Origin of the sequence: Neotabrizicola shimadae (genome assembly GCF_019623905.1) — a bacterium.
Lineage (GTDB): Bacteria > Pseudomonadota > Alphaproteobacteria > Rhodobacterales > Rhodobacteraceae > Neotabrizicola > Neotabrizicola shimadae.
Genome location: NZ_CP069370.1, coordinates 1,181,598 through 1,236,782, shown reverse-complemented (window position 1 = coordinate 1,236,782; position 55,185 = coordinate 1,181,598). Strand labels below are relative to the sequence as shown.

Genomic DNA, 55,185 nt, shown 5'->3' with positions numbered 1-55,185 from the left:
CCTTCAACCGCCAGTCGATCCTGGAAGGCCACATGACGCCGATCTGGTTCGGCTCGGCCATCAACTCTTTCGGGGTGAAGGAGCTGATGGAGGGGATCGGCGAATACGGGCCCGAGCCGCAGCCGCAGAAGGCCGCGGAGCGCGAGGTTTCGCCGGAGGAAACCTCGGTGGCGGGCTTTGTCTTCAAGGTGCAGGCCAACATGGACCCCAAGCACCGTGACCGGGTGGCCTTTGTGCGCCTTGCCTCGGGGCATTTCGAGCGCGGCATGAAGCTGATGCATGTGCGCACGAAGAAGCCCATGTCGGTGACGAACCCGGTCTTGTTCCTGGCGGCCGACCGCGAGCTGGCGGAAGAGGCCTGGGCGGGCGATATCATCGGCATCCCGAACCACGGGCAGTTGCGCATCGGCGATGCGCTGACCGAGGGCGAGACCTTGCGCTTCACCGGCATCCCGTCCTTTGCGCCCGAGCTGTTGCAGGTGGTGCGGGCGGGCGATCCGATGAAGGCCAAGCACCTGGAAAAGGCGCTGATGCAGTTTGCCGAGGAAGGCGCCGCCAAGGTGTTCAAGCCGATGATCGGATCAGGCTTCATCGTGGGGGTGGTGGGGGCGCTGCAGTTCGACGTGCTGGCCAGCCGGATCGAGCAGGAGTATTCGCTGCCGGTGCGGTTTGAATCCTCGCAGTTCACCTCGGCCCGCTGGGTTTCGGGGGCGAAGGACGAGGTCGAGAAGTTCGTGAACCTGAACAAGGGGCACATCGCCACGGATAACGACGGCGACATGGTCTATCTCACGCGGCTGAAATGGGACATCGACCGGGCCGAGCGGGATTACCCGGCGCTGAAATTGACGGCGACCAAGGAGATGATGGTCTGACCTGTCAGGTGCGACGGCACTCCCCCCTTGCTGGGTGGATGTGCTGTGATACCCTGTCCGGAATTGGACTGGGGTTTTTTGCATGCCATTGATTGAAGGTGACCGCGGCGGACCGCGGTCGGATGTGTTGAGCGGCGGCGGCGGCACGGACACGATCCTTGGGTACGATCTGAACGATCTGCTGTCCGGCAACGGGGGCAATGACAGCCTGAACGGTGGCGCCGGGTCCGACACGCTGTATGGCGGGTTGGGCGACGATACGCTGCAAAGCGGTGGCGGCGGGGATGATTCGTTCTATGGCGGCGACGGCGATGACGTGATCCAGGCCGCCAACGGCGACGATGCCTCGCTGATCGAGGGGGGCGCGGGCGACGACAGCCTGACGGGCAGCGACGGCTACGACGACATCTTCGGCGACGAAGGCAATGACGTGCTGGACGGGGGCGCGGGTTTCAACGACCTGGACGGCGGCGACGGGATGGACACGCTGGCGGGGTCCGGCATCCTTTACGGCGGGGACGACAACGACCAGTTGTTCGGTTCCGCCTTCGTCCAGACGGACGACTTCGACACGCGGATCACCAAGCTGTACGGCGGGTTCGGGGGCGACCTTCTGGGTGGCTATGGGCTGATGTTCGGCGGCTTTGGCAACGACACGATTTCCACTGACGACAGTGCCCTTTGCTCGGGGGGAGTGGGCGACGACATCGTGGGTGCGGGCACCGCCGATGCCTTGCTGCACGGCGACCAGGGCAACGATTCTGTGGTGGGAGGCACCGGCCACGACCGCCTGTTCGGCGACGACGGCAATGACGAGATCCAGGGCTTTCTGGGCGAGGACAGCCTGTTTGGCGGCAACGGGGCCGATTACATGATGGGCCAGTTCGATGCCGACCGGCTGGACGGCGGCAGCGGCAACGACACGCTTTTCGGCTTTTATTTCAGCGGCCCTTTCACGGCAGTGGATGATCGCGCCAGCGACACGCTGAACGGTGGGGCGGGGAATGACACCCTGACGGGCGGCGGCGGGGCAGACCGCCTGTATGGCGGCACGGGCAGGGACCGGCTTCTGGCCTTCTACGAGCCGGAAGAGGGCACCGACGACCGTGCGGCCGACCGTCTTTTCGGCGGGGCGCAGAATGACACGCTGATCGGGGCGCTTGGAAACGATTACCTGGACGGCGGCGCGGATACGGACACCGTGACCTTTTTGCTGGCGACGCGGGGCGTGACGGTCGATCTGTCAATCACTGGCGCGCAGGCCACGGGTGGCGCCGGCCGAGATACGCTTGTGAATGTCGAGAACCTGGTGGGCTCGCGCTTTGGCGACCGCTTGACCGGCGACAACGGCGACAACCGGCTGGAAGGCGCCGTCGGGGCCGACACCCTGGCTGGAGGCGGCGGCAGCGACACCCTGATCGGCGGGATTGGGCGCGATGTGTTCCTGTTCCACGAGGTGACCGACAGCCTGGCCCTGGACCCCGATCAGATCACGGGCTTTGTGCGCGGGTCGGACAGGATTGACCTGTCCGCCTTTGATGGCACCCCGCTTGACGCAGCGGACACGGCGCTTGCCTTCGTCGGAACCGGCGCCTTTCTTGGCGGTGGACTGGCCTCGGTACAGGTTGCGGCCGGCGCGGTCCGTGTGGATACGACTGGAGACGGCACGATCGACATGCTGATCTTCCTGACCGGCGGCACGGTGCTGGACCTGAGCGACTTCACGCTGTAGCCCAAGCTGGGGCGGCAGGCTTGGGACAGAAGGCGGATGGGCGACGAGGAGGAGACCTTCGAGGGCGGGGTGATTTCGGTCTTTGACCGGTATCTGAAGCGCCGGGCGCCGTTCCGCTTTGCCAATTGGGAAGAGCTGCCACCGGTTGATGCGGATTTCGACGCGATCGCCGCGACGGTTGTGCGGAAGATCCCCGATCCCCTGCCCAAGGGGCATACGCGCTATGGCCAGCGGATGCAGGAGATCGCGCGGGAGTTTGCCGGGCGGTCCGGGCTGTTGATGCTGAACGCACTGTTGATCATGAACCTGCGCAAGTCGGGCTGGCCCGAGCGGGCGCCGGTGCTGTTCAACCGGCTGTGGACGGAGAAGCGCGATTTCCTGCTGGCCGAGTTGAACGGGCGGTGGCTGATTTCCTCGCTGATCACCTTTGGCGACCACGGCGCGACCGAGGCTGACCGGCGGGTCGGTCGGTCGCTTGGGTTGTTGTTTTCGGTCATGAAGCTTTATGAGGCCGAGCGGCTGTTTTCGGGGCGTGCCGGGACCGAGCCGTTCCGCAAGGCCGACCGCGTGGTGGCGCCGTTGCCGATGGAGATGGAGCCCTTTTCGCTGATGTCGGGCGACCTGGAGGCGCATTTGCTGGCGCCGCTGCTGAGCGAGGCGGGCGACGCGCCGGTGGCAGGGCCGCTGGCAGAGCGGCTGTTGGACATGCTGAACCGGGACCCGCAGAACCTGTTCCGCCGTCTGAAGCTGATGCGCGAACAGACGGCGGCAAAGGACTGAGATCAGGCGATTTTTAGCGCAAGGCTGACTTCGGCTTTCAACAGTTTCGAGATCGGGCAACCGGCCTTGGCCTTTTCGGCGAAATCGCGGATGGCGGCTTCGTCGGTGGGGGCCTTCACCGTGACATCCAGATGCGCGGCCGTCACCGTGGGGCTGCCTTCGGTGGTGGGGTCGAGCGAGATGGTCGAGGTGGCCTCGATCCGGTCGGGCACGACGCCTGCGCCGGACATCAGCGCCGAAAGGAACATGGCGTAGCAGCCGGCATGGGCCGCGCCGATCAGTTCTTCGGGGTTGGTGCCGTTCTGCCCCTCGAACCGGGTGGCGAAGGTGTAGGGCGTGGCGGACAGCACACCGCTTTGGCTGGTGAGCGAGCCGCCGCCGTCTTTCAGGCTGCCGGTCCAGATGGCGGAGGAATGTTTCTGAATCATCGAGAGTCTCCCTGTTGCGCGTTGGCCGATTGCGCGCCAGTTCTGCCCAAAAGGCAACCGGCAGGCGCAGGAACGCGCCTGCCGGCGATTGGGACCGGCCTTACTTCGCCGCCAGGAATTCCGGCACCGAGAGCAGGATTGCCTCGTTGTCGGCCGCGGCATCCAGCTTGCGGCCCGAGGAATACGGCAGGTTGTTGTCGTTGCCGACCAGGATATGCGTGTCGTCCACGCGCACCACGTCCTCGATGGTGAAGAAGGGGAACGTGAGGATGCCGGTCAGGTCGCGGTTGGCCTGGGTTTCCTGCTTGTTCAGGCCCTTGGGGTCGGCCACGTTCATCAGGTCGATGTGGCCGATGCGGCGTACGAAGCCATCGGCATCGAGGCTGGCGGTGTCGATCAGCACGATGCGCTTGACCATGGCGGGCAGCGGGAAGCAGTCGGGCGCGGGGTCGCCCGCGCATTTCAGGCTGGGGTCGCCCTCGCCATTGTCGCGTTCGATGATCATCGCGCGGGTTTCGTCGATGAAATTGAAATCGCCGATGGCGGTGGCGCCTTCGGCCAGCGCGAACTTGAAGCCCTGGCCGGTCCATTCGCCCTTGGCCGGGTCGAAGGCCAGGGCGCGCAGGAAGCTGCCCTCGGGATTGCCATCCTCGCCCAGGAGCGGTTTTTCCAGAAGGCCCCAGAGAAGGCCCGTGCCGGGTTGCAGCGCCATGCCTTCATAGCCGCCCGAGCGCTGGACCACCCAGTCCTTGCCCATGACCGAGGTGGCCGAAATGCCGGGGGTATCCGGGCCTTTCAGCGTGGTCTCGCCCATCATGGTGGGGTGGACGGCCAGCACCTTGCCATCCAGCGTGGCGCGGATGAGGTAGGGACCGAACTCGTCGCCGATCCAGATTTCGCCGTTCACGATCTGGATGCTTTCCAGATCGAAGTCGGCACCGGTCAGGTAGCGGCTGCCCTCGCCTTCAAAGGCGATGCGGAAGGGCACCTTCATGTCGGGATCGGTGAGGAAGATGGTTTCGAGGATCTTCATCTGGCCGGTGGCGAAATCGGGCTGCATCCGGTGCACCATGAGCAGCGCATCGGGGCTGTTGGCCTTTGCGCCGAAGCCGTTGTCGGTGAGCATCCAGAAGCTGCCGTCAGCCCCCCGTTCCATGGCATAGCCCGAGAAGCCCTGCAGCGGCTGACCCTCGAAAGGCACGGAAAGGCCGGTGGGGCGCTTGCCGTGCAGCGCGCCGGTGTCGCCGGGCATCGTGCCCGCCTGCATCGTGCGGGCGGGGCCGGTGTATTTGCCCGAGAGGCGCGCATCGGCGGGGGCATCGGCCGGAGCGGGAACGAAGCTGGCGGCGGGCAGAACGACCATGCCGTCGAGGGTGGCGGGGAATACGGTTTCCTGGGCCTGGGCGGTCACGGCAAGAAGGCTGAGCGCGGTCGCGCCGGCGAGAAGGCGAAGGTGCATGGTGGGCTCCTGTCGGTTGGTCCGCAGAAGACTGGCGCGCCTGTTCGACAGTTGCGCGACAGTCGGACAAAGCCCGCGTGATGGTTGGGTAACGCCTTGACCTTGCCTTGACCCTGCCACGGTTTTCCGCTAACGGCGCTTCTGTGGCCTTGTGCCTCAGACGCCGGGACGCCCGGAAGCCGCGTCCCCTCACTTCGTGCGGGCCGATCCCGCACATAACAGGACGCCTATGACCAAATTCTCCGACCTCGCGCTGGATCCGCGCGTGCTCCAAGCCATCGCTGATGCGGGCTATGAAACGCCGACGCCGATCCAGGCCCAGGCCATCCCCCCTGCCCTTGAAGGACGCGACGTTCTGGGCATTGCCCAGACGGGCACCGGCAAGACCGCCAGCTTCACGCTGCCGATGATTACCCTGCTTGGCCAGGGCCGGGCGCGGGCGCGGATGCCGCGCAGCCTGGTTCTGGCGCCGACGCGCGAACTGGCGGCCCAGGTGGCGGAAAACTTCGACATCTATGCCAAGCAGACCAAGCTGACCAAGGCGCTTCTGATCGGGGGCGTGGCCTTCGGCGAGCAGGACAAGCTGATCGACCGCGGCGTGGACGTGCTGATTGCGACGCCGGGCCGTCTGCTGGACCATTTCGAGCGCGGCAAGCTTCTGCTGACCGGCGTGCAGATCATGGTGGTGGACGAAGCCGACCGGATGTTGGACATGGGCTTCATCCCCGATATCGAGCGCATCTTCAGCCTGACGCCGATGACGCGGCAGACGCTGTTCTACAGCGCCACCATGGCGCCCGAGATCGAGCGCATCACCAACACTTTCCTGTCCAACCCGGTAAAGATCGAGGTTGCCCGGCAGGCGACCGCATCGACCACCATCGAACAGCGGCTGGTGGAGTTCACGCCGACGCGCAAGGACCGCAGCTTTACCGAGAAGCGCGCCGTGCTGCGGGCGCTGATCCGCGGCGAGGGCGAGGCCTGCACCAACGCCATCATCTTCTGCAACCGCAAGATGGATGTGGATGTGGTGGCCAAGTCTTTGAAGGCGCATGGCTTTGACGCCGCGCCGATCCATGGCGACCTGGACCAGAGCCAGCGGACCAGGACGCTGGATGCGTTCCGCGATGGCGAGCTGCGGCTGCTGGTTGCTTCGGACGTGGCGGCGCGGGGCCTGGACATTCCGGCGGTGAGCCATGTGTTCAACTTCGACGTGCCCTCGCATCCCGAGGACTACGTTCACCGCATTGGCCGGACCGGGCGGGCCGGGCGGCAGGGCAAGGCCTTCACCATCGCGGTGCCGTCGGATGGAAAGTATCTGGCGGCGATCCAGAGCCTGGTGAAGATGGAGATTCCGCGCGGCGAGATGCCAGAGGGGCTGGACCTGGCCGCCGCCGGCGACGGCGGGCGCCCGGCGCGCGAAGAGAAGCCGGGCCGTGGCCGCGGCAAGGAGCGCGACGGCGGCCGTGGCCGCGGGCGCGAGCGTGGCGAACGCCGCGAGGAAGCCCCGGTCGAGGCGGTGGAGGTGGTCGAGGCCGCCCCGGTGCGCGAAGAACGGGTGCGCGAGGAACGTGTGCGGGACGAGCGTCCGCGTGAGGAGCGCCCGCGCCGCGACCGGCGCGAGGACCGCCGCGACGACCACCGGGTCGTTGGCATGGGCGATCATGTGCCCGAGTTCATCCTGCGCAGCTTCCGCCTGCCGGCTTCGGCCGTCACGGCCGACGAGGACGAGGCGCCGGAGCTGCCCGAAACCGTGGGCGCCGGAACCGACGAGTGAGTGCCGGGATGGAGGGCTAGCCCTCCATCAATCGGCTGACCACCACCGTCACTTCGGGCTTCTTGCCGATTTCCTCCATCGCCACCTGCCGCACCACGCGGCGGGCGGCTTCGTCGAGCTTGTCGTCATCGGCCAGGACCTTGCGGCCGGCGCCGGTGAGAAACTCGTTCAGCTCCGCCTCGATCTGGTCGGCCAGCGGCTGGCCATGGCGGCCCATGGCCGGAAGGCCCATGACCTCGACCCAGGCATCGCCAAGCGGTTCGTCGGCTTCGTCCAGAAGCACCGTCACCATGATATGGCCGTTCAGCGCCATGCGGATGCGGTCGCGGATCACGCCATCCATCGCGCCGATCAGGACCGAACCGTCCAGGTAGACGCGGCCGGTCTCTATGTATTCGGCGACCTGGGGGCCATCGGGGGCGAGTTCGATCATCATGCCGTTTGTGGCGATTTCCGCGGGCAAGCCGGCGGCCATGGCGACCTTGGAATGTTCGCGCAGGTGGCGGTGTTCGCCGTGCATGGGGATGACCATGCCGGGCTTGAGCAGGCGGTGGACGGTTTCCAGATCGGGGCGGTTGGCATGGCCCGAGACGTGGTAGAGACCGTTCGCATCGTCCTGGACATCCACACCCATTTCCGAAAACGCGTTGACGATGCGCAGGACGCCGCGTTCGTTGCCGGGGATGGTGCGGGAGGAGAAGAGGAAGAGGTCGCCCTCCTTCATCTCGAAGCCCAGGTACTTGCCGCGGCTGAGCGCGGCGGAGGCGGCGCGGCGTTCACCCTGGCTGCCGGTGACGATGAGCATGAGGTTCTGGCGAGGGATTTCCAGCGCCTCTTCCGGCGTGACGGTGCGGGGGAAGCCCTGCAGCACGCCGGTTTCCTCCGCCGCGGCCATCATCTTGCGCATGGCGCGGCCCAGAAGGCAGACCGAGCGGTCGGCCTTGACCGCGGCTTCGGCGAGCGTCTTGAGGCGGGCGATGTTGGAGGCGAAGGTGGTGGCGACCACCATGCCGCGCGACTGGGCAACCAGCTGGGCGATGGGGTCGGTCAGGGTGGATTCGGACCGGCCGGGATGGGGCGAGAACACGTTGGTGGAATCGCACATCAGGGCGATGACGGGCTTCTCCGCCGCCACGGCCTGAAGCGCCGAAGGATCCCAGGCCTCGCCCACCACGGGATCGGGGTCGAGCTTGAAGTCGCCCGAATGGACGACGCGGCCGGCGGGCGTGTCGATCACCAGCATGGAACATTCCGGGATGGAATGGCTGATGGGCAGGAACTGCACCTGGAAGGGGCCGGCCTTGATGGTGGCGGGGCGCGGTTCGACCACCACGATCTCTTCCACCGGAAGCCCCGCTTCCTCGAACTTCAGGCGGCCGATGGCGGCGGTGAAGCGGCGGGCATAGACCTTCTTCTTCAGGCGCGGCCAAAGATGGCCAAGCGCGCCGATGTGGTCTTCGTGCGCATGGGTGATGAAGATCGCCTCGATCCGGTCGGCGCGGTCGGCGAGCCAGGTGATGTCGGCCATCACCAGATCGACCCCCGGTGCGCTTTCCATGTCGCCGAAGGTGACGCCCAGATCGACGACGATCAGGCGCTCCTTGTCTTCTGGCCCGTAGCCGTAGACGTAACAGTTCATCCCCACCTCGCCGGCGCCGCCGAGGGGCAGATAGATCAGGCGGTTGGCGGTCATGCGTCCTCCGGGGCGGTGTTGAATCGGTGGATGAGGACGAGGCCGTGCATGGTGATGTCGTCCTCGATGCTATCGAACAGAACGTCGGTGGTTCCGAACAGGGGCGCAAGCCCCCCCGTGCCGATGACCTTCATCGGGCGGTCGCGTTCGGCCTTGATGCGGGAGCAGATTTCCTTGACGAGGCCCACATAGCCGAACCAGATGCCGGACTGCATGCAGGCCACGGTATTGGTGCCGACCACGCGCTGCGGGCGGCTGACATCGACATGCGGCAGGGCGGCGGCGGCCATGTGCAGCGCCTCGAGCGAGAGGTTCACGCCGGGGGCGATGACGCCGCCGACATAGGCGCCGTCGTCATCGACCACATCGAAGGTGGTGGCAGTGCCGAAATCCACCACGATCAGGTTGCCGCCGTGACGGTCGAACGCGCCCACGGTGTTGACCAGACGGTCGGGGCCGACCGTGGCGCCCTGGTCGACGCGGGGTGCGACAGGCAGAGCACAATCGGGACGGCCCACCACGAGCGGACGGCAGTCGAAGTAGCGATTGCACAGGACGCGCAGGTTGAAGACCACGCGTGGCACGGTGGAAGAAATGATCGCCTCGGTGATGGCGGCCTCGGTGCGTGTGATGGCCATGAGCGAGGAGAGCCAGACGAAGTATTCGTCGGCGGTGCGCTTGTGATCGGTGGCGATGCGCCAGGTGGCGAGGAAGCGCGTGCCGTCCCAGATGGAAAAGACGGTATTGGTGTTGCCGCAGTCGATGGCGAGAAGCATGGCCTTCCCCTAGAAGAACACTTCGGCGGCGGGCACGGCGAGAGTGCCACCGGCCGTGCGCAGGACCAGATTGCCCGAAGCATCGACGGTTTCGAAGATGCCCTCGCGCGTGTCGCGTCCGGTGCGGGCGGAGATGCGCTCGCCCAGGCGGGCGGCATGGGACAGCCATTCGTCGCGGATGGCAGCGAAGCCCCCGGTGGTGAAACGGGCCTCGCGCGCGGCATAGGCGGGGGCGAGGTGATCGAGGAAGGCCTCGGGCGTGAGGCGGAGGCCGGTTTCGGACAGGAGCGAGACGGGGCGCAGCGCGCCGGGTTCGACCTGGGCGGGATCGGGCGCGGCGATGAGGTTCACGCCGATGCCGATGCAGAGGGACGAGACCCCTGCCCCGTGGCTGGCCGATTCCAACAGGATGCCCGCCACCTTGCCGCCGTTCAGCAGCACGTCGTTGGGCCATTTCAGCGCGAAGGCCTGGGGCAGCGCGGTGGCGGCGACAAATGCATCGCGGAGCGCGAGCGCGGCGACGAAGCTGCGCAGGGCCACCACCTCGGCCGGTTCCGCGGGTTTCAGGACCAGCGTGCCGTGGAAATTGCCCGCCGGGCTGGACCAGGCGCGGGCGCGGCGTCCGCGCCCGGCGGTCTGTTCGCGGGCAAGCACCCAGGCCGGCCCGGTCAGGCCGGCCGCGATGCGCGCGCCTTCAGCATTGGTGCTGTCGAGCCGGTCGTGGACGAAGCGCCCCGTTCCGGCCGGCCAACCGGCCTTAGCGGACAAGCGCTTCGGCGGCGATTGCCGCGGGCGGCTCGATGCCGAAGAGGTTGACCACACCCAGCACCATGATGGCAGCGACGCCCACCAGCATGGCCCATTGCACCGGCGACATGCGGCTTTCGACAACCTCGCCTTCGGCGCCGAAGTACATGTAGTAGACGATGCGCAGGTAGTAGAAGGCGCCGATGACGCTGGACACCGCGCCTGCGACGGCGACGCCGGTCATGCCGGCATCGACTGCGGCCTTCAGGACGTAGAACTTCCCGAAGAAGCCCACCATCGGCGGCACGCCGGCGAGGCTGAACATAAGGATCAGGAGCGCCAGCGCCTTCAGCGGTTCGGCCTTGGCGAACTGGCTGAGCATGGTGATGTCGGTCACCGGGCGGCCATTGCGTTCCATCGACAGGATGAAGGCGAAGGTGCCGACGTTCATCGTGGCATAGATCGCCATGTAGATCAGCATGGCCTGCACGCCCTCGGCCGTGCCGGCCGAGAGGCCCATGAGGGCAAAGCCCATGTGGGCGATGGAAGAATAGGCCATCAGGCGCTTGATGTCGCGCTGGCCGATGGCGGCGATAGCGCCCCAGAACATCGACACCACGGCGAGCGCGGCGAGGACCTGGCTCCAGTCCTTCACCACGCCGCCGAAGGCATCGTGGCTGACCCGGGCGATCAGCGCCATGGCGGCAACCTTGGGCGCCGAGGCGAAGAAGGCGGTCACCGGGGTGGGCGAGCCTTCATAGACGTCCGGCGTCCACATGTGGAAGGGAGCGGCCGAGACCTTGAAGGCGAGAGCGGCCAGGATGAACACGAGGCCGAAGGTCAGGCCGAGGGGCGCCCCGTCATGCAGGGTGGACAGGATGCCGGCGAACTGGGTGGTGCCGGCATAGCCATAGGTCAGCGAGGCCCCGTACAGCAGCAGGCCCGAGGACAGGGCGCCGAGCACGAAGTACTTCAGGCCGGCTTCGGTGGACTTTGCGCTGTCACGGCGCAGCGCCGCCACGACATAGAGCGAAAGCGACTGCAGCTCGATGCCCACATAAAGCGACAGGAGGTCGCCGGCCGAAACCATCACCATCATGCCGGTGACTGCCAGGGCGATGAGGATCGGGTATTCAAAGCGCAGGAGGCCGCGGCGCGCCATGTACTCGGCGCTCATCGCGAGGACGGCGGCGGCGGAGAGGAGGATCACCACCTTGGCAAAGCGCGAGAAGGGATCGTCGAGGAAGAGGCCGTTGAAGGCCGCACGCTCGCCGCCCCCGCCGATGCCGATCCAGGCGGCCAGCACGAGGAAGACCCCCACCGTGGCCCAGAGGATGGCGGGCGCGGTGGAGTCCTTGCCGGTGTAGACCCCGAACATGAGGGCGGCCATGGCATAGAGCGCCAGGACGATCTCGGGCAGGATGATCGCAAGATCCGTGCTCATGTCAGGTCCTCAGTTATGCGCGGCTTCGGCCGCCGGTTCGGCGGGCAGAGCGGCATGGTATTCGGTGAGAAGCGCCGTGACCGAGGGCCCGATGCGATCGGTCACGAGGCTGGGATAGACGCCAAGGAGCAGCGTCATGGCGACGAGCGGCGCGAAGATGGCGCGTTCGCGGAGCGACATGTCGGTGATGGTCTTGAGCGCCTCTTTGATGAGGTCGCCGAAGACCACGCGACGATAGAGCCAGAGCGCATAGGCCGCCGACAGGATCACGCCCGAGGTGGCCACGGCGGCAACCCAGGTGTTGGCCTGGAAGGCGCCCATCAGCGTCAGGAATTCGCCCACGAAGCCCGAGGTGCCGGGCAGGCCGACGTTGGCCATGGTGAAGAACATGAACACCAGCGCATAGGCGGGCATCCGGTTCACGAGGCCGCCGTAGGCGTCGATCTCGCGGGTGTGCATCCGGTCGTAGATCACGCCCACGCAGAGGAAGAGTGCGCCCGAGATGAAGCCGTGGCTGATCATCTGGAAGATCGCGCCGTCCACGCCCTGCTGGTTGGCCGCGAAGATGCCCATGGTGACATAGCCCATGTGCGCGACCGAGGAATAGGCGATGAGCTTCTTCATGTCGGACTGCGCCAGCGCCACCAGCGAGGTGTAGACGATGGCGATGCCCGACATCCAGAACACCAGCGGCGTCAGCAGGTCGGAGGCGACCGGGAACATCGGCAACGAGAAGCGCAGGAAGCCGTAGCCGCCCATCTTCAGAAGGATTGCCGCCAGCACGACAGAGCCCGCCGTAGGGGCCTGCACGTGCGCGTCGGGCAACCAGGTGTGCACCGGCCACATCGGCATCTTCACCGCGAAGGAGGCGAAGAAGGCGAGCCACAGGAGCGTCTGCATCCCGCCGACGATCTGGAAGCCCATCACCGAGATCGTGTCAGAGGCGAAGGTGTGGTTCAGGAGCGTGGGGATGTCGGTGGTGCCGGCGTCCATGTACATGGCGATCATGGCGACCAGCATCAGCACCGAGCCGAGGAAGGTGTAGAGGAAGAACTTGAAGGCCGCATAGATGCGGTCCTTGCCGCCCCAGATGCCGATGATGAGGAACATCGGGATCAGGCCGGCTTCGAAGAACAGGTAGAAGAGCACCAGGTCCAGCGCCACGAAGACGCCGATCATCAGCGTTTCCAGCAGCAGGAAGGCGATCATGTACTCCTTCACGCGGGTCTCGACCTCCCAGGTCGAGAGGATCGTGATCGGCATGAGGAAGGTGGTCAGCAGCACGAAGAGGATCGAGATGCCGTCCACTCCCAGCTTGTAATGGAAGCCGAGGATCCATTCGCGATCCTCGACGAACTGGAAGCCGGTGTTCGAGGGGTCGAATCCGGTCAAGAGGCCAAGCGAGACGAGGAAGGTGGCGGTGGTGGCCAGAAGTGCCAGCCACTTGGCATTGCGCTGCGCGGCGGCGTCGTTGCCGCGCAGGAACAAGGCCAGGATCGCCGCAGCGACCGCCGGGATGAAGGTGACGATGGAGAGCAGGTTGGTCATCAATGCGCTCCCCCGGCGAGCGTCATCCACAGGACGAGGAGCGTGATCCCCAGAACCATGGCAAAGGCGTAGTGGAACAGGTAGCCGGACTGCGCACGTCCCGCGAGCCGGGTGAAGAAGGGCACAATGCCCATGGCGACGCCGTTGATCGTGCCGTCGATGACCGCGCCGTCGCCCTTCTTCCACAGGAAGTTGCCAAGCCACTTGGCCGGTCGGACGAAGACCCAGTCATAGAGTTCGTCGAAGTACCACTTGTTCAGGAGGAACAGGTACAGCGGACGCTGCTGTTCGGCGAGCTTGGCCGGCAGGTCCGGGCGGCGGATGTAGAAGAGCCAGGCAATGGCGAAGCCGATCAGCATGGCGATGAAGGGCGAGACCTTCACCAGCACCGGCGCCTCGTGCGCGGCGTGGATGATGTGGTTGTCGGGGCCCATGAAGATGGCGCCCTCGGGTGCGGCGCCGACGACACCGTGGTCTTCCGCCGTGGCGGCGGCATGGGTGTCGGTCGGGGCGGCCTCGCCTTCGGTGGCCGTCGTCGCATGGGCATCGGCGGGGGTAGCCTCGCCCTCGGTTGCCGTGGCGGCTGCGTGATCGGTGCCTTCGGTAGCATGTTCGCCACCTTCGGCCGCATGTTCCACCGCCGGGGGCATGCCGAACCAAGTGCGCATCTTGGCCTCGTCGCCGAAGAAGACGCCGTACCACAGCATCCCGGCGAAGATCGCGCCAAGCGAAAGGACGCCAAGCGGGATCAGCATGACAAGCGGGCTTTCGTGCGGCGTGTGATCGCCGTGGCCGTGATCGTCGTGCCCGTGGGCGTCGTGCCCGTGGGCATCATCTCCGTGAGCGTCGTGCCCGTGACCGTTCGCGCGGCTGGTGCCGTAGAAGGTCATGAACATCAGGCGCCAAGAGTAGAACGAGGTGAAGCAGGCGGCGACGACCAGGAGGATATAAGCCGGGTAGGCGCCGGCCCAGGCGCTTTCGATGATGGCGTCCTTCGACAGGAAGCCGGCGAAGCCGATGTTCGTCAGCGGGATGCCGACGCCGGTGATGGCCAGCGTGCCGATCATCATCGCCCAGAAGGTCAGCGGGATGTGCTTCCTGAGGCCGCCATAGTTGCGCATGTCCTGTTCGTGGTGCGTGGCATGAATGACCGAGCCTGCACCGAGGAACAGCATCGCCTTGAAGAAGGCGTGGGTGAAGAGGTGGAACATCGCCACCGAATAGACGCCCACCCCGGCGGCCACGAACATGTAACCAAGTTGCGAACAGGTCGAATAGGCGATGACGCGCTTGATGTCGTTCTGCACCAGACCCACGGTCGCGGCGAAGAAGGCGGTCATGCCACCGATCACGACGATCATCGTCTTGGCATCGGGCGCGAATTCGTAAAGCGGCGACATGCGGCAGACGAGGAACACGCCCGCCGTAACCATGGTTGCGGCGTGGATGAGCGCGGAAACCGGCGTCGGGCCTTCCATCGCGTCGGGCAGCCAGGTGTGCAGGAAAAGCTGCGCGGACTTGCCCATGGCGCCGATGAAGAGGAGCACGCCGATCAGGTTGGCCGCGTTCCAGGATGTCCAGAGGAAGGTGATCTCGGTCTGGGCCAGCGTCGGGGCGGCAGCGAAGATATCGTCGAACCGGATCGAGTCGACCAGGAAGAACAGGGCGAAGATGCCGAGCGCGAAGCCGAAGTCGCCGACCCGGTTCACCACGAAGGCCTTGATGGCAGCGGCATTGGCTGAGGGCTTGCGGTAGTAGAAGCCGATCAGCAGGTAAGAGGCCACGCCCACGCCTTCCCAGCCGAAGAACATCTGCACCAGGTTGTCGGAGGTCACCAGCATGAGCATGGCGAAGGTGAAGAATGACAGATAGGCGAAGAAGCGGGCCTTGTAGTGCTCGCCCTCGTGCCAGTTGTCGTCATGCGCCATGTAGCCGAAGCTGTAGAGATGGACGAGCGCCGAGACGGTGTTGACCACCACCAGCATGATGAGCGTCAGACGGTCCAGCCGGATGCCCCAGGAGGTGGACAGCGAACCGGATTCGATCCAGCGCAGGATCTCGTGGTGTTCGGTCGGTCCGGTGGGCGAGAGGAACAGGATCCAGCTGAGCAGCGCGCCAAGGAAGACGAGCGAAGTGGCGAAGATCTGGCCCGTGCGTTCGCCGATCAGCTTCCAGCCGAAACCGCAGATGAGGGCGCCGACCAGGGGCGCGAAGAGGATGATCGTGGGCATCTGGTCAGCCTTTCATCACGTTGGCGTCTTCGACCTCGATCGTGCCGCGGTTGCGGAAGAACACGACGAGGATGGCGAGGCCGATGGCGGCCTCGGCTGCGGCGACGGTGAGGACGAAGAGCGCGAAGACCTGCCCCACCAAATCGCCCAGGAAGGACGAGAACGCGACGAAGTTGATGTTGACCGCCAGAAGCATGAGCTCGATCGACATCAGGATCACGATGACATTCTTCCGGTTCAGGAAGATGCCGAAGATCCCGATCACGAACAAAGCCGCCGCGACCGTCAGGTAATGTTCAAGTCCCACCATCTCGTTCCCTCCGGGTCTGGTGCCCGTGTGTCTTGGTCAGCCCGTGCCCTTGCGGCCCGGTGCCGGTGCCCGGTCAGTTCGAATAGAACAGGTCGGGGTAGAATGTCTTGCAGCCGCAGTCCGAGCGGCCGGTGCTTTCCGAGCCGCGGGGCGGCAGCGTGGCCGTGCCCGGCTTGTAGCCGGCCTGTTTGGCCAGTTTGGCAAAGGCTTGCTCGTTGGCGAGCATCCCCTTCTTGCGCAGGCCGGCAACAAAGCTCATCAGGTCCTTGCCCGACTTCGCGGTATTGGCGGCGTCCTGCAGCTTGTATTCGGCCTTGACCTGGACCATGTCGCGCGTGGCGCAGTTCACCAGCGAATAGCGCTGCTTGGTGCCTGAGGCATCCTCGTCCACGGTGAAGAAGCCGACATAGCCCGCGCCTTCCTTTGTGGCCGGATACTCGATGTGCGAGCCGAATTCGTTCTTCGCCTCGACACCGCAGTTCTTCAGCTTCTTGACCACCTGGCTGTCCGCCGAGGCCATTGTGGCCGTCAGCGCGAGTACCAGCATCGTCGTCACGAAAAGCTTCATCCTCGTCACTCCCACCCCGCGCCTCAGAGCCCCTGCCCCGGCTTCACATCCTTCAGTTCCATTGCCTTGGCCGGATCGCGCCACATCTGCGCCAGGACGTTCTGGCGCTTGACGTTGGTGCGGTGGCGCAGGGTCAGGAGAATGGCTCCGATCATGGCGACAAGCAGGATCAGACCGGCCATCTGGAAGATGAAGAAGTAACGGTCATAGATCAGCAGGCCGAGCGCGCGGGCATTGTCCACCTCCGTCAGGGCCGGGGTCACGGCCTGGCGCAGGCCAAGCGCGCCATCGGCCTCGACCCAGGCGCCGACGCCCATGACCAGCATCATGATGAGGATCAGACCGATCAGCAGGCCGAGCGGCATGTATTTCACCATCTCGCCCTTCAGCTGTGCGAAATCCACGTCCAGCATCATGACGACGAAGAGGAACAGAACCGCGACGGCGCCGACATAGACGATCATCAGGAGCATCGCCACGAATTCGGCGCCAAGAAGCACGAAGAGGCCGGCCGCGGACAGGAAGGTCAGGATCAGCCAGAGCACCGAATGCACTGGGTTGCGGCTGATGGTGACCAGAAGCCCCGAGCCGACCGTCACCACCGCGAAGCAGTAGAAGGCGTAATCCGCGACGCTCATGCGTTGTTCTCCTCGTTCTCGGCGAAGACCGCCTGCGCCGTCTCCAGCGCCTTCTGCATGGCGGGCAGGCCGCCGAACATGGACATCTGCCAGATCACTTCCGCGATCTCGCGTTGTGTGGCGCCCGCTTCCAGCGCGTGCCGGATGGTCAGCTTCAGCTGGGCCTCGGCCTGCGCGCCCAATACCGTCAGCGCCGCGATGGTGACAAGAAGGCGCGTCTTCGCATCCAGTCCCTCGCGGTTGAAGGTGCGGCCGAACCACATCTCCATCATGTCTTTCGTCATGGTGGGGAACATCTTGTCGAAGCCCTTCACCTGCATGGTCTCGAGCGCAGGGTTGAAGGCGCGGAGCATCTCCTGCCCGCTGTCCATCATCGCCTTGACCATCTTGGTGAAGTCCTCGGTCATGCCGTCCTCAGCGGTAGGGCGCGTCCAGCGCGAGGTTGCGGGCAATCTCGGCTTCCCACCGGGCGCCGTTGTCCAGAAGCTTGGCCTTGTCGTAGAATAGTTCTTCGCGCGTCTCGGTCGCGAATTCGAAATTCGGGCCCTCGACGATGGCATCGACCGGGCAGGCTTCCTGGCAGAAACCGCAATAGATGCACTTGGTCATGTCGATGTCGTAGCGCGTGGTGCGGCGCGAGCCGTCGGCGCGGGGTTCCGCGTCGATGGTGATGGCCTGGGCCGGGCAGATCGCCTCGCAGAGCTTGCAGGCGATGCAGCGTTCCTCGCCGTTCGGATAGCGGCGCAGCGCGTGTTCACCGCGGAAGCGCGGCGAGAGCGGCCCCTTTTCATGCGGGTAGTTCAGCGTGGCCTTGGGCGCGAAGAAATACTTCATCCCAAGGGCAAAGCCCTTGATGAAATCCTGAAGCAGGAAGTAGCGCGTGGCGCGGGTCCAATCGATGTTTGCCATGTCTCAGCCCCCAATCGCCCAACGAGCCCAAAAGCCGCCGAGCACTTCGAATTTTGCAAGGAACGCCACGATCACCACCCAGGCCAGCGACATCGGCAGGAAGACCTTCCAGCCGATCCGCATAAGCTGGTCATAGCGGTAGCGCGGCACGATGGCCTTCACCATCGCGAAGAGGAAGAAGAACACCGCCATCTTGGCGATCATCCAGAAGGCGCCATCGGGCAGGCCGGGGATGGGCGAGAGCCAGCCGCCGAAGAACAGCACCGACATCAGCGCGCACATCAGGAAGATGGCGATGTATTCGCCGGCCATGAAAAGAAGGAACGGCGTCGAGGAGTATTCCACGAAGAAGCCGGCGACGAGTTCGGATTCCGCTTCCGGCAGGTCGAAGGGCGGGCGGTTGGTTTCGGCCAGAGCAGAGACGAAGAACAGCACCACCATCGGCAGGTGCGGTAGCCAGTACCAGTTGAACAGGCCGAAGGAGCCATCCTGCGCCTCGACGATTGCGGAGAAGTTCATAGAGCCGGTGGAGATGATGATGCCGACGATGATGAGGCCGAGCGAGACCTCGTACGAGATCATCTGCGCGGCCGAGCGCAGCGAGCCGAGGAAGGCGTATTTCGAGTTCGACGCCCAGCCCCCCATGATCACGCCATAGACTTCCAGCGAGGACATGGCGAAGACGAAGAGGATGGCGACGTTGATGTCGGCCAGCACCCAGCCGGGGGCGAAGGGGATCACGGCCCAGGCCATCATGGCCAGGACGAAGGAGAGCATCGGCGCCAGGAAGAAGACCGGGCGGTCCACCCCGGCGGGGATGACGATTTCCTTCAGCACGTATTTCAGCGCATCGGCCACTGTCTGCAGCAGGCCCCAGGGCCCCACCACGTTCGGGCCGCGACGCATCTGCACGGCGGCCCAGATCTTGCGGTCGCCGTAGACGAGGAACAGCATCGAGATCATCACGAAGCCGACGACCAGGAGGCTTTGCAGCGCGATGATCAGCGCCGTTCCCCACCCCGTTGCCAGAAACTCAGCCATTCTTTTCGTCCCTCATCTCAGACCGTCGGGATTCCCTGTGCGCCGCAATCGCGCACCGTCACCTCGGCGTCAATCGTCCGCACGCCGCGCGGCAGCGAAGCCGAGATCGTGTAGACCGCGTCGCCACGCCAGGTGCCGTTCTTCTGGGCGACGGTCGTGCGCACATGGCGCGCGAAACCGTAGCCGCGGATCAGCGCATACTGGGCCGCCGCGCAGCGCGCATAGACCTCGACATCGCTTTTTTCCCGCGCGCCCGTCATGGCCACGCGGAAGTTCACAAGATCGCCGTCCAGAAGGATCGTCTCGATCCCCTGGTAGTCCGGCGCGAAATCGCTTTGCGACACATGGGCGCTGCCGTCCGCGCAAGCCGCCAGCACCGCCGAGGCGGTGAGGACAGCGGCAAGGGCGCGGGCGGCGGCCATGGTCACTCGGCCGCCATCGGGGCGCGGGCGCGGGCGGCCGCCATGGCCGAAAGCTCGGCCATCACGGCAGAGGCGCGCGCGATCGGGTTGGTCAGGTAGAAATCGCGGATCACGTTGCGGAACGTGGCCTTGCCGGGCTCGCGCAGGGCGAGCGGGGTCCAGGCATTCTCTGCCACCTTGTCGATCTGGCCGAGGTGGGGGTGCGCTGCGATCAGGGCATGGCGCAGTTGCGCAAGGCTATCCCAGGGAAGGGCCTTGCCCAGCTCGCCCGACAGGGCGCGCAGGATGGCCCAGTTCTCCTTGGCCTCGCCGGGCGGGAAGCCCGAGCGCAACGCCAGTTGCGGCCGGCCTTCGGTGTTGACGAAAAGGCCGTTCTCCTCGGTCCAGGCGGCTGCCGGCAGGATCACGTCGGCTCGCATCGCGCCGCGGTCGCCGTGGCTGCCCTGATAGATGACGAAGGGACCTGCCGAGATTTCCACCTCGTCCGCGCCGAGGTTGAAGATCACCTCCGCGCCGTCGGTAGCGGCGGCAAGTCCACCCTCGGTCACGGCGCCGACGTCCATGGCGCCGACCCGACCTGCCGCAGTGTGCAGGACCAGGAGCTTGCAGTTGCCAAGTTCGGCGATGCGCATGGCATGGGCCAGCACGGCCTCGCCATCGGCCTCGTTCACCGCGCCCTGCCCCACGATCACCAGACCTGGCGACTCGGTGCCGGTCGAAAGTTCAGGATCGTTCATCAGCGCGACCAGCGCGGCACGGTCGGTGCCGAGGTGGTGATAGTCGTAGGTGAGGTCCACCGCTTCGCCCAGCAGAGCAACCTGGGCGCCAAGCGACCAGGCCTTGCGCAGGCGGGCGTTCAGGACCGGCGCTTCGACACGCGGGTTGGTGCCGATGAGGAGGATGCGTTTCGCGCTGTCGATATCCTCGATCTTGGCGGTCCCGACATAGGCAGACCGGTTGCCGATGGGCAGACGCGCTCCATCGGTACGGGATTCGACATGGCCGCCCAGCCCTTCGACCAGCGCCTTCAGGCTGTAGGCCGCTTCGACCGAGGCGAGGTCACCCACCAGGCCCGCGACCTTCTTGCCCTTCATCGCCGTGGCGGCAGCGGCCAGCGCCTCGCCCCAGGTGGCGGGCTTGAGCTTGCCGTTCACGCGGACATAGGGCTTGTCGAGCCGCTGGCGGCGCAGACCGTCCCAGATGAAGCGGGTCTTGTCGCTGATCCACTCTTCGTTCACGCCGTCATTGTTGCGCGGCAGGATGCGCATCACTTCGCGGCCCTTGGTGTCGATGCGGATGTTGCTGCCCAGGGCATCCATCACGTCGATGGATTCGGTCTTGGTCAGTTCCCACGGACGCGCGGTGAAGGCATAGGGCTTGGAGGTCAGCGCGCCTACCGGGCAGAGGTCGATGATGTTGCCCTGCAGGTTCGAGTCCAGCGTTGCGTTCAGGTAGCTGGTGATCTCTGCATCCTCGCCGCGACCCGTTTGCCCCATCTGGTGGATGCCCGCCACTTCCGTGGTGAAGCGCACGCAGCGTGTGCAGGAGATGCAGCGCGTCATCTCGGTCTTGACCAATGGGCCGAGGTTCAGGTTTTCCGAAGCACGTTTCGGTTCTCGGTAGCGGCTGAAATCCACGCCGAAGGCCATGGCCTGGTCTTGCAGGTCGCATTCGCCGCCCTGGTCGCAGATCGGGCAATCGAGCGGGTGGTTGATGAGCAGGAACTCCATCACCCCCTCGCGGGCCTTCTTCACCATCGGCGAGTTCGTCTTGACGACCGGCGGCTCGCCGTTCGGGCCGGGGCGCAGGTCGCGCACCTGCATGGCGCAGGATGCGGCAGGCTTGGGCGGTCCGCCCATCACCTCGACCAGGCACATCCGGCAGTTGCCGGCGATGGACAGGCGTTCGTGATAGCAGAAGCGCGGCACCTCGATCCCCGCGACCTCGGCCGCCTGGATGATCGTCATCGCGCCATCGACCTCGACCACATGGCCATCGATGCTGATCTTCTTGAGGTTGCTGCTCATCAGCCTACTCCGCTGCCATCCTTGCGCACTGGCGGTCCCGCCAGAGCGTCGCGTCCTTCAGATACGACCAGCCGAAGGCATGATCGCTGTCGCCGTTTGCCTCACACCAGGCCAGGCGCTCCAGCGCCTCGTCCAGCGTGGGCCTATGCCCGGCGGGTATCCACCACATGACGAAATGCTGCCGTCCGAGAATTTCGAACCATTCCGCGCGCCGCTCATAGAACGCCCGGTGCACCGTGTTCCAGACGAATTGTTCAAGCGCGGCAACATCTTCCCAGACCGTGAGGTTCGCCACGAACTGCGGATCGCCGCCGATCTTGGTTTCGGTGTTGCCGGTGCCCGGTTCGCCCGAGCCTTCCATCATCCAGACAAAGCCCTTCGACCGCTTGCCGATGCCATTTACCCTGTCCAGTGCCGCCATGAATTCGGCCACGCGCGGGTCATTCGTCGGCGCCAGCAGGCGGCCCACGTTCAGCTCGGCAAGGTGCATCTGTCCGGTCATCAGCACATGTCCGCAATCCACCACGTCCCGGTCGCCGGGTCGCGGTAATGGTAGTCCTCTGCCCAGGCCGAGAGATCGCGTCCTTTTCCGCAGAAGAGGCCCGCGGCGCGCAGGGCCGTGGCACCGTCGGGAGCCCCCTCGACCATAACCGTGGGTGCGATGCGGTCCATCTGAACGGGCACGGTCGCGCCGGACTCCGGGTCGGTCGCCAGGGTCCAGACCTGGGCAGGCATGGCGCGGACCAGATAGCTGCGGCCACCGATCGTGACCTGCGCCACTCGTTCCACCACCTCCGGCTGGGTCCACCCGACACAACCGGACATGGCCGAGGCGAAGGCGCAACCGATGGCCAGACTTGCGGCGCTGTGCCCGAGGCTCGTCATGCGCAAGCTCCCGCGAATTGCCAAAGCCCGCCCCCTGCGTAGACACCGAAGGCGCGGCCGTCGAAGCGGCCGCGAGCCGCAGAACAGCCAGCGGCAGCCGCGTCCTTCGCAAGCTTTCCTTCGTCCTGTCCAAGCGGCGTGGCTTCGCGCCGGACGGTGACCGTCATGCCCGCCACGGGAACACCGCCCTGCGCCGTAGGCCGCAGCCCCGGCACGCCGGGCGTGACGGTTGCGGCGAAAGCGGCATCCCCCACGGAGACGGGAAAGGTGCCCGCGGCCGCGTTGCCCGAAGGCCCAGCGCCCGGCGTTGCCGCGCAGGCGGCCAGCAGCGCCACCCCGCCGAGGGGGGCGCAGTGGCGCAGCCGAAGGGTCGCGGCAAGGCTCACCGGCACCTCCACTGGTCGAACCACCAATCCCCGGTCGCCGGGTCCTTGTAGACAAACTGCGTGTCGAACCCGTCCGGGTCGATCTCTTCGTTGCAGAACTGCGCCAGCGCCTTGATCGCCCGCACCCGGCTGTCGGGCGAGCCTGAGACGATCACCGTATCCGCGGTGCCCGACTGCACGAATTCGGTCTTGCCGGTTTCGACCGAAACAGGGGCGATCATCGAGGGCCAGTTGTATTCCTGCCGGAGCTGCATCGTCACGCCGTCGATCACGATGGTCTCGCCGCGCGCGGCTTGTCCCGCAGCCTGCGGACCGGCCTGCACGCAGGCCGCCAGCAGAAACAATGGGAGAAGCGCCGCGCGCATGGATCACTCCGCTGCCACGGCCGAAATGCGGCCGGTCTTCTTGGCCTTGATGCGGTCCTCGATTTCGTTGCGGTAGGCGCGGATCAGGCCCTGGATCGGCCAGGCGGCGGCATCGCCAAGCGCGCAGATGGTGTGGCCCTCGACCTGCTTGGTGACCGACAGCAGCATGTCGATTTCCTCGACCTCGGCCTCGCCGCGCACCAGGCGGTCCATGACCCGCATCATCCAACCCGTGCCCTCGCGGCAGGGCGTGCACTGGCCGCAGCTTTCGTGCTTGTAGAACTTCGACAGCCGCCAGATCGCCTTGATGATGTCGGTGGACTGGTCCATCACGATGACCGCCGCGGTGCCGAGGCCCGAGCGCTGTTCACGCAGCCAGTCGAAATCCATGATCGCGTCGTCGCACTGCGCCGCCGTCAGCAGCGGCACCGAGGAGCCGCCGGGGATCACGGCCTTCAGATTCTTCCAGCCGCCGCGCACGCCGCCGCAATGCCGGTCGAGCAGTTCGCGCAGCGGGATCGACATCGCCTCTTCCACCACGCAGGGGTTGGCGACATGGCCCGAGATGCCGAAGAGCTTGGTCCCGGTGTTGTTCGGCCGGCCGAAGCCCGCGAACCATTCGGCGCCGCGGCGCAGGATCGTGGGGACGACGGCGATGGATTCCACGTTGTTCACGGTGGTCGGGCAGCCGTAAAGGCCGGACCCCGCCGGGAACGGCGGCTTCATCCGGGGCATGCCCTTCTTGCCTTCAAGGCTTTCCAGAAGCGCGGTTTCCTCGCCGCAGATATAAGCGCCGGCGCCGTGGTGCAGGTACAGGTCAAAGTCATAGCCGGACTTGCAGGCATTCGGCCCCAGAAGGCCCGCGTCATAGCATTCGTCGATGGCGTTCTGCAGCACCTCGCGTTCGCGGATGTATTCGCCGCGGATGTAGATGTAGCAGGCATTCGCCCCCATCGCGAAGGACGCGATCAGCGCGCCCTCGATCAGCGTGTGGGGGTCGTGCCGCATGATCTCGCGGTCCTTGCAGGTGCCCGGCTCGGATTCGTCGGCGTTGATGACCAGGTAGGACGGACGTCCGTCCGATTGCTTGGGCATGAACGACCATTTCAGGCCGGTGGGGAAGCCCGCGCCACCGCGGCCGCGCAGACCCGAGGCCTTGACGATCTCGATGATCTTGTCGCGGCCAAGCGCAATCAGGTTCGCGGTGCCGTCCCAGTGGCCGCGCGCCATCGCCCCCTTCAGGGAGCGGTCATGCATCCCGTAGAGGTTGGTGAAGATGCGGTCCTGATCCTTGAGCATGCCTTGCCCCTTCTAATCCCGGCGCTTCCGCCAGATCCGGTATGTCACGACCAGCGCCCAGATGAACGCTGCCCCCGCCGCCAGGTCGAACAGGAAGGCATATCGCGCATCCCATCCGTATTGCCGGCCAATCTCTTGCGCCAGAAGCCAGGCGGCCATGGTCGCCACCAGCACGATGCCAACCGTGCGCGCCTGGCGCGCTGTCTGCATCTGGTCCGGGGCGGGGCCGCGCGGCATCTCAATAGTCGTTGGTCTTGGCGCGGACGAGGAATTCCTCGACGCCCACTTCCAGGATCAGCTTGGCCTGTGCCACCCACCGGTCGCGGCTGGCGCGGCCCTTGAAGGACGGCAGGTTCTCGTCGATCCAGGCCACTTCCTCGGGTGTCCAGCTGGCGATCTGGTCATAGTGGAAGTAACCCATCCCGTTCAGGGCCTCTTCCATCTTGGGACCGATGCCTTCGATCACCTTCAGGTCGTCCGGCTGGAACCGGCGGGCGCGGCCAAGCGCCTTGGGCTTTGTGCCGACCATGTTGGCGGGCGCGGCGGGCTTGGCCGGAGCCTTGGCGGGCGCTTCCGTCGCAGGAACCTCGGCCAGTTTGGCAGGGGCCGCGGCGGCCGGCGTCGGTTCAGCAGCCGGAGCCGGGGCAGCGGAGGCCTTGGGCGCGGCGGATTTCTTCAGCCAGGGCGTTAGGATCGGCACTTCGGTGCCGTCGATCCGCTTCGCGGTGTCGCCCACCTTAACAGCAAGCGCGACGGTCGCGCTGTGCGCAGACTTGCCTGCCTCGTGATCCTTCAGCGAGGTCAGGCCCGACGCCGGTTCTGCCGCATAGCGACCGATCTGCGAGCCCGGCACCGGCACCTCGCCATTGCCGAACCGCGCGATCAGCTCGCGCAGCTTTTCTGCCGACAGGTCCTCGTAATAGTCCTTGCCGATCTGGGCCATCGGCGCATTGGCGCAAGCGCCCATGCATTCGACCTCTTCCCAGCTGAACCTGCCGTCGGCCGATAGGGTGTGCGGCGTCTTGGCGATCAGCTCGCGGCAGACGGCGATCAGCTCCTCGGCACCGCAGATCATGCACGACGTCGTGCCGCATATCTGGATATGCGCCACCGAGCCAACCGGCTGCAGCTGGAACATGAAGTAGAAGGTCGCGACTTCGAGCGCCCGAATATAGGCCATGCCCAGCATGTCGGCGACAAATTCGATCGCCGGGCGGCTGAGCCAGCCTTCCTGCTCCTGCGCCCGCCACAGAAGCGGGATCACGGCGCTGGCCTGCCGGCCTTCGGGATACTTGGAAATCTGGCCTTTCGCCCATTCCAGGTTCGCCGGGGTGAAGGCGAAGCTCTCGGGCTGCGTGTGATGAAGACGGCGAAGCATCAGGAGCCTTTCTCGACAGCAAGGGCAGCCAGCGACACGCCGAGCGCGATCACCGACAGGACGCCCGAGAGCGTGTGTTTCATGTGCGGATGCCCGGCACGGGCGTAGATCACGCCGTCAGCGAAGCCCATGAAGGCGCAGACAGCGAAGAAGGCAGCGTAGAGGCGCAGGTCGCCGAAGAGAAGAACCACGACCGTCAGCGCCGCAAAGGCGGTGTAGCGGTCGGCCATCACCAGCGGCAACTGCTCCGACCGGTGCGTGGTCTGGGCCAGGCCACGCGCCGGATCCGTCCAGAAGGCCAGCGCCAAGAGCGAAAGGATAGCCAGAGTGATCACTCCGCAAAGCGTGGTCAGCAGGGTCAGGCTCATCGCCGCCCCCCGTCCCGCTGCCGGGCGCATCCGGTGTGGCGCGGCGTGTGGTTCACCGGTCCACCTCGCCGAAGACGATGTCCATCGTGCCGATGATGGCCGAGACGTCGGCCAGAAGGTGGCCCTTGGCGACATGATCCATGGATTGCAGGTGCAGGAAGCCCGGCGCACGGATCTTGGCGCGGTAGGGCTTGTTGGTGCCGTCGGCCACCAGATACACGCCAAACTCGCCCTTCGGCGCCTCGACGGCGGCATAGACCTCGCCCGAAGGAACGTGGAAGCCTTCGGTGTACAACTTGAAGTGGTGGATGAGGGCCTCCATCGAGGTCTTCATCTCTCCCCGCTTCGGCGGCGTGATCTTGCCACGCGCAAGAACGTCGGTATTCCCGGCCGGTTCGCGCAGCTTTGCAATGGCCTGCCGGATGATCGACGTGGACTCGCGCATCTCGGCCATGCGGCAAAGATAACGGTCATAGCAGTCGCCGTTCTTGCCGACGGGAATCTTGAAGTCGAATTCGTCATAGCATTCGTAGGGCTGCGAACGGCGCAGGTCCCAGGCCAGGCCCGAGCCGCGCACCATGACGCCGGAATAGCCCCACTGCTGAATCTCTTCTTCCGAGATGACGCCGATGTCGGCATTGCGCTGCTTGAAGATGCGGTTCTCGGTCAGCAGGCCGTCGATGTCGTCCAGCACCTTCGGGAAGTGATCTGCCCAAGCCTCGATATCGTCGAGCAGGCCTGCCGGAAGATCCTGGTGAACCCCGCCCGGCCGGAAATACGCTGCGTGTAGCCGAGCCCCGCAGGCGCGTTCGTAGAAGATCATCAGCTTCTCGCGCTCTTCAAATCCCCACAGCGGCGGGGTCAGCGCCCCCACGTCCATCGCCTGGGTCGTGACGTTCAGGAGGTGGTTCAGGACGCGGCCGATTTCGGAATAAAGAACGCGGATCAACGAAGCGCGACGGGGCACCTGCACGCCGGTCAGCCGTTCGATCGCCAGGCACCAGGCGTGTTCCTGGTTCATCGGCGCGACATAGTCGAGCCGGTCGAAATACGGCAGGTTCTGCAGGTAGGTGCGGCTTTCCATCAGCTTTTCGGTACCGCGGTGAAGGAGACCGATATGCGGATCGCAGCGTTCGACGATTTCGCCGTCAAGCTCTAGCACCAGGCGCAGAACGCCATGCGCCGCAGGGTGTTGCGGACCGAAGTTGATGTTGAAGTTGCGGATCTTCTGTTCGCCTGTCACCGCATCGACCGACCCGTCGTCATAGGTGCTCTGACGAATATCGCCGTCCATCATGGCCGGATCTCCTGTCTGATGCCGTCGTTCCATACCGCTCGCGCTGCGCGGGTGATGCGGCGGGGAAAAGTCATGGTGTTCGTTGTCATGCGCCTGCCCCTCATGCTGCCATCTGGCCTAGGCTGCGGTGCCAAGCCTCGGGCAGGTTCGGGAAGATGCGCGCCACAAAGTCGTACTGGTCTTGCAGGAGCGCGGCCGCCTCTGTACGCCGACGGGCGTCAAGCGCCATTGGCGTACCTTCGTGAACGCGCCGTTCATATTGGCCAGGATGCCGTTGCACGCCCAGGAAATCGCACAGGGCATTCACCCCTTCGGGCGCGACCATGTCCTCCATGAAGCAGACGAACAGCTGCGATGGAGCCACAGCTGCCGATAGCCGCAGCAGAGCCCCGGCATAGTCGCCGCGCGAAAGGATGCTCTGCGCTGCTTCGCTTTCAGGGTCCGCAAGCACCTGGTCCATCAGGACCTTGGCCCGGTCTTCGACCTGCGCAGCACCCCCGGCACGGGCCGCGTTCATGCGGACATGGCTCCAGAGCCGCGAAACCGGATCGCGGATAAGATAGACGAAGCGCACGTCAGGAGCCAAAGTCGCCATGCTGGACAAGGTCTCGATCGGCAAGAGCGAGTAGGCTGGTGTGACATCGCCCACGAGCCGGCCGCCCCGTGCCATCAGATAGTCCAGGTACAACGCGTCATCACGTCGCCGCACCTTGAGCACTTCCAACCACTCGGTGTGGTCAGCGATGCGCCGCGCGAACCATTCGGCCCGCTTGTTGGAGAACTCCGGCAACCGTGCGGTCAGGCGCGCAAGCTCGCCCTCCATACGCTTGATCTGTCCGCCCCATTTGCCGCTTTCGGCGGCGTCAAAGTAGTGCAATTCCTTGACGCGCCGGAACGAGCAATCTGGGTGCCCGACCAGATAGTCGTGCAACCAGGAAGTTGCGGCTTTCGCCGCTCCGACCCCAAAGAGGACTGTGGGTTCTCCACTCACGCCGTGCCGCCCCGTCAGGCTTTCTTCTCGTCGCCGGGAAGGATGTACTGCGCACCTTCCCATGGCGACATGAAGTCGAACTGCCGGTACTCCTGCACCAACTTCACGGGTTCGTAGACGACACGTTTTTCTGCCTCGTCGAAGCGGACCTCGACATAACCGGTGGTCGGAAAGTCCTTGCGAAGCGGATGGCCGCGGAAGCCGTAGTCCGTCAGTATGCGGCGCAGGTCCGGGTGGCCGGTGAAGATGATGCCGAACATGTCGAACACCTCCCTCTCGAACCAGTTGGCCGAGGGGTGGATGGGAATGATCGACGGGCACATCTCGTCTTCGCGGACGGCGACACGCAGGCGGATGCGCTGGTTCTGATACATGGACAAGAAGTGGTAGACGACGTCGAAGCGCGCGGGGCGTTCGGGATGGTCAACAGCGGTGATGTCCACAAGGGAAGAGAACCGGCACGCACTGTCCGCACGCAGGAACTCGACCAGTGTTTCCAGATGCGCCGACGGCACGTCGAGCGTCAGCTCACCGAAGGCGATCATGCTGTCGAGCACCGCCTCGGGGTGCCGGGCCGCGATATGGGCGGCAAGCTCGGCCAGGGCTTCGGACTTGACGTCGGACATGGGGCGTCTCCTCAGCGGGCGATGGTGCCGGTGCGGCGGATCTTCCGCTGCAGTTGCAGGATTCCGTACAGCAGCGCCTCGGCCGTGGGCGGGCAGCCCGGCACATAGACATCTACCGGCACGATGCGGTCGCAGCCGCGCACAACGGAATAGCTGTAGTGATAGTAGCCGCCGCCATTGGCGCAGGATCCCATTGAGATCACATAGCGCGGCTCGGGCATCTGGTCATAGACCTTGCGCAGCGCCGGCGCCATCTTGTTGGTCAGGGTGCCGGCGACAATCATGAGGTCCGACTGGCGCGGCGAGGCCCGAGGGGCGGTGCCGAAACGTTCCAGATCATAGCGCGGCATCGATGTGTGCATCATCTCTACGGCGCAACAGGCCAGACCGAACGTCATCCAGTGCAGCGAACCGATGCGCGCCCAGTTGATGATGTCCTCGGTCGAGGTCAGCAGGAAGCCCTTGTCCGACAACTCGCGGTTCAGCGCCTGGACGGCGACCTCGTGGTCGGCGGCGGCAGTGTTGGCCCCGGTCATCACTCCCATTCCAGGGCCCCCTTCTTCCATTCATAGGCAAAACCGATGGTCAGAACGGCAAGGAAGACCATCATCGACCAGAAGGCCACCATGCTGAGATCGCCGAAGGCGACGGCCCAAGGGAAGAGGAACGCCACTTCCAAGTCGAAGATGATGAACAGGATCGAAACAAGGTAGAAGCGGACATCGAACTTCATCCGCGCATCGTCGAAGGCGTTGAACCCGCATTCGTAGGCCGACACCTTCTCGGGATCGGGATTGCGGACGGCCAGGACGGCCGCTGCGAGGATCAGCACGAGGCCAAGCGCCACGGCGATTCCCAGAAGCATGAGAATGGGAGTGTATTCCCTCAGAAGTGCGTCCAAGAGGTGCTCCTTCGGCTGGCGACAAGCGGGCCCCGGCGACTTCCGCGCCGGTTCAGTCCATGCGCCTCGTTTACTCCGCGCCCCTTGCGGGGTCAACCGAAGGCGGTGCCCGGAACCCGCCTTTCCGGCCTTTCAAAGCGACGATTTGCAACGATGCCGCTTCGACTTGCCGCAGCGCGGCATGGCGCCATCGAAACAGAACGCGACTCAGGCGACGTCTTCAGGATGCCAGGCTCTCTGGTCTGGCACGAAGAGGCGCAGGCGCGACCCGATCCGCAGTTCGCCACCGCGTTCAACCCAGGCGGTGACCCCTCGCCGGCCGGCGGCCGCGGGCTTGAACGCCTTGCCGAAGCCGGGATGCGCCGCCTCGATCGAGCGTGCGGGAATCGTGCAGGGGAGATTGAGCCGGTCGACTACCAGGGTCGCCCCGCTTTCTGCCTGCAGCCGGGATGAGGGTGGCAGATGCGTGAAATCCGGGATGCCGCGCAGCACGACGTTTCCGCCCATCCTCGCTGGGTCAACCCGGTCGAGCCGCATGTCGGCGGCGATGGCCACAAGGTCTTCTTCGGACAGTATCGTCAACTGACGGGTATTCGCGATCTCGGTCCCCTCGGCATAAAGGTCGCGAACCCTGACACAGGCAGGCCGCGTTGCGCCCGAATGTATCTCGCCCAAGATGCCGTCGAGCGTCAGATCGACCTTCTCCACGACCTCGGCCAGCAGCAGGTCATTCACCCTGGTCGTCTGCCCCAGCCAGACGACCTCGCCCACATACTCCGTCTTGCGCAGTTCCGGCATTCTTGCCCCCGTTCACTCGCCGCGTTCCTGGCGTTCGATGGCCTCGATCTCGCGCCCGAGGAAATAGCTGATCGCCGACCGGATCACGACCAGCAGGCCGAGGAAGACAAGGTCAGCCAATTGCATCGAAACCGCCGTGTGGATGATGTCCGACACGATCAGCACTTCAAGACCCGAAAGTATGTACCGCCCCAGGTCACGCCGGGCCGCGTCCAGTCGCGCGCGCCGCGCCGTGCCAGCTGTCTCGGCGGTCACGAAGCCCGCAACGAAGCGAAAGACACCCACCGCCATGACGACGACAGCCAGCAGCTCGATCACCGACGCAAGCACACCAAGCCATTCGGCAAGCACCGGAAAGTCGGTTGCCAGCAGGCTGGTGCGCCCTTCCAGGAAAGACAGGTCCATCAATCCGCCAGCGGCGCGTGCGCCACTGCCTCCACCTCGCCCTGTCCCACGCGCATCGCCTCGTCCCGGATGATTGCGGAAATCAGGCGGCAATCAGACTCGCTGAAGGTCAGAGGTAGCCGCATGTCGATCAGCCCCGCCAGCACCCGGTCGGTCTGTGGCAGGGGCTCGGGGCTGGCATATCGCCAGTGGTCATAGCGCGAGGTGAAGGCCACCGGTTCGGGCGCGCCGAACCATTTCAACTCGACCCCGCGCGCCGAACAACGCGCGATCAGGCTGCGGATACGGGCCTGGTCCCAGTCGGGCAGAAGGAACTGAAAGGACGAGCCGACGAAGTCTTCTTCGGCCGGCCGGACAATCAGCCGAAGTCCCGGAACACCCTTGAGGCCGGTCTCGATCGTCTCGTAGAGACCTCGCCAGCGATGCCGCCTGTCATCCAGTAACTTCAACTGCGGCCGCAGGATGGCCGCGCGCAGATTGTCCATCCGGCCCGAGATGTTGGGGGTATCGAGACGAAGGCCTTCGAAATGCTCGGGCCCCGGCGCGGCGCGGTGACGGGAAAAAAGCATGTAGGACCCTGAAAGAAGCACAGCCCGGGCGGCTACGTCAGGGTCGTCGGTGATGACAAATCCCCCCTCACCCGCGTTGACGTGCTTGTAGGTCTGCATGGAAAAGCAACCGACAGTCCCGTGGCGTCCTGATGGAACACCGCGCCACATGGCGCCCATGGTGTGAGCGCAATCCTCCACCACCGTCAGTCCGAGCACGGAGGACAAGTCCATCAGCGCCTCCATGTCGCACACATGGCCGCGCATGTGGCTGAGAAGCAGGACCTTCGCCCCGGTGGCCCTTGCCTGGCTTTCAAGATGGCCAAAGTCCAGCGTCAGGTCCTCTGTGACCTCGACGAAAACCGGCCGCCCCCCGACCGAAGCGATGGCGCCAGGGACCGGGGCCAACGTGAAGGCGTTGGACAGCACGGTATCGCCCTGCCCCACGCCCACGGCCCGCAGGGCGGTTGCCATGGCATAGCCCCCCGAGGACACGGCAAGCGCATAGCGGGCACCCGTAAGCGAGGCAAACTCCTCTTCCAGCAGCGCCGTCTCGGCCACTTCGCCAGAAACGGTATTGTAACGGTGCAGTCGTCCATGGCGAAGCACCTCCATCGCTGCGGCGATGCCCTCTTCGGGGATCGGTTCCTGCTGGGTGAAGCTTCCGGTGAAATTCGCGTCGGTCATTCTGCCCTGGGAGCCCTACGTTCAACCATCCAGTATGCTACCATCGTCACGGCAAGCCCGGCGCCAGCGATGAAGAAGCCGACGTCCGGAGATTGCCAGGCGCGGCCCTTTGCCATGAAGTGCCCGAAGACCTGTGTGAAGAACAGCGTCCCGGCCAACATGGTCAGCGTCGTGATGGCCGATAGACCGCCCTGCAACTCGCCCTGCGCATTGTCAGGCACGGCCTTGGTCATTTCGGCTGTCACCATGGGCGAGATGAAGCCCTCGGGCCCGTGGATCACCAGCAGAATGGCAACCATTACGAGGCCGGAGGCAAGGCCGTAACCCACAGCCGCAATGACAGCGCAGAAAAGGCCGAACAGCACGACCCGCGCCTCGCCAAAGCGCGCGGCTGCCGGCCCGGTCAGCAGGCCCTGGAACAGCGCCATGACGATACCGAAGACGGCCAGGGTCGCACCCACCATCGCCTCCGACCAGCCGAACTTTGCAATGCCCCAGAACGGCCAGATCGCCGGATAGATCGCGCCGAAGAAGAAATAGCCACCCATCACCCCGCACAGCGGCAACACCTTGGGATAGGTCGCAAAGACCTTGAACACGCCGAATGGGTTGGACCTCCTCCATTCAAAGCGGCGGCGCTTTTCGGGCGGCAGCGTTTCCGGCAGGACGAAAAAGCCATAGAGCAGGTTCAACCCGGAAATCGCAGCCGCGACCCAGAAGGGGACACGGGGCCCGAAACTGCCGAGAAGTCCGCCGATGGCTGGACCAACCACGAAGCCCACGCCAAAGGCTGCGCCCAGGATGCCGAAGTATTTGGCCCGCTCTTCGGGCGCCGTGATGTCGGCGATGTAGGCATTGGCGATCACCCAACTCGCCCCGCAGACACCTGCGATGGCCCGGCCGACATAGAGCCAGCCCACATTCGGTGCCAACGCCTGCAACACGTAGTCGATGCCCAGCCCGCCGATCGCCAGCAGCAGCAATGGCCGGCGACCGAACCTGTCGCTCAGGTTCCCCATCAACGGACCGAAGGCGAACTGTGCGGCCGAGAAAGCCAGATACATCCATCCGCCGATGATGCTGGCCTGTGCGATATCGACATGGCCGACATCGCCAATCAGCGCGGGAAGGACAGGGATGATCAGACCGATTCCGACCATGTCCAGAAACACGGTGATCAGCACGAAGGTCACCGCATGGCGCGAGACCGGCAGAGGCTTTGCGTCGGTGGACATGGTAGCCGGACCCTATGCGGGCCCCCGGAAACTGTCAAACTGCCCCGCCCGTCGACAGGCCGCTGCATGACGATCTTTGTCATTGGACGCCTGGCGCCGTCTTGCCCATGGTGCTGGCAGGAAGACGGCCTTCCCCAAGTGCCTCTTCCGCCTCGCCTCGGGCTGTCCCCGCCCGACGCCGTATTGAAGCAGGCGGCAAGGCGGGGTTGCGACCAGGATCCCCGGCACCGCCCTCCCCGGTGCCGGGGGTCAGCCGATCAGTTGCGCCGCGATGGCCGGAAGATCGGCGTACCGGTCCATCAGCGCCTCCGGCGCAAACCTTTCGACCCCACGGCCTTCGGGCCCGAAGGTCACCAGAACGACGGGAACGCCTGCGGCGTGCCCCGTCTGGCGGTCGGTGTCAGTGTCCCCTACAAGCATCGACCGCCTCACTTCCCCACCGCTGCGCTCAACCGCCAACCTGTAGGGCGCGGCATCGGGTTTGCGCACGGGCAGGGTATCCGCCCCGACCAGCGCACCGAACAGATCCGATATCCCCAGGCGGCGCACCAGTTCCACAGCCAGCCCCTCTGGCTTGTTGGTGCAGATTGCCGTGCGATAGCCGGCCATGCGAAGCGCCTCCACCGCCTGCACGGCGCCAGGGTAGACGAAAGTCGCCGCGTCCAGACTCTCGCCATAGGCGGAAAGCAGTCGCGGATACCACGCATCCACCACGGTTTCATCCTGAAGACCCAAGCGTGAAAGTCCAAGCCTGAGCATCGCTCGAGCCCCATGGAAAGCGGTCAGTGCATCCGCAGGACCAAGTTGGACGCCATGCCCCATCTCGGAGAAGCAGACATTCGCGGCCGCGAGCAGATCACCCGACGTATCGGCCAGCGTTCCGTCCAGATCGAAGACAACCGTTCGCATCCTGTAACCTTGCGTGATAGGCCGCCCCTTGCGCCCCGTGGCGACGCTCGTAAAACGACAGCAGAACCAAGAAAAGAGAGCAGATGTCCGTCTCCTTTGTCATTCTCGCCGCGGGCCAGGGCACGCGCATGAACTCCGACCTGCCCAAGGTGCTTCACAAGGTGGCCGCAGCACCACTGCTCCATCATGCGATGTGCGCCGGGCGCGCGTTGGAGCCATCTCGAATCGTGGTTGTGGTCGGGCATGGCGGCCAGGAGGTGGCGAAGTCGGCCCTCGCTTTCGATGAGGCAGCCGAAATCGTGATCCAGGAGGAACAGCGCGGCACCGGCCACGCCGTTGCCCAGGCTGCGCCTGCCCTGGCGACCGCCGAGGGGGAGGTGATCGTGCTCTACGGCGACACCCCGTTCATTCGGCCCGAGACCCTGCAGGCCATGCTTGAAGCCCGGTCGCAACATGCGGTCGTCGTGCTCGGTTTCACGGCCCGCGATCCGGGCCGGTATGGCAGGCTGATCATGGAAGGCGACAGGCTGACCCGGATCGTGGAGTGGAAGGACGCGACAGAAAACGAACGTTCGGTCACATTGTGTAATTCCGGAGTGGTTTGCGCTTCGGCGCGCATGCTGTTCGAACTGGTTTCAGAGATCAGCAACGCAAACGCATCGGGCGAGTACTACTTGCCGGATATCGTTGAAATCGCGCGCCGGCGTGGTCTGTCGGCCGGGGTCGTCACTTGCCGCGAAGAAGAAACGCTTGGCGTCAATACGCGGGCGCAACTCGCTGAGGCAGAAGCGCAATTCCAGGCCCGCGCCCGTTCCGAAGCGCTGGAGAACGGCGTCACGCTCACGGCGCCAGAGACGGTGTTCTTCGCCATGGACACCGTGATCGGGCGCGACGCTATCATCGGTCCCTACGTTCATTTCGGCATGGGCGTCACCATCGAATCCGGCGCAGAGGTCAAGGCCTTCTGTCACCTTGAAGGCTGCCACATCTCTCGAGGTGCCGATGTGGGACCCTTTGCTCGTCTGCGACCGGGCGCCGAACTGGCCGAGCACGTCCACGTGGGAAACTTCGTCGAGATCAAGAATACCATTCTGGATGAGGGCGTTAAGGTTGGGCACCTGACCTATCTGGGCGACGCCCATGTGGGTGAGCACACAAATATCGGCGCAGGCACCGTGACCTGCAACTACGATGGCGTGATGAAGAACCGGACCGAGATCGGCGCCCATGCCTTCATCGGTTCCGACACGATGCTTGTCGCACCAGTCTCTGTCGGTGCGCGGGCCATGACGGCTTCGGGTTCTGTGATCACATATGATGTCCCGCCTGAAGCCTTGGCATTCGGCCGTGCGCGGCAAGAGGTCAAGCCAGGCCTTGCTGTTCGCATTCTTGAGAAACTTCGCGCCATAAAGGCCCAGAAAACGGGAATAAATTGAAATGTGCGGCATCGTTGGCGTTCTTGGCACGCACGAGGTTTCTCCCCTCATCGTCGAGGCCCTGAAGCGCCTTGAATATCGTGGCTACGACAGCGCCGGAATCGCGACGGTGAATTCCGGTCGACTGGACAGACGTCGGGCGGTCGGCAAACTCGTCAACCTTTCCGACCTGTTGGTGCACGATCCTCTGCCGGGAAAGTCGGGAATCGGACATACCCGTTGGGCGACGCATGGCGCAGCAACGGTGGTCAACGCGCATCCGCACAAGGCTGGTCCCGTCGCCGTGGTTCACAACGGCATCATCGAGAACTTTCGAGAACTTCGGGAAGACCTTGCGGCTTCCGGATATGTTCAGGAGTCCCAGACCGACACCGAAACCGTCGCCCTTCTTTTGCAACGGGCAATGGCGAACGGCGCCTCACCTGCCGATGCGGCGCGCAGCACCCTGAAGCTGCTTCATGGCGCATTTGCCCTGCTGTTCCTGTTCGATGGCGAGGATGACCTGCTGATTGCCGCGCGCAAGGGCAGCCCGCTGGCCATCGGCTGGGGCGATGGCGAGATGTATGTGGGGTCCGACGCCATAGCGCTGGCCCCCATGACCGACCGCATCACCTATCTGGACGAAGGCGACTGGGCCGTCATCACGCGTGCCGGCGCGACGATCTTCGACGCACAGGACCGCCCGGCCAGCAGGCCGGAAGCGCGGATCCAACTGGATGCAACCCGCATCGAAAAAGCGGGCTACAAGCATTTCATGGCCAAGGAGATCGCCGAGCAACCAGTGGTGATCGCAGACGCCTTACGGCACTACACCACTCGGGATGGTGCGATCAACCTGCCGGAATCACTGGATTTCTCAACAGTAGATCGGGTTACGCTCGTGGCCTGCGGCACGGCGCATTACGCGTGCCACGTCGCGAAGTACTGGTTCGAGCAAATCGCTGGACTTCCGGCCGACATCGACATCGCCTCGGAGTTCCGTTACCGCGAGCCGCCTCTTTTGCCCGGTGCGGTTGCGATCTTCGTCAGCCAATCCGGCGAGACGGCAGATACCCTGGCGGCCCTGCGTTATGCGAAGGGCAAGGTCGGCAAGGTTCTCTCGGTCGTGAACGTGCCCACATCGTCGATTGCCCGCGAAAGCGACCTTGCTTTGCCGATCCTTGCGGGGGTCGAGGTCGGGGTGGCATCGACGAAGGCATTCACCTGCCAGCTGACGGTGCTTGCCCTGCTTGCGCTGAAGGCCGGGCGGGACCGAGGCCGACTTGGGCCGGATGAACTGGCGCAGCACCTGAATGGATTGCGGGCGCTGCCCGGATTGATGAATCATGCGCTCGGCCTGTCCGGCGATGTTGCCCGGATCGCGGAAGACCTGGCACGGTCCGAGGACGTGCTTTTCCTGGGCCGGGGCGCGATGTACCCACTCGCGCTCGAAGGCGCACTTAAACTCAAGGAAATCAGCTATATCCACGCAGAAGGTTATGCTTCGGGCGAACTGAAGCATGGCCCAATCGCCCTGATCGACGACACGGTCCCGGTCATCGTTCTGGCTCCAAGGGACGCGCTGTTCGACAAGACGGTATCCAACATGCAGGAAGTCATGGCACGGCACGGACGGGTCCTGCTAGTTTCCGATGCGACCGGCCTCGCCGAAGCCGGAGCCGGAGTGTGGCGCGGGTTGGCTCTGCCCGAATGCCCCTCGCTTTTCGCCCCCATCCTCTACGCCGTCCCTGCGCAACTTCTGGCTTATCATACCGCCATCGCGAAGGGCACGGACGTTGATCAGCCGCGAAACCTGGCAAAGTCGGTGACCGTCGAGTGAACCGCTGATCCGGGTCGCCTTGACAGGCGTACCCGATGAAAGGAGTTCAATGATGAACCGACGTTTCCTGATCGCCGGCGCTGCCGCCTTGGCCATTCCCGGCTGCGCTGCATCACCCCGCGCTCCCGCGGAGTTGCCCGAGCCTCTGACGCTCGTCTCGGCCTTCCAGGGGCGAACAACCGGCCGCGGCGTGTTTCGTATCCGCCTGACCGGCGACGAGCGGCGCTTCACCGCGAAACTCTACGGCCAGGCTACGGGCAAAGCGCCAGCCCGAACGCTGACGGTCACCGAGGACTTTGTTTTCGATGATGGGCAGGAAGACCGTCTCACATGGGTCTTCCGCGAAACCGGCCCTGGACGCTGGACCGGCAAGCGTGAGGACACCGTGGGCGAGGCAGAGGTCATCGAAGCAGATGGCGTGATCCGGCTGACCTACACCGCGGATTTCCGCTCGTTGTCTGGCGTGACCCGACTTGGTTTCCGTGACATCATCTACGCGGCCCCCGACGGCACGGTGATCAACGACGGCGTCGTCAGCCGGTGGGGTGTGCCCGTGGCGGACGTGCGTTTCGTGATCCGCCGACCCTGACCTTGCACAAGGCGCCTCCGACATCCATCCTGCGGGGATCACGGAGGATTTGATGGGCAAGCAGTTCGAAGGTCTGAGCGAAGAGCATACCGCCTTCATCGCGCAACAGCCGGTATTCTTTGTGGCCACCGTGCCTTTGCCAGGCGGCCACGTGAATCTCTCTCCGAAGGGGATGGACTCGCTGCGGGTCGTTTCATCGAACCGGATTGTCTGGCTCAACCTCACCGGCTCGGGGAACGAAACGGCTCCTCAACTGGCGGCCGATCCCCGCATCACGCTGATGTGGATGTCGACAACGCTGAAGCCCATGATTCTTCGGACGTACGGAACCGGGCGCGCGGTCCACAGGAACGATCCGGACTGGCCGGCACTGGCGGGCTTGCTGCCCGACCAGCCGGGTGCGCGGCAAATCGTCGAGGTCTCGATTGATCTGGTACAAAGCTCCTGCGGCTACGCCGTTCCCTTCCTGGAATTCCGCGCCGAGCGGCCAACACTGAAATCCTGGGCCGAAGGCAAGGGGGAAGACGGAATTCGCAGCTATTGGGCCGAGCGGAACGCCACCACCCTGAATGGCCAGCCCACGGGCATCGAGGCAAATCTCTGATGCCCAGCCTTATCTCTTCCGACGCGGCGCTCGCCGCACTGGAATCGCTTGGCGATTCCGTCCGCGCCGAACAGGCGGCGGCTTACCACAAGGCGCCCCGCCCCTATCTGGGTGTTTCCGTGCCCCAGATCGAGGAACTAACCGACGACTGGCGTGCGCGATTGACCCTGGATGAACGCCTGGACCTGGCGGAAGGCCTTTGGGCGACAAACATCCACGAAGCGCGCGTGGCGGCGGCAAAGCTGTTGACGCAGGCCCGTATCCGGCCAGACGAACGGGTCTGGGCGCTGATCCAGGCCTGGGTGCCCGATTTCGATGCCTGGGCTCTTGCCGACCATGTCGCCATCGCAGGCCAGAAACGGCTGGTCGCCGATCCGACCCGTTTGGAGGTTGTCGAAGGCTGGACCCGGTCCCCGCACATGTGGACACGTCGCGCAGCCCTGGTGATGACGCTTCCATGGGCAAAGATGAACTTTCCAAAGCCAGCCGACCTCGCCGCGCGCGACCGTATCCTGTCGTGGTGCGCGGGCTATGTTCCAGATCGCGAATGGTTCATTCAGAAGGCGGTCGCCTGGTGGATCCGCGACCTTTCAAAGCACGACAGACCGCGCGCCGCAGCCTTCCTTGATGCGCACGGCAGCGAAATGAAGCCCTTCGCCCGAAAGGAAGCCGCGAAATTCCTGACCTGACGAAACGCGCTCAGTCGGCCAGCACACTCACCTCGGGGATCGATGTCAGATCCAGGCCAAGCGCCCGGTAAGCGGCAAGTGAAAGCAAGGCCCCGCCCGTTCCGGGCAGCAAGTCCACCGCCACAGATGCGCCCGACTCGGTCACCACACGACCCTTTCCGGGTGTGGTGACAAGGGAGGACTTCAGCCAGAAGCCCTGCTCGGCCGGCGGGCCAAGCGCGACCGTCACCTTGCCCAGTTCGCGGCCCGTCCCCGCGGGCGCGGCCAAAGCGGCGGCGCGTTCGGCGGCCGTCGTGTTGTCCAGGGCTTCCGCCGTCTTCCCCGCACCGCCGATTGCAGGGGCCGGCGCTGCGGCGACAGGCTCGGGAGCAAGAGGTTCTACCGGCTTGGGCGCAAGCTGCGCGCAACCGGCGAGCAAGAGGATCAGGGCAATCAGAAGCGGTTGTTTCATGCCATCACTTTAGTCGCAACGACGGGCCGCGTCCATGCGGCCGCCTTGCGATGCCGGCGGCATGGGCCTAGGTTCATCGACATGGATACAGCGCCCCTCATCGACCCGTTTGCCCGCGCCATCAGCTATCTGCGCGTCTCGGTGACTGACCGCTGCGATTTCCGCTGCACCTATTGCATGACGGAACACATGACCTTCCTGCCAAAGGCAGAACTGCTCACGCTGGAAGAACTGGACAGGCTCTCATCCGCCTTCATCCGCCTTGGGGTTAAGAAACTGCGCATCACCGGGGGCGAGCCCTTGGTGCGCAAGGGGATCCTCACCTACTTCCAGGCCATGTCGCGCCATCTGGAAACGGGGGCGCTCACGGAGTTGACGCTGACCACAAACGGCTCGCAACTGGCCCGGTTTGCGCCCGATCTGGCTGCCTGCGGGGTGCGTCGCGTGAACGTATCGCTGGACACCCTGGACCCCGACAAGTTTGCCAGGATCACTCGGTGGGGCCGCCTGCCGCAAGTGCTGCACGGGATCGAGGCCGCCCAGGCCGCGGGCTTGCGCGTCAAGATCAACGCCGTGGCGCTGAAGGGCGTGAACGATGACGAACTGTTCCCGATGGTGGACTGGTGCGCCCGCGAAGGCCATGATCTGACCTTCATCGAAGTCATGCCCATGGGCGACATGGGCGAGGCGGACCGGCTTGACCAGTACTGGTCGCTGCGCGATCTGCGGGCCAGCCTGGCCACACGCTTCACACTCACGGACCTGGTCGAACGCACCGGTGGCCCCGCCCGTTATGTTCGGCTGGAAGAGACGGGTCAAAAGATCGGCTTCATCACGCCCTTGACCCACAACTTCTGCGAAAGCTGCAATCGGGTCAGGCTGACCTGCACGGGCGAGCTGTACATGTGCCTCGGTCAGGAAGACATGGCAGACCTTCGCGCGCCGCTGCGAGCCAGCCCGGACGACGCGGTTCTGGACCAGTCCATACGCGCCGCCATAGCGCGCAAGCCCAAGGGGCACGATTTCGACTATTCGCGCCGTCGGGTCGAAGGCCAGGTCAGCCGCCACATGAGCCACACGGGCGGCTGATCGCCGCAGCGCAGGGCGGCAAACAAGGCTATCCGCAGCGGCTATCCTGCGTTAGAGATTGGCAAAAGCCCCCACCGAAGGCCTGCCATGGACCCCTTGATCCTTGCTCGCATCCAGTTCGCGGCGAACGTCTCGTTCCATATCCTGTTTCCGTCGATCACCATCGCGCTTGGCTGGATCCTGCTTTTCTTCCGGCTTCGCTTTGCCACGACCGGTGAGCACAAGTGGATGGAGGCCTACCACTTCTGGGTGAAGGTCTTCGCCCTGAGTTTCGGATTGGGTGTGGTGTCCGGTCTGACCATGTCGTTCCAGTTTGGCACGAACTGGCCCGGCTTCATGAACCACGTCGGCAACATCGCCGGGCCCCTGCTGGCCTACGAAGTGATGACCGCCTTCTTTCTTGAAGCTGTCTTCCTGGGCGTGATGCTCTTTGGAGCGGGCCGCGTACCGGCCTGGGCGCATGTTGCCGCAACCCTGCTGGTCGCAATCGGCACCACCTCCTCGGCCTTCTGGATCCTCGCGTTGAACAGCTGGATGCAGACGCCGGCCGGCTTCGAGATGCGGGACGGCGTGGCCCATGCCACCGATTGGGGCGCGATCCTGTTCAATCCCTCGATGCCCTACAGGGTCACCCACATGCTGCTGGCCTCGGTCATGACGGCCTCCTTCCTGGTGGCAGGGGTATCGGCCTATCGTATGTTGATCGGCGACCGGTCCGAAGCTGTGAAATCCGCGCTGCGCACCGGGCTTGTCCTGGCCGCCATCGTTATTCCGGTCCAGATGAAGGTGGGCGACAGCCACGGCCTGAACACCTTGAAGCACCAGCCCCAGAAGATTGCCGCGATGGAGGCGAACTGGCAGACCGGGCCGGACAAGCCGTTGATCCTGTTCGCCTGGCCGGATGAAGAACTGCGGCGCAACCTGTGGGAAATCTCGATCCCCCATGGCGCCTCGCTGATCCTGACGCACAGCTGGGACGGCGTCGTTCCCGGCCTTGACGACTATGTCGCGCCGGATGGCGAAATCCTCCACCCGCCTGTTGCGGTGCCATTCTTCGCCTTCCGTGTCATGGTCGGCATGGGGGTGCTGATGCTGCTGACCTCCTGGGCCGGCGCGTGGTATCTGTGGCGCCGTGGGGCAAGCCACCTGCCCCGGCCGCTTTTACAGGCCACCGCGCTCATGACTTTTTCTGGCTGGATCGCCACCCTGGCCGGTTGGTACGTGACAGAGGTCGGTCGCCAGCCCTGGATCGTGGACGGTGTCCTGAAGACCGCGGATGTCGCCGCCTCACATGGTTCGGGGATGATGCTGGGTAGCCTGATCGCCTACCTTTCCGTCTATCTGCTGTTGCTTGGCGCCTATCTGCATGTCGTCTTCCACCTGGCTCGGTCGGGCACGCGCGTCTCGCGGCCGGCTGCGCCCCCCCTGCCTGCGGAGTAACCCATGGCCTTTGACATCGCCTGGTGGCTTCCCGTCATTTTCGCGGCACTTCTGGGTGTGGCGATCCTTCTTTACGTCATGCTGGACGGGTTCGACCTTGGCGTGGGTCTGCTCTCTCCTTTCGCCGATGCCGAGGAACGGGACCGCATCATCGGCTCGGTTGGCCCCTTCTGGGACGGCAACGAAACCTGGCTGGTGCTTGCCGTGGGGCTGCTACTGGTGGCCTTCCCGGTGGCCAATGGGGTGATCCTGACCACGCTCTACCCGTTGGTCGTCGCCATGCTGATCGGCCTGATCCTCCGCGGCGTCGCCTTCGAATTTCGCGCCAAGGCGCCCTCGGGAAACAAGCACCTGTGGGACAAGGCATTCTTCCTGGGCAGCCTGGTCGCCAGCCTGGCCCAGGGTGCGATGCTGGGGCTTTATGTCCTGGGGCTTGCCCTGACCCCGATCAGCATTGCCTTCGCTGCGTTGACGGCAATCTGCCTGGCCGTTGCCTACAGTTTCTCGGGCGCGGCTTGGCTCATCCTCAAGACCGAGGGCCTGCTGCAACTGAAGGCCATCGAATGGGCGCGCCGCAGTCTCTGGGGCGTGCTGGTCGGACTTCTGGCCGTGTCCATCGCCACGCCGCTTGCAAGCCCACGCTTGTTCCACAAGTGGATCGACCTCCCGACGGCGCTTTACCTCGCGCCTCTGCCGATCCTCGCCCTCGTCATCCTGGCCTGGCTCTGGCGGCTGCTCGACGCCCTGCCCCTTCCCGGCGACCGCATGGCCTGGGGCCCGCTGGCCGGCGCGCTCGGGCTCATGGTCCTGGGCTTCGGCGGCATGGCCTACAGCTTCTATCCCTACGTCCTGCCCGACAGACTGACGATCTGGGATGCCGCCAGCGCCACAGAAAGCCTGCGGGTCATGCTTTACGGTGTGGTGATCGTCGTGCCGATCATCCTCTCCTACACCGCGCTTGCCTACTTCATCTTCCGGGGCAAGACCGTGTCCATCGACTACGAGTGACGCCTAGCCGAACCGCGTTACCAGAGCATCGCGCACGGGAGGCGTGACGAACTTCGACACGTCGCCCCCAAGCCGCGCGATCTCCTTCACCAGCTTCGACGCAATCGCCTGGCGCCGGGCATCGGCCATCAGGAACACCGTCTCGACCGTGGCGTCCAGCGCGCGGTTCATGCCGACCATCTGGAACTCGTACTCGAAATCGGCCACCGCCCGCAGACCACGAATGATGATGCCCGCGCCCACGTCGCGCGCGCAGTCGATCAGCAGGTTTTCGAACGGATGCACCACGATCTCGCCGCCGGTGCGCGCTGCGATTTCGCGGCACTCCGCTTCGACCATGGCAACCCGCTCCTCCAGGTTGAACAGCGGCCCCTTGTCCCGATTGATGGCCACGCCAATCACCAGCCGGTCCACAAGGGCCATGGCCCGCTGAATGATGTCGATGTGACCAAGGGTGACGGGATCGAAGGTCCCGGGATACAATCCGATGCGCATGGTCTCTCCCGCCGCGGCACTGCCCCCTAGACGCAACAATATTGCGCGATCAGATGCAAGGCGGAAAACGCCGCAGTGCAGCGTGTCAGAAGCCCTTGATCATTCCTTCCAGCGCATCCTTCTCTGCCGAAAGCTCCATCAGGCGGGCCTTCACCACATCGCCGATCGAGATCAATCCGACCATCTCGTCGCCCTCAACCACTGGCATGTGGCGGAACCGGCCGTCGGTCATCTTCTGCAGAACGTCGTCGGTCTTGTCCGAGCGGGCGCAACTCACGATGCGCGAGGTCATGATGCTGTCGACCTTGTCGTTCAGGAAGGCCGGGCCGCGCCGGCCCAACTCGCGCACGACGTCGCGTTCGGACAGGATTCCTGCCACATGTTTGCCATCGGGCGAGACCACAAGCGCGCCGATCTTGCGCATCGAAAGCACTTCGACCGCCTGGCCGATGGTGCTGCCCGGTGCAATGGTCACCACCCCATCGTCCGCCTTCGACTTCAGAATCTGCTGAACCAGCATCTTGGCCTCCCCTGTTGCGCAAAGTGTTCTCCTTGCGCAACTTTCTGTCAAGCCATGGCCTCAAGCCTTTGCACTTCTTTCCTTACGCCGGCCGCCAACAGGTCGGCAAACCGCGAAAGCCGCTCTGCCCGGCCGTCGCTTTCGTGCCGGATCAGCCAGAAGGCCCGGACCAGGCTGACCGCCTCCGGGATCACCTTCACCAATTCCGGCGCGGCGGGCAGCGCAAAGTCGTGCACGATGCCCACCCCTGCCCCGGCCCGCAGCCAGTTCAACTGGACCGAGACCGAGTTCGACGCCAGCGGCACAGCCGCGATTCCCAGGCCGGACAGATAATCCAGTTCCTTGTCGAATATCATGTCGGGGATGTAGCCGACGATCCGGTGCAGCTTCAGTTCGGCCAACGATGTCACTGGTCCGTTTGCGGCAAGCCAATCCCGGGATGCGGCAAAGTGCAGCCGGTAATCGGCCAGCTTCTGCACCCTCAACCGCCCCGCCTCTGGCCGGCTGACGCCGATGGCCATATCCGCCTCGCGTCGCGACAGGTTGAACACCCGCGGCAGGGCCACGATCTGCACCTCCAGCCCCGGGTTTTCGTCGCAGATCTCCGCCAGTACCTGTGGCAGCAGATAGTTCGCGCAACCATCCGGCGCACCAAGGCGGATCTGCCCTGTCAGCCCACCGGCACCCGTCACGGCCTCGGCCGCGCCCTCCATCGCGGCCTCGGCCCGTTCGGCATGGGCCAGAAGCCGCAGCCCCTCTTCGCTCAGCGCATAGCCGGTCGGACCCTTGGCAAACAACCGAGCGCCGACAGCTTCCTCCAGCCGCGCCACTCGTCGCCCGACCGTGGCGGGGTCAATCTTCAAGACCCTCCCTGCACCGCTCAGGCTTTCGGCCCGCGCGACGGCAAGGAAGACCCGCATGTCATCCCAGTCCATCTGCGTCCTTTGCAGAATTGCAAATCCACTTTGGAATCTTGCCTCTTCTTCTGGCAATTCCGCAAGACTATTCTGCCCCCAGCACATCGGGAGGATTCCATGCAAAGCATCGGTCACTGGATCAACGGCAAGCTCGTCCCCGGCACTTCGGGTCGGTTCACGGATGTCTTCAACCCGGCCACGGGCGAGGTTCAGGCCCGCGTGGCTCTTGCCACGACGGCCGAATTGAATGCTGCCGTCGACGAGGCGGCGAAGGCGCAGGTCAAGTGGGCCGCCACCAACCCGCAGCGCCGGGCGCGCGTGATGATGGCCTTCGGTGCGCTCATCAACCAGAACATGGAGAAGCTGGCCGAGATGGTCAGCCGCGAGCATGGCAAGACCATCCCGGATGCGCGGGGCGACGTCCAGCGCGGGCTGGAGGTCATCGAGGTCTGCATGGGCGCGCCCGCCATGCTGAAGGGCGAGATGACCGACAATGCCGGGCCCGGCATCGACATCTACTCGATGCGCCAGCCGCTTGGCGTGGTGGCGGGCATCACGCCGTTCAACTTTCCGGCGATGATCCCGCTGTGGAAGATGGGCCCCGCACTGGCCTCGGGCAACGCCATGATCCTCAAGCCGTCCGAGCGGACGCCTTCGACCTCGATCTTCCTGGCGCAACTGTTGAAGGAAGCGGGCCTGCCCGACGGCGTGCTGCAGGTGGTGAACGGGGACAAGGAGGTGGTGGACGCCATCCTCGACAACCCGGTGATCCAGGGCGTCGGCTTCGTCGGCTCGACCCCGATCGCCCAGTACATCTACGGCCGCGCCGCGACCAACGGCAAGCGGGCCCAGTGCTTTGGCGGGGCCAAGAACCACATGATCATCATGCCCGACGCCGACTTGGACAAGGCGGCGGATGCGCTGGTGGGTGCGGGCTACGGCGCGGCGGGCGAGCGCTGCATGGCGATCTCGGTCGCGGTGCCAGTGGGCGAGAAGACCGCCGACGCGCTGATCGAACGGCTGGTGCCGCGGATCGAGAAGCTGAAGGTCGGGCCCTATACCGCCGGCGAGGACGTGGACTTCGGGCCCGTGGTCACGGCGCAGGCGCGCGACCGGATCAACGGGCTGATCGGTTCGGGCGTCGAGCAGGGCGCGAAGCTGGTGGTCGACGGCCGGGGGATCAAGATCCAGGGCTACGAGAACGGGTTCTTCGTCGGGCCCACGCTGTTTGACCACGTCACCACGGAGATGGACATCTACCGGCAGGAGATCTTCGGGCCGGTGCTTTCTACGGTGCGGATGAAGTCCTATGAGGACGCGCTGAACCTGGTCATCGACAATGAGTACGGGAACGGGACGGCGATCTTTACCGCGGATGGGGACACGGCGCGGGATTTTGCCAGCCGGGTGAATGTGGGCATGGTGGGGATCAACTTCCCGATCCCGGTGCCCCTGTCCTACTACACCTTCGGCGGCTGGAAGAAGTCGGCCTTCGGGGACCTGAACCAGTACGGGCCCGATGCCTTCCGGTTCTATACCAAGACCAAGACCGTCACGGCGCGGTGGTTCTCGGGGATCAAGGAGGGCGCCAGCCTGAACTTCAAGGCGATGGACTGACCCGACCCAAGGGTGGGTCTGCGCGGCCCCGGCTTTGCCGGGGCCGTTTTCATTGAGGGGCGTCCGAGCTCGGACGCTTGGTCACTCTCAATGAAATCAATGCATTACAATCTCATGTTAACTTGGACTTAACACTTGCCCGAAGCCGGGCGCCTGTGGGGGGCGCCAGGCGGACCGGCGGGGGAGACATATTGGAAAGGCGTTGAACGGAAGATGGCTTCGGCGCAGTGTCTGACCGAATGCGTTTCAGCAGGAAAGGAATTGACCGATGTCGGATTTCACGGTCGACCGGCTTCAGGACTGGGAAGCGAACCTGTCGCCGATCGGAAGCCCGGACGCCGCCTTTGGCCTGAATGGCGGGCCGGACGACAGAACGGAATGGGGCCTGGCCGCGGACAAGACCAACGGGGTTGACCTTGGCGCGGCCGTGGCCGGCGAGACGGTGGGCTTTACCAGGATCAATCCGGCTTCGGTGACGGCCGCCAGCATCCAGGCCCCCCGGCCGGTGCTTGCCGGCGTGGACACGATTCCCGGCGACATTTCGACCACGGTGACGATTGGCGTCGGCGGAAGCCTGACGAGCGAGCTGGACAGCGCCGGCGACCGCGACTGGATTGCCGTGACACTGCAGGCCGGCAGGACATACAGCATCAGCCTGAGCGGAACCGGCGCCAACGCGGTCAGTGACACCTATCTTCGACTGATGAACGCAGCCGGGATCCAGGTTGCCTTCGACGACGATGGCGGCGCCGGCACCAATTCCCTGCTGGTCTTTACCGCCACGACCACCGGCACCTATTACATCAATGCGGGCGCCTACGACGACGCCCTGACGGGCGAGTACACGGTTGAGGTCAATGCAGTTAAGCCGCCAAGTTTCCTGGACAGCATCGACTGGGGCACGCAGGTTTCGACCAATGTGATCCAGGTCTATTTCGCGCCCCGCGGCACGACCTATGACGGGGTGACGTCGCTCGGCTGGAATGCCTATGAGATCCAGCAGGCGATGCTGGCGTTCCAGCAGTTCGAGAACATCGCCAATGTCACCATCACGCGCACCACCAACGCGGCGGCGGCCGAGTTCGTGCTGGTCACGACCACGGACAACAGCTTTCTGGGCTATTTCAACCCGCCCGGCGAGGTGAACGAGGGCGTGGGCGTCTTTGCCCGCAACGGCACCGGCTGGGACGAGACAGCGCCCGGCACCGGCGGGCTGGAACAGGGCGGTTACGGCTTTGTCACCCTGATCCATGAGTTCGGGCATGGCATGGGCCTGGCGCATCCGCATGACAATGGCGGCTCTTCGACCGTGTGGCAGGGCGTGACCGATCCCTTCGATTCCTTAGGGACCTTCGACCTGAACCAGGGCATCTACACGACCATGTCCTACAACGATGGCTGGCAGTTGCACCCATCGGGCGAGAACAGCGCCATTCCCTACGGCTATCAGGGCACCCTGATGGCCTTTGACATTGCCATGCTGCAAGAGAAGTACGGGGCGAACACGACCTTCGCCGCGGGCAATTCGACCTATGTGCTGCCGGAAGCCAATGCCACGGGCACCTTCTTTGCCTGCATCTGGGACACCGGCGGCGTGGATCAGGTGGTCTACAACGGAACCTCTTCTGCCACCATCGACCTGCGCGCCGCGACCCTGGGCTATGCTGCGGGATCGGGCGGGTTCATCTCTTTTGCCGATGGCATTTATGGCGGCTATACCATCGCGAATGGCGTGGTGATCGAGAATGCGACCGGCGGATCGGCCGGGGATTCGATCATGGGCAATGCGGCGGCGAACCGGCTGAACGGCCGGGGCGGGAACGATTCGCTTGTGGGTGCCGCCGGCAACGATGTTCTGCTGGGCAGCACGGGCCTCGACACGCTGGTGGGGGGCCTTGGTGACGACACGCTGAACGGCGGGGCCGGCCGCGACATCCTGATCGGCAACGACGGGGCGGATGATTTCATCTATGCCAACGCGTCGGACAGCGGGGCGACTGCCGCGACGCGCGACCAGATCAACGGCTTTGTCTCGGGTGCCGATGACATCGATCTACGCAGCATGGATGCCGACAGCACCGACGCGACCAACGATGCCTTCCTGTGGCGCGACACGCTTGGTTTCAGCGGGGTGGCGGGACAGTTGCGGTGGGCTGCATCCACGGCCGGCGTGCTGGTGTTCGGCGACCTGAACGGCGACCGGGTGGTGGACTTCTCGATCCTGCTGGCCGGGGTGACCAGCGTGGTGCAGGGCGATTTCTTCCTGTGACCTGACAGGACGGGCGGGAGCCTTTGGCCCCGCCCGAAACTGCGGGTTCGTCAGCCGAAGAGATCGTGGCAAAGCTCCAGCGCGGAGACCAGGGCATCGACCTCTTCGGTGGTGTTGTAGAGGCCGAAGGAGGCGCGGCAGGTCGCCGTGACGCCCATGTGCTGCATAAGCGGCATGGCACAATGCGTGCCGGCGCGCACCGCGATGCCGCGCTTGTCGAGCACGGTCGAGATGTCATGCGCATGGGCTGCGCCTTGCAGCGAGAAGCTGAAGATCGCGCCCTTGGTGGCGGAATTGCCCTGCACCTTCAGCCAGTTCAGGCCATCGAGGCGCGTGCGCGCGTAGTCGCGGAGCATCCGTTCATGCGCGGCGATGTTGTCCATGCCAAGGGTGGTGAGGTAGTCGAGCGCCACGCCCAGGCCGATCTGGTTGACGATGCCGGGGGTGCCGGCCTCGAACTTCATGGGCGGATCGGCCCAGGTGACGGTATCGCGCGTGACCTCGCGGATCATGTCGCCGCCGCCGAGGAAGGGGCGCATTTCGGCCATGCGGTCGGGACGGATATAGATCGCGCCCGAACCGCTTGGCCCGTACAGTTTGTGCCCGGTGACGGCGTAGAAGTCGCAGCCGATGGCCTGCACATCCACCGGCATATGGACAGCGGCCTGGCTGCCATCGACGAGCACGGGAACGCCCCTTTCGCGGGCGGCGTGGCAGATGGCCGCCACATCGACCACGGTGCCCAGGACGTTGGACATATGGGTGATGGCGACGAGTTTCGTGCGCGGGCCGATGGCGTCGATCACCGCCTGGGGATCGAGGTCGCCATTGGCATCGACATCGACCCATTTCAGCACCACGCCCTGCCGTTCGCGCAGGAAATGCCAGGGCACGATGTTGGCGTGGTGTTCCATGATCGAGAGCACGATCTCGTCGCCAGGCTGAAGCCGCGGAGCGGCCCAGGCGTAGGAGACGAGGTTGATGCCCTCGGTCGTGCCGGAGGTGAAGACGATCTCTTCCTCGGTGGCAGCGTTCAGGAAGCGCGCGATGATGCCGCGCACGGCTTCGTATTTCTCGGTCGAAATGGTCGAAAGCGTGTGCAGGCCGCGGTGGACGTTGGCGTAGTCTTCGGCATAGCCGCGCGTCACTGCGTCGATCACCACCTGGGGTTTCTGCGCGCTGGCGCCGTTGTCGAGATAGACCAGCGGCTTGCCGTTCACCTTGCGCGACAGGATCGGGAAATCGGCGCGCACTTGGGCGACGTCGTACATGGCTCAGGCTCCCGCAAGGGTGACGAGAAGAAGGGACAGGACCAGCGCGATGGCGAAGGCCGAGCCGATGATGCCGAAGAGCACGCTCCAGACCGAACGGAACCCGTGCAGTTCGGTCACGAAGGGGGCGAGCAGCCAGAAGAACAGCACCAGCCCGAGCGTGCCGATGACATCGGCCAGAAGCGGGACGGTCAGCATGAACAGGACCTGAACCGCTTGCAGGAGAAGGAAGATCGCCTGGAGCCAGCTGACGAGGACCACCGCGCCGGTCAGCTCTCCCTGGCCGCCGAAGGCGCGGCCGACGAGATGCACCCCGAAGACGAGGATCAGAAGCGCCATGCCCGACAGGAGCACGGTGCCGAAGGGGCTGGCCGCGATCTCGCCAAGCTCGGCCGGGTCGCCGGCGGCGAGAAGGCCGAGCGTGAGGTGGAACATCAGCGCAGAGAGGATGCAGACCAGCGCGAGAGCGGTCCAGGCCACGGCGGGGGCGAGGTTCATCTGCAACAGCTCGCGCGCGGCGCCGCGGGGGGAGCGCAGCGTGTAGAGGGCGAAGCGGGCGAGTTCCTCGACGGGGTTTGTCATCTCAGCTCTCTGCCTCGATCAGCATGGACAGCCAGAGCCACAGGAAGGCCAGGGCAACAGCGGCGCCGACCAGGGTGAGTTGCAGGCCGGGCCCGGCGAGACCGGCAAGGAGGCCCTGGAACAGCATGGCGGGCGCGGCGGCGAGGAAGGCCCAGACAAGCGCGAGCCGGGCGGCGGCGTGGTCGCCCCGGCCGCCGAAGGCGCGGGCGACGAGGTGGCTGAGGGCGGCCACGGCAAAGAGGAGGAGCGGCAGGACGAAGACCAGGACGAAGAGGTTGATGCCCATGAGCGCCTGGAGGCTGGGGATCTGGTCGGGGGCCATCCCGCCGGCCTCTGCCATGCGGCGGTCCAGTTCGGCCTGGCGGGCGAGCGCGGGCCAGCGGGCGATGAAGGCCAGCACGCAGGCGGCCATCATCAGCACCAGCACGGTCGCCTCGCGCGGGCGGTCCGCCAGTTTGGCCCGGATGAACCGGCGCGGTCCCTTCCAGGCCGCCAGGATATCGGCCGTGATCGACATGTCAGCCTTCGTGCCGCGAGAGCCAGCCTTCCAGGCGCGAGCGGATGTCTTCGGCCAGGCGTTCATCCTCGATCTCGGCGATGGCTTCGGCGAGGAAGGCCAGCACGAGAAGCGATTGCGCCTGGCGGTAGGGCACGCCGCGCGAGCGGAGGTAGAAGAGCGCCGTGTCGTCGATGGCGCCGGAGGTGGAGCCGTGCGAGCATTTCACGTCGTCGGCGTAGATTTCCAGCTCGGGCTTGGCGAGGAACTGGCTGTCGTCGTCGAGAAGAAGAGACTGGCTGATCTGGTAGCCGTCGGTCTTTTGCGCGCCCTGCTTCACCAGGATCTTGCCCTGGAACACGCCGGTCGCGCCGTGGCGCAGCACCTTCTTGAACACCTGGCGGCTTTCGCAGCGTTCGGCGGCATGGGTCACGAAGACCGTGTCGTCATGCAGGAAATCGCCGTCTCCCATGGCGGCGCCGGCCACATGGGCCAGACTGTCGTCGCCCACCAGTTCCAGCACCGCCTCGTTGCGGGTGAGCCGGCCATTGGCCGTGAGGGTGAAGGACTTGAACAGCGCCTCGCGCCCGATGCGGGCGAAGATGTGGGTCACGGCCACCCGTTCATGGTCGCGGCCCTGGGCGCGGACATGGTGGAAGCGCGCGCCGTCCCCGACCTCGACCTCCATCACCTTGCAGAAGCGCGCCGCCGCGGGGCCGTTTTCCAGAACGGTCAGTTCGGCACCATCCTCAAGCTTGATGCAGTGGTGCAGGATCGCGTCGGAATGCTCTGATTCATGACGATAAATCAGGGAAACAGGCCTTTCGGCCTTTCCTGTGACGCGGATCAGCAGCCCGTCTGTGGCGAAGGCCGAGTTCATCGCGGCAAGGGGCCGGGCAACCGGGCTTTGACCGCGCGCTTCCAGCACGCCGTAAAGATCGCGCGCCCAGTGGATATCGGTCGTGCCCACCTGGGACAGGCGTTCGATCTCGACCCCGGCGAGGGCCGGATCGTCCGAGGCGCCGGCATCGAACACGCCATCGACAAAGACCAGTTTCACCCGGTCGATGCCATCGAACAGCGGCGGCTCGTCACCGGCATCGAAAAGCGCAGCCGGGCGCAGGGCGCCGGTCAGTGGTGCCGGATCGGTGTAGCGCCAGTATTCGTCGCGCCGGCCCGGCAGGCCCATGCCGGCCAGGCGCGACAGCGCCTCGGCCCGCGCGGCGCCAAGCCATCCCCCCGGCGCGAAGGAAAGCCCGGCGATCCGCGCCGACAGCTGATCCTGTTTCGCCTGCGGCAAAGCCATGGTCAGCCCTCCGCCAGGATGTCGGCATAGCCGTTGTGTTCGACCTCGAGCGCCAGTTCCGGCCCGCCGGTCTTGATGATGCGGCCCGCCGCCATGATGTGCACCACGTCCGGCTTGATGTGATCGAGCAGCCGCTGGTAGTGGGTGATCACCAGGAAGGACCGGCCGGCGTCGCGCAGCGCGTTCACGCCTTCGGACACCAGCTTCATCGCATCGACGTCCAGCCCCGAGTCGGTTTCGTCGAGGATGCACATCTTCGGCTCCAGCATCGCCATCTGGAGGATTTCATTGCGCTTCTTCTCGCCACCGGAAAAGCCCACGTTGACGGGGCGCTTCAGCATTTCGGCGTCGATCTTCAGGTTCTTCGCCTTTTCGCGCACGAGTTTGAGGAAGTCACCCGCGCTGACTTCCGACTCGCCGCGCGCCTTGCGCTGTGCGTTCAGCGCGGTGCGCAGGAAGGTCATGTTGCCGACGCCGGGGATTTCCACGGGATACTGGAAGGCAAGGAACAGGCCGGCGGCGGCGCGTTCTTCCGGCTCCATCGCCAGAAGGTCGGCACCATCCAGCGTGGCCGTGCCGTCGGTGACTTCATAGCCGTCGCGACCCGACAGGACATAGGACAGGGTGGACTTGCCCGAGCCGTTCGGACCCATGATGGCATGGACTTCACCGGCCTTCACACTGAGATCGACCCCGCGGAGGATGACCTTGTCTTCCTCTTCAAGTTTGACGTGCAGATTGTTGATTTCCAGCATGATTTCCTCGTGTGTTCGGTGCGCGCGGGCGGCCTGCGGCTCTAGCGCGGATCCATGTAGCTTTCGGCCAGAAGCCGCAGCGCCGCGGGCGGCAGGGGCATCGGAACCAGTTCGAAGCGGGCCATGCGGCCGTGGGTTGCGGCGGGACGCAGCACCTGTTCGACCGCGTGGTAATGCGGGCGGTCGGCATAATCGTCCCAGATCAGGGTTACGGGCGCGGTGCTGCGCACCAGCGCCGTCAGGAAGCAGGCTACGCGAAAACGGCCGTCGATCAGGATCGTGTCGGGCTGCACGAAATCGGGCCGGTCCCAGACCGAAAGGGCATAGTCTGGCCATTTGCGGAAGGCACGGTTGGTCGCGGGATAGCCCCACCGCTTGACCTCGCCGATATCGGCGCGGTGCAGGCGAAGGTCGGCCTGCGCGGGGTGGTTGGTGAGCCAGATATCGAGCCGCGCGATCCAGTCGGGATCGCTTTCCACGGTGAAGACGAGACGATCCTTGAGTTCGGCGCCCATGGCGGTGGACCCGCCGGCGCCATATTCCAGGATGACGCGCGCACGGCTGTAGGCGGCCCGTACCTCGGCTGCGACCTCTTCGGGGAAGGTCAGCACCGGGCGGCCCGGATCATGGGCGGCAGGTTCTGGCACCATCGCGTCAGCCAAGGCGCACCGCCGTGCCCGAGGCCGAGACCATGAGCATCTGGCCGATCACTTCGTAATCGAGGTCAACGCCGACAACGGCGGTGGCGCCTCGTTCTGCCGCGCGGGCCTGCATTTCCGACAGGGCGGTTTCGCGGGCATCGGCCAGCTTCGCCTCGTAGGCGCCCGAGCGGCCCCCGATGATATCGGTCACGCCGGCAAAGAAATCGCGGACGATGTTGGCGCCCATGATCGCTTCGCCCGTGACGATGCCCAGGTATTCGGCGATCTGGTAGCCTTCGACCGAGGGGGTGGTGGTGACGATCATGCCGCCCCCCCGCTCAGAACACGAAGCTGAGCCCCCGGAACAGGAGGGAATGAGGCTTGGTCGAGGTCACCACGTCGGCCACCCAGAGGGGCGTGAAGACACGGCCGAACGCCTCGGGGTAAAGGTGCACCATGTTGTGGAACAGAAGCACCGCCGCCACGACGCCGAGGGAGCGGGCGATCTGCTGCGACGAGCCGCGCATCCGCAGCGCCCGCGCGCAGATCAGCGCAAGCAGAAAGCCCAGGACGAACTGGGTCAGCATTTCCAGATCGGGCGAGGCTTTCACCCGCGGCAGGCCGACGAGGTGGAACCGCGCCACCATGGCCAAGCCATGCGCCGCAATGCCGATGGCAAAGGCCAGGACCAGCGACAGAGGCTCCAGC

60 protein-coding genes (2 of these 60 running past the window's edge) are annotated in these 55,185 nt (G+C 65.0%); 14 read left to right on the top strand and 46 right to left on the bottom strand.

What is annotated here, in order from left to right:
- The 3 genes from JO391_RS05945 to JO391_RS05935 all read left to right on the top strand — a co-directional run.
- A protein-coding gene (locus tag JO391_RS05945; RefSeq protein ID WP_220663340.1) for a peptide chain release factor 3 crosses the window boundary here: on the top strand, nt 1-875 show its 3' portion. Its footprint begins 724 nt before the window's first position; only the last 875 of its 1,599 coding nucleotides appear in the window; the start codon falls outside the window, past its left edge; the stop codon is at nt 873-875.
- An 82-nt stretch (nt 876-957) separates the two neighbouring features.
- Entirely contained in the window at nt 958-2,607 is a 1,650-nt protein-coding gene (locus JO391_RS05940) for a calcium-binding protein (protein ID WP_220663338.1), read from the top strand.
- 36 nt (nt 2,608-2,643) lie between these two features.
- Nucleotides 2,644-3,387, top strand: a complete 744-nt coding sequence (locus JO391_RS05935) for a hypothetical protein (RefSeq protein ID WP_220663336.1) — start codon at nt 2,644-2,646, stop codon at nt 3,385-3,387.
- A gap of 2 nt (nt 3,388-3,389) precedes the next feature.
- On the opposite strand, the gene JO391_RS05930 is transcribed toward JO391_RS05935, so the two are convergent.
- Together JO391_RS05930 and JO391_RS05925 are read right to left on the bottom strand one after the other, a co-directional pair.
- Entirely contained in the window at nt 3,390-3,815 is a 426-nt protein-coding gene (locus tag JO391_RS05930; protein WP_310795061.1) for an OsmC family peroxiredoxin, read from the bottom strand.
- Between the two features lie 100 nt (nt 3,816-3,915).
- A complete protein-coding gene (locus tag JO391_RS05925; protein WP_220663334.1) occupies nt 3,916-5,274 on the bottom strand; it encodes an esterase-like activity of phytase family protein in 1,359 nt (452 codons plus the stop codon).
- 229 nt (nt 5,275-5,503) lie between these two features.
- Between JO391_RS05925 and JO391_RS05920 the strand changes: the two genes are divergently transcribed.
- On the top strand, nt 5,504-7,051 hold the full coding sequence (locus tag JO391_RS05920; RefSeq protein ID WP_220663332.1) for a DEAD/DEAH box helicase: 1,548 nt from the start codon (nt 5,504-5,506) through the stop codon (nt 7,049-7,051).
- A gap of 16 nt (nt 7,052-7,067) precedes the next feature.
- Here JO391_RS05920 and JO391_RS05915 read toward each other — a convergent pair whose 3' ends face one another.
- From JO391_RS05915 to JO391_RS05760, 32 genes are all read right to left on the bottom strand, one after another.
- Complete coding sequence (locus JO391_RS05915; protein ID WP_220663331.1) at nt 7,068-8,744, bottom strand: ribonuclease J; 1,677 nt, start codon at nt 8,742-8,744, stop codon at nt 7,068-7,070.
- Nucleotides 8,741-9,520 carry a type III pantothenate kinase gene (locus JO391_RS05910; protein ID WP_220663329.1) on the bottom strand — a complete coding sequence of 260 codons (780 nt, stop codon included), beginning with the start codon at nt 9,518-9,520 and terminating at the stop codon, nt 8,741-8,743. The genes JO391_RS05915 and JO391_RS05910 overlap by 4 nt, the downstream gene beginning before the upstream one ends.
- Before the next feature lie 9 nt (nt 9,521-9,529).
- Nucleotides 9,530-10,288, bottom strand: coding sequence for a biotin--[acetyl-CoA-carboxylase] ligase (locus JO391_RS05905; RefSeq protein ID WP_220663327.1), 759 nt, complete (start codon nt 10,286-10,288; stop codon nt 9,530-9,532).
- Nucleotides 10,278-11,711, bottom strand: a complete 1,434-nt coding sequence (gene nuoN, locus JO391_RS05900; RefSeq protein WP_220663325.1) for an NADH-quinone oxidoreductase subunit NuoN — start codon at nt 11,709-11,711, stop codon at nt 10,278-10,280. The genes JO391_RS05905 and nuoN overlap by 11 nt, the downstream gene beginning before the upstream one ends.
- Before the next feature lie 9 nt (nt 11,712-11,720).
- A complete protein-coding gene (locus JO391_RS05895) occupies nt 11,721-13,259 on the bottom strand; it encodes an NADH-quinone oxidoreductase subunit M (RefSeq protein WP_220663323.1) in 1,539 nt (512 codons plus the stop codon).
- On the bottom strand, nt 13,259-15,490 hold the full coding sequence (gene nuoL / locus JO391_RS05890) for an NADH-quinone oxidoreductase subunit L (protein WP_220663321.1): 2,232 nt from the start codon (nt 15,488-15,490) through the stop codon (nt 13,259-13,261). The genes JO391_RS05895 and nuoL overlap by 1 nt, the downstream gene beginning before the upstream one ends.
- Nucleotides 15,491-15,494: 4 nt before the next feature.
- Nucleotides 15,495-15,800: an NADH-quinone oxidoreductase subunit NuoK gene (nuoK, locus tag JO391_RS05885; RefSeq protein WP_220663319.1), complete on the bottom strand. Its 306-nt coding sequence runs from the start codon at nt 15,798-15,800 to the stop codon at nt 15,495-15,497.
- 73 nt (nt 15,801-15,873) lie between these two features.
- A complete protein-coding gene (locus JO391_RS05880) occupies nt 15,874-16,368 on the bottom strand; it encodes a hypothetical protein (protein ID WP_220663317.1) in 495 nt (164 codons plus the stop codon).
- Nucleotides 16,369-16,391: 23 nt separating this feature from the next.
- Entirely contained in the window at nt 16,392-17,006 is a 615-nt protein-coding gene (locus JO391_RS05875; RefSeq protein ID WP_220663315.1) for an NADH-quinone oxidoreductase subunit J, read from the bottom strand.
- Nucleotides 17,003-17,413 (bottom strand): carboxymuconolactone decarboxylase family protein, encoded by a 411-nt coding sequence (locus JO391_RS05870; protein WP_220663313.1) that lies wholly within the window; start codon nt 17,411-17,413, stop codon nt 17,003-17,005. The genes JO391_RS05875 and JO391_RS05870 overlap by 4 nt, the downstream gene beginning before the upstream one ends.
- A gap of 7 nt (nt 17,414-17,420) precedes the next feature.
- Nucleotides 17,421-17,915, bottom strand: a complete 495-nt coding sequence (gene nuoI / locus JO391_RS05865) for an NADH-quinone oxidoreductase subunit NuoI (protein ID WP_220663310.1) — start codon at nt 17,913-17,915, stop codon at nt 17,421-17,423.
- Nucleotides 17,916-17,918: 3 nt separating this feature from the next.
- Entirely contained in the window at nt 17,919-18,956 is a 1,038-nt protein-coding gene (gene nuoH, locus JO391_RS05860) for an NADH-quinone oxidoreductase subunit NuoH (protein WP_220663308.1), read from the bottom strand.
- A 17-nt stretch (nt 18,957-18,973) separates the two neighbouring features.
- On the bottom strand, nt 18,974-19,378 hold the full coding sequence (locus tag JO391_RS05855; RefSeq protein ID WP_220663306.1) for a YNQ4 family lipoprotein: 405 nt from the start codon (nt 19,376-19,378) through the stop codon (nt 18,974-18,976).
- A 2-nt stretch (nt 19,379-19,380) separates the two neighbouring features.
- Nucleotides 19,381-21,405 (bottom strand): NADH-quinone oxidoreductase subunit NuoG, encoded by a 2,025-nt coding sequence (gene nuoG, locus JO391_RS05850; RefSeq protein WP_220663304.1) that lies wholly within the window; start codon nt 21,403-21,405, stop codon nt 19,381-19,383.
- 4 nt (nt 21,406-21,409) lie between these two features.
- On the bottom strand, nt 21,410-21,907 hold the full coding sequence (locus JO391_RS05845) for a DUF3291 domain-containing protein (RefSeq protein WP_220663302.1): 498 nt from the start codon (nt 21,905-21,907) through the stop codon (nt 21,410-21,412).
- A complete protein-coding gene (locus tag JO391_RS05840) occupies nt 21,907-22,290 on the bottom strand; it encodes a hypothetical protein (protein ID WP_220663300.1) in 384 nt (127 codons plus the stop codon). Before JO391_RS05840 ends, JO391_RS05845 begins: the two co-directional genes overlap by 1 nt.
- Nucleotides 22,287-22,676 carry a hypothetical protein gene (locus JO391_RS05835; protein ID WP_220663297.1) on the bottom strand — a complete coding sequence of 130 codons (390 nt, stop codon included), beginning with the start codon at nt 22,674-22,676 and terminating at the stop codon, nt 22,287-22,289. The genes JO391_RS05840 and JO391_RS05835 overlap by 4 nt, the downstream gene beginning before the upstream one ends.
- Nucleotides 22,673-23,041, bottom strand: coding sequence for a hypothetical protein (locus tag JO391_RS05830; protein WP_220663295.1), 369 nt, complete (start codon nt 23,039-23,041; stop codon nt 22,673-22,675). Before JO391_RS05830 ends, JO391_RS05835 begins: the two co-directional genes overlap by 4 nt.
- Before the next feature lie 3 nt (nt 23,042-23,044).
- Nucleotides 23,045-24,340 carry an NADH-quinone oxidoreductase subunit NuoF gene (gene nuoF / locus JO391_RS05825; RefSeq protein WP_220663293.1) on the bottom strand — a complete coding sequence of 432 codons (1,296 nt, stop codon included), beginning with the start codon at nt 24,338-24,340 and terminating at the stop codon, nt 23,045-23,047.
- Nucleotides 24,341-24,352: 12 nt separating this feature from the next.
- Nucleotides 24,353-24,577 carry a DUF5337 domain-containing protein gene (locus JO391_RS05820; RefSeq protein ID WP_220663291.1) on the bottom strand — a complete coding sequence of 75 codons (225 nt, stop codon included), beginning with the start codon at nt 24,575-24,577 and terminating at the stop codon, nt 24,353-24,355.
- Between the two features lies 1 nt (nt 24,578).
- Nucleotides 24,579-25,718, bottom strand: coding sequence for an NADH-quinone oxidoreductase subunit E (locus tag JO391_RS05815; protein ID WP_220663289.1), 1,140 nt, complete (start codon nt 25,716-25,718; stop codon nt 24,579-24,581).
- Nucleotides 25,718-26,086 (bottom strand): hypothetical protein, encoded by a 369-nt coding sequence (locus JO391_RS05810; RefSeq protein WP_220663287.1) that lies wholly within the window; start codon nt 26,084-26,086, stop codon nt 25,718-25,720. Before JO391_RS05810 ends, JO391_RS05815 begins: the two co-directional genes overlap by 1 nt.
- 52 nt (nt 26,087-26,138) lie before the next feature.
- Nucleotides 26,139-27,383 (bottom strand): NADH-quinone oxidoreductase subunit D, encoded by a 1,245-nt coding sequence (locus tag JO391_RS05805; protein WP_375155686.1) that lies wholly within the window; start codon nt 27,381-27,383, stop codon nt 26,139-26,141.
- Nucleotides 27,384-27,483: 100 nt separating this feature from the next.
- The gene (locus JO391_RS05800) at nt 27,484-28,314 is read right to left on the bottom strand and encodes a sulfotransferase (RefSeq protein WP_220663285.1); all 831 of its coding nucleotides are present in this window, start codon (nt 28,312-28,314) and stop codon (nt 27,484-27,486) included.
- A gap of 74 nt (nt 28,315-28,388) precedes the next feature.
- Nucleotides 28,389-29,000 (bottom strand): NADH-quinone oxidoreductase subunit C, encoded by a 612-nt coding sequence (locus tag JO391_RS05795; protein WP_220663283.1) that lies wholly within the window; start codon nt 28,998-29,000, stop codon nt 28,389-28,391.
- Nucleotides 29,001-29,011: 11 nt separating this feature from the next.
- Nucleotides 29,012-29,545: a NuoB/complex I 20 kDa subunit family protein gene (locus JO391_RS05790; RefSeq protein WP_220663281.1), complete on the bottom strand. Its 534-nt coding sequence runs from the start codon at nt 29,543-29,545 to the stop codon at nt 29,012-29,014.
- Complete coding sequence (locus JO391_RS05785; protein ID WP_220663279.1) at nt 29,536-29,901, bottom strand: NADH-quinone oxidoreductase subunit A; 366 nt, start codon at nt 29,899-29,901, stop codon at nt 29,536-29,538. The genes JO391_RS05790 and JO391_RS05785 overlap by 10 nt, the downstream gene beginning before the upstream one ends.
- A gap of 207 nt (nt 29,902-30,108) precedes the next feature.
- Nucleotides 30,109-30,699, bottom strand: a complete 591-nt coding sequence (locus JO391_RS05780; RefSeq protein WP_220663277.1) for an MOSC domain-containing protein — start codon at nt 30,697-30,699, stop codon at nt 30,109-30,111.
- Nucleotides 30,700-30,711: 12 nt separating this feature from the next.
- Nucleotides 30,712-31,104 (bottom strand): DUF1622 domain-containing protein, encoded by a 393-nt coding sequence (locus tag JO391_RS05775; protein WP_220663275.1) that lies wholly within the window; start codon nt 31,102-31,104, stop codon nt 30,712-30,714.
- Entirely contained in the window at nt 31,104-32,339 is a 1,236-nt protein-coding gene (locus JO391_RS05770; RefSeq protein ID WP_220663273.1) for a DegT/DnrJ/EryC1/StrS family aminotransferase, read from the bottom strand. The genes JO391_RS05775 and JO391_RS05770 overlap by 1 nt, the downstream gene beginning before the upstream one ends.
- Nucleotides 32,336-33,574 carry a TCR/Tet family MFS transporter gene (locus tag JO391_RS05765; RefSeq protein ID WP_220663271.1) on the bottom strand — a complete coding sequence of 413 codons (1,239 nt, stop codon included), beginning with the start codon at nt 33,572-33,574 and terminating at the stop codon, nt 32,336-32,338. Before JO391_RS05765 ends, JO391_RS05770 begins: the two co-directional genes overlap by 4 nt.
- Before the next feature lie 249 nt (nt 33,575-33,823).
- Nucleotides 33,824-34,483 carry an HAD-IA family hydrolase gene (locus JO391_RS05760; RefSeq protein ID WP_220663269.1) on the bottom strand — a complete coding sequence of 220 codons (660 nt, stop codon included), beginning with the start codon at nt 34,481-34,483 and terminating at the stop codon, nt 33,824-33,826.
- Between the two features lie 83 nt (nt 34,484-34,566).
- Between JO391_RS05760 and glmU the strand changes: the two genes are divergently transcribed.
- The 5 genes from glmU to JO391_RS05735 are packed head-to-tail and all read left to right on the top strand — an operon-like array spanning nt 34,567 to nt 39,620.
- Nucleotides 34,567-35,919, top strand: a complete 1,353-nt coding sequence (glmU, locus tag JO391_RS05755; protein ID WP_220663267.1) for a bifunctional UDP-N-acetylglucosamine diphosphorylase/glucosamine-1-phosphate N-acetyltransferase GlmU — start codon at nt 34,567-34,569, stop codon at nt 35,917-35,919.
- A gap of 1 nt (nt 35,920) precedes the next feature.
- Entirely contained in the window at nt 35,921-37,738 is a 1,818-nt protein-coding gene (glmS, locus tag JO391_RS05750; protein WP_220663265.1) for a glutamine--fructose-6-phosphate transaminase (isomerizing), read from the top strand.
- A gap of 52 nt (nt 37,739-37,790) precedes the next feature.
- Nucleotides 37,791-38,327, top strand: a complete 537-nt coding sequence (locus JO391_RS05745; RefSeq protein ID WP_220663263.1) for a DUF3833 family protein — start codon at nt 37,791-37,793, stop codon at nt 38,325-38,327.
- Nucleotides 38,328-38,379: 52 nt separating this feature from the next.
- Nucleotides 38,380-38,931, top strand: coding sequence for a pyridoxamine 5'-phosphate oxidase family protein (locus tag JO391_RS05740; RefSeq protein WP_220663261.1), 552 nt, complete (start codon nt 38,380-38,382; stop codon nt 38,929-38,931).
- Nucleotides 38,931-39,620, top strand: a complete 690-nt coding sequence (locus tag JO391_RS05735) for a DNA alkylation repair protein (protein WP_375155685.1) — start codon at nt 38,931-38,933, stop codon at nt 39,618-39,620. The genes JO391_RS05740 and JO391_RS05735 overlap by 1 nt, the downstream gene beginning before the upstream one ends.
- Before the next feature lie 10 nt (nt 39,621-39,630).
- Here JO391_RS05735 and JO391_RS05730 read toward each other — a convergent pair whose 3' ends face one another.
- Entirely contained in the window at nt 39,631-40,071 is a 441-nt protein-coding gene (locus JO391_RS05730; RefSeq protein WP_220663260.1) for a hypothetical protein, read from the bottom strand.
- Nucleotides 40,072-40,152: 81 nt separating this feature from the next.
- On the opposite strand from JO391_RS05730, the gene moaA reads away from it, so the two are divergent.
- The 3 genes from moaA (at nt 40,153) to JO391_RS05715 (ending at nt 43,608) form a co-directional block, all read left to right on the top strand.
- Complete coding sequence (gene moaA / locus JO391_RS05725; RefSeq protein WP_220663258.1) at nt 40,153-41,160, top strand: GTP 3',8-cyclase MoaA; 1,008 nt, start codon at nt 40,153-40,155, stop codon at nt 41,158-41,160.
- A gap of 87 nt (nt 41,161-41,247) precedes the next feature.
- A complete protein-coding gene (locus JO391_RS05720) occupies nt 41,248-42,600 on the top strand; it encodes a cytochrome ubiquinol oxidase subunit I (protein ID WP_220663256.1) in 1,353 nt (450 codons plus the stop codon).
- A 3-nt stretch (nt 42,601-42,603) separates the two neighbouring features.
- A complete protein-coding gene (locus JO391_RS05715; RefSeq protein ID WP_220663254.1) occupies nt 42,604-43,608 on the top strand; it encodes a cytochrome d ubiquinol oxidase subunit II in 1,005 nt (334 codons plus the stop codon).
- 3 nt (nt 43,609-43,611) lie between these two features.
- Here the strand turns inward: JO391_RS05715 and coaD are convergent, their stop codons facing one another.
- From coaD to JO391_RS05700, 3 genes are all read right to left on the bottom strand, one after another.
- Entirely contained in the window at nt 43,612-44,103 is a 492-nt protein-coding gene (gene coaD / locus JO391_RS05710) for a pantetheine-phosphate adenylyltransferase (protein ID WP_220663252.1), read from the bottom strand.
- 85 nt (nt 44,104-44,188) lie between these two features.
- Nucleotides 44,189-44,623, bottom strand: a complete 435-nt coding sequence (locus JO391_RS05705; RefSeq protein WP_220663250.1) for a CBS domain-containing protein — start codon at nt 44,621-44,623, stop codon at nt 44,189-44,191.
- A 47-nt stretch (nt 44,624-44,670) separates the two neighbouring features.
- Nucleotides 44,671-45,558 carry a LysR family transcriptional regulator gene (locus JO391_RS05700; protein WP_220663248.1) on the bottom strand — a complete coding sequence of 296 codons (888 nt, stop codon included), beginning with the start codon at nt 45,556-45,558 and terminating at the stop codon, nt 44,671-44,673.
- A gap of 99 nt (nt 45,559-45,657) precedes the next feature.
- On the opposite strand from JO391_RS05700, the gene JO391_RS05695 reads away from it, so the two are divergent.
- Together JO391_RS05695 and JO391_RS05690 are read left to right on the top strand one after the other, a co-directional pair.
- Nucleotides 45,658-47,157, top strand: coding sequence for a CoA-acylating methylmalonate-semialdehyde dehydrogenase (locus JO391_RS05695; RefSeq protein WP_220663246.1), 1,500 nt, complete (start codon nt 45,658-45,660; stop codon nt 47,155-47,157).
- A 268-nt stretch (nt 47,158-47,425) separates the two neighbouring features.
- Nucleotides 47,426-49,426, top strand: a complete 2,001-nt coding sequence (locus JO391_RS05690) for a M10 family metallopeptidase C-terminal domain-containing protein (RefSeq protein ID WP_220663245.1) — start codon at nt 47,426-47,428, stop codon at nt 49,424-49,426.
- Nucleotides 49,427-49,476: 50 nt separating this feature from the next.
- Here JO391_RS05690 and JO391_RS05685 read toward each other — a convergent pair whose 3' ends face one another.
- The 8 genes in view from JO391_RS05685 to JO391_RS05650 are tightly spaced (at most 41 nt apart) and all read right to left on the bottom strand, a layout consistent with a single transcriptional unit that may run on beyond the window.
- The gene (locus JO391_RS05685; RefSeq protein WP_220663243.1) at nt 49,477-50,697 is read right to left on the bottom strand and encodes a cysteine desulfurase; all 1,221 of its coding nucleotides are present in this window, start codon (nt 50,695-50,697) and stop codon (nt 49,477-49,479) included.
- A gap of 3 nt (nt 50,698-50,700) precedes the next feature.
- Complete coding sequence (locus JO391_RS05680) at nt 50,701-51,279, bottom strand: Yip1 family protein (protein ID WP_220663241.1); 579 nt, start codon at nt 51,277-51,279, stop codon at nt 50,701-50,703.
- A gap of 1 nt (nt 51,280) precedes the next feature.
- Entirely contained in the window at nt 51,281-51,796 is a 516-nt protein-coding gene (locus JO391_RS05675; RefSeq protein WP_220663239.1) for a YIP1 family protein, read from the bottom strand.
- A gap of 1 nt (nt 51,797) precedes the next feature.
- Nucleotides 51,798-53,081, bottom strand: a complete 1,284-nt coding sequence (gene sufD, locus JO391_RS05670) for a Fe-S cluster assembly protein SufD (protein WP_220663237.1) — start codon at nt 53,079-53,081, stop codon at nt 51,798-51,800.
- Nucleotides 53,082-53,083: 2 nt separating this feature from the next.
- Complete coding sequence (gene sufC / locus JO391_RS05665; RefSeq protein WP_220663235.1) at nt 53,084-53,836, bottom strand: Fe-S cluster assembly ATPase SufC; 753 nt, start codon at nt 53,834-53,836, stop codon at nt 53,084-53,086.
- Nucleotides 53,837-53,877: 41 nt separating this feature from the next.
- The gene (locus tag JO391_RS05660) at nt 53,878-54,498 is read right to left on the bottom strand and encodes a hypothetical protein (RefSeq protein WP_259444831.1); all 621 of its coding nucleotides are present in this window, start codon (nt 54,496-54,498) and stop codon (nt 53,878-53,880) included.
- The gene (locus JO391_RS05655; protein WP_220663234.1) at nt 54,491-54,802 is read right to left on the bottom strand and encodes a YbjQ family protein; all 312 of its coding nucleotides are present in this window, start codon (nt 54,800-54,802) and stop codon (nt 54,491-54,493) included. The genes JO391_RS05660 and JO391_RS05655 overlap by 8 nt, the downstream gene beginning before the upstream one ends.
- A gap of 13 nt (nt 54,803-54,815) precedes the next feature.
- Nucleotides 54,816-55,185: the 3' portion of a hypothetical protein gene (locus JO391_RS05650; RefSeq protein ID WP_220663232.1), read on the bottom strand. It continues 185 nt past the right edge of the window; only the last 370 of its 555 coding nucleotides appear in the window; the start codon falls outside the window, past its right edge; the stop codon is at nt 54,816-54,818.

Bases quoted from the DNA above. Each gene is read 5' to 3' on its own strand.
- JO391_RS05940 (WP_220663338.1), top strand. From the start codon at position 958: ATGCCATTGATTGAAGGTGACCGCGGCGGACCGCGGTCGGATGTGTTG.
- JO391_RS05935 (WP_220663336.1), top strand. From the start codon at position 2,644: ATGGGCGACGAGGAGGAGACCTTCGAGGGCGGGGTGATTTCGGTCTTT.
- JO391_RS05930 (WP_310795061.1), bottom strand. From the start codon at position 3,815: ATGATTCAGAAACATTCCTCCGCCATCTGGACCGGCAGCCTGAAAGAC.
- JO391_RS05925 (WP_220663334.1), bottom strand. From the start codon at position 5,274: ATGCACCTTCGCCTTCTCGCCGGCGCGACCGCGCTCAGCCTTCTTGCC.
- JO391_RS05920 (WP_220663332.1), top strand. From the start codon at position 5,504: ATGACCAAATTCTCCGACCTCGCGCTGGATCCGCGCGTGCTCCAAGCC.
- JO391_RS05915 (WP_220663331.1), bottom strand. From the start codon at position 8,744: ATGACCGCCAACCGCCTGATCTATCTGCCCCTCGGCGGCGCCGGCGAG.
- JO391_RS05910 (WP_220663329.1), bottom strand. From the start codon at position 9,520: ATGCTTCTCGCCATCGACTGCGGCAACACCAATACCGTCTTTTCCATC.
- nuoN (WP_220663325.1), bottom strand. From the start codon at position 11,711: ATGAGCACGGATCTTGCGATCATCCTGCCCGAGATCGTCCTGGCGCTC.
- JO391_RS05895 (WP_220663323.1), bottom strand. From the start codon at position 13,259: ATGACCAACCTGCTCTCCATCGTCACCTTCATCCCGGCGGTCGCTGCG.
- nuoL (WP_220663321.1), bottom strand. From the start codon at position 15,490: ATGCCCACGATCATCCTCTTCGCGCCCCTGGTCGGCGCCCTCATCTGC.
- nuoK (WP_220663319.1), bottom strand. From the start codon at position 15,800: ATGGTGGGACTTGAACATTACCTGACGGTCGCGGCGGCTTTGTTCGTG.
- JO391_RS05880 (WP_220663317.1), bottom strand. From the start codon at position 16,368: ATGAAGCTTTTCGTGACGACGATGCTGGTACTCGCGCTGACGGCCACA.
- JO391_RS05875 (WP_220663315.1), bottom strand. From the start codon at position 17,006: ATGAGCGTCGCGGATTACGCCTTCTACTGCTTCGCGGTGGTGACGGTC.
- JO391_RS05870 (WP_220663313.1), bottom strand. From the start codon at position 17,413: ATGACCGAGGACTTCACCAAGATGGTCAAGGCGATGATGGACAGCGGG.
- nuoI (WP_220663310.1), bottom strand. From the start codon at position 17,915: ATGGCAAACATCGATTGGACCCGCGCCACGCGCTACTTCCTGCTTCAG.
- nuoH (WP_220663308.1), bottom strand. From the start codon at position 18,956: ATGGCTGAGTTTCTGGCAACGGGGTGGGGAACGGCGCTGATCATCGCG.
- JO391_RS05855 (WP_220663306.1), bottom strand. From the start codon at position 19,378: ATGGCCGCCGCCCGCGCCCTTGCCGCTGTCCTCACCGCCTCGGCGGTG.
- nuoG (WP_220663304.1), bottom strand. From the start codon at position 21,405: ATGAGCAGCAACCTCAAGAAGATCAGCATCGATGGCCATGTGGTCGAG.
- JO391_RS05845 (WP_220663302.1), bottom strand. From the start codon at position 21,907: ATGACCGGACAGATGCACCTTGCCGAGCTGAACGTGGGCCGCCTGCTG.
- JO391_RS05840 (WP_220663300.1), bottom strand. From the start codon at position 22,290: ATGACGAGCCTCGGGCACAGCGCCGCAAGTCTGGCCATCGGTTGCGCC.
- JO391_RS05830 (WP_220663295.1), bottom strand. From the start codon at position 23,041: ATGCGCGCGGCGCTTCTCCCATTGTTTCTGCTGGCGGCCTGCGTGCAG.
- nuoF (WP_220663293.1), bottom strand. From the start codon at position 24,340: ATGCTCAAGGATCAGGACCGCATCTTCACCAACCTCTACGGGATGCAT.
- JO391_RS05820 (WP_220663291.1), bottom strand. From the start codon at position 24,577: ATGCCGCGCGGCCCCGCCCCGGACCAGATGCAGACAGCGCGCCAGGCG.
- JO391_RS05815 (WP_220663289.1), bottom strand. From the start codon at position 25,718: ATGCTTCGCCGTCTTCATCACACGCAGCCCGAGAGCTTCGCCTTCACC.
- JO391_RS05810 (WP_220663287.1), bottom strand. From the start codon at position 26,086: ATGAGCCTGACCCTGCTGACCACGCTTTGCGGAGTGATCACTCTGGCT.
- JO391_RS05805 (WP_375155686.1), bottom strand. From the start codon at position 27,383: ATGATGGACGGCGATATTCGTCAGAGCACCTATGACGACGGGTCGGTC.
- JO391_RS05795 (WP_220663283.1), bottom strand. From the start codon at position 29,000: ATGTCCGACGTCAAGTCCGAAGCCCTGGCCGAGCTTGCCGCCCATATC.
- JO391_RS05790 (WP_220663281.1), bottom strand. From the start codon at position 29,545: ATGGGAGTGATGACCGGGGCCAACACTGCCGCCGCCGACCACGAGGTC.
- JO391_RS05780 (WP_220663277.1), bottom strand. From the start codon at position 30,699: ATGCCGGAACTGCGCAAGACGGAGTATGTGGGCGAGGTCGTCTGGCTG.
- JO391_RS05775 (WP_220663275.1), bottom strand. From the start codon at position 31,104: ATGGACCTGTCTTTCCTGGAAGGGCGCACCAGCCTGCTGGCAACCGAC.
- JO391_RS05770 (WP_220663273.1), bottom strand. From the start codon at position 32,339: ATGACCGACGCGAATTTCACCGGAAGCTTCACCCAGCAGGAACCGATC.
- JO391_RS05765 (WP_220663271.1), bottom strand. From the start codon at position 33,574: ATGTCCACCGACGCAAAGCCTCTGCCGGTCTCGCGCCATGCGGTGACC.
- JO391_RS05760 (WP_220663269.1), bottom strand. From the start codon at position 34,483: ATGCGAACGGTTGTCTTCGATCTGGACGGAACGCTGGCCGATACGTCG.
- glmU (WP_220663267.1), top strand. From the start codon at position 34,567: ATGTCCGTCTCCTTTGTCATTCTCGCCGCGGGCCAGGGCACGCGCATG.
- glmS (WP_220663265.1), top strand. From the start codon at position 35,921: ATGTGCGGCATCGTTGGCGTTCTTGGCACGCACGAGGTTTCTCCCCTC.
- JO391_RS05745 (WP_220663263.1), top strand. From the start codon at position 37,791: ATGAACCGACGTTTCCTGATCGCCGGCGCTGCCGCCTTGGCCATTCCC.
- JO391_RS05740 (WP_220663261.1), top strand. From the start codon at position 38,380: ATGGGCAAGCAGTTCGAAGGTCTGAGCGAAGAGCATACCGCCTTCATC.
- JO391_RS05735 (WP_375155685.1), top strand. From the start codon at position 38,931: ATGCCCAGCCTTATCTCTTCCGACGCGGCGCTCGCCGCACTGGAATCG.
- JO391_RS05730 (WP_220663260.1), bottom strand. From the start codon at position 40,071: ATGAAACAACCGCTTCTGATTGCCCTGATCCTCTTGCTCGCCGGTTGC.
- moaA (WP_220663258.1), top strand. From the start codon at position 40,153: ATGGATACAGCGCCCCTCATCGACCCGTTTGCCCGCGCCATCAGCTAT.
- JO391_RS05720 (WP_220663256.1), top strand. From the start codon at position 41,248: ATGGACCCCTTGATCCTTGCTCGCATCCAGTTCGCGGCGAACGTCTCG.
- JO391_RS05715 (WP_220663254.1), top strand. From the start codon at position 42,604: ATGGCCTTTGACATCGCCTGGTGGCTTCCCGTCATTTTCGCGGCACTT.
- coaD (WP_220663252.1), bottom strand. From the start codon at position 44,103: ATGCGCATCGGATTGTATCCCGGGACCTTCGATCCCGTCACCCTTGGT.
- JO391_RS05705 (WP_220663250.1), bottom strand. From the start codon at position 44,623: ATGCTGGTTCAGCAGATTCTGAAGTCGAAGGCGGACGATGGGGTGGTG.
- JO391_RS05700 (WP_220663248.1), bottom strand. From the start codon at position 45,558: ATGGACTGGGATGACATGCGGGTCTTCCTTGCCGTCGCGCGGGCCGAA.
- JO391_RS05695 (WP_220663246.1), top strand. From the start codon at position 45,658: ATGCAAAGCATCGGTCACTGGATCAACGGCAAGCTCGTCCCCGGCACT.
- JO391_RS05690 (WP_220663245.1), top strand. From the start codon at position 47,426: ATGTCGGATTTCACGGTCGACCGGCTTCAGGACTGGGAAGCGAACCTG.
- JO391_RS05685 (WP_220663243.1), bottom strand. From the start codon at position 50,697: ATGTACGACGTCGCCCAAGTGCGCGCCGATTTCCCGATCCTGTCGCGC.
- JO391_RS05680 (WP_220663241.1), bottom strand. From the start codon at position 51,279: ATGACAAACCCCGTCGAGGAACTCGCCCGCTTCGCCCTCTACACGCTG.
- JO391_RS05675 (WP_220663239.1), bottom strand. From the start codon at position 51,796: ATGTCGATCACGGCCGATATCCTGGCGGCCTGGAAGGGACCGCGCCGG.
- sufD (WP_220663237.1), bottom strand. From the start codon at position 53,081: ATGGCTTTGCCGCAGGCGAAACAGGATCAGCTGTCGGCGCGGATCGCC.
- sufC (WP_220663235.1), bottom strand. From the start codon at position 53,836: ATGCTGGAAATCAACAATCTGCACGTCAAACTTGAAGAGGAAGACAAG.
- JO391_RS05655 (WP_220663234.1), bottom strand. From the start codon at position 54,802: ATGATCGTCACCACCACCCCCTCGGTCGAAGGCTACCAGATCGCCGAA.